Source organism: Paraburkholderia megapolitana, from assembly GCF_007556815.1.
GTDB classification, from domain to species: domain Bacteria; phylum Pseudomonadota; class Gammaproteobacteria; order Burkholderiales; family Burkholderiaceae; genus Paraburkholderia; species Paraburkholderia megapolitana.
In genome coordinates this window covers 4014283-4070456 of the sequence record NZ_CP041745.1, presented here as the reverse complement: position 1 = coordinate 4070456, position 56174 = coordinate 4014283, and the positions used below count along the sequence as shown (strand labels likewise).

At 62.4% G+C, this 56174-nt stretch carries 59 protein-coding genes, 1 tRNA gene, 1 pseudogene and 1 riboswitch (2 of these 62 only partly in view); of the genes and pseudogenes, 51 read left to right on the top strand and 10 right to left on the bottom strand.

All coding sequences use genetic code 11. The features are described 5' to 3' along the window. Both FNZ07_RS31550 and FNZ07_RS31545 read right to left on the bottom strand, forming a co-directional pair. A protein-coding gene (locus FNZ07_RS31550) for a D-amino acid dehydrogenase (RefSeq protein WP_091019701.1) crosses the window boundary here: on the bottom strand, positions 1–547 show its beginning. It extends 722 nt beyond the left edge of the window; the window shows 547 of its 1269 coding nt (coding positions 1–547); the start codon lies at positions 545–547; the stop codon falls past the left edge of the window. A gap of 16 nt (positions 548–563) precedes the next feature. Then, complete coding sequence (locus FNZ07_RS31545) at positions 564–1823, bottom strand: MFS transporter (RefSeq protein WP_091019703.1); 1260 nt, start codon at positions 1821–1823, stop codon at positions 564–566. A 302-nt stretch (positions 1824–2125) separates the two neighbouring features. On the opposite strand from FNZ07_RS31545, the gene FNZ07_RS31540 reads away from it, so the two are divergent. Further along, the gene (locus FNZ07_RS31540) at positions 2126–3067 is read left to right on the top strand and encodes a tyrosine-protein phosphatase (protein WP_091019706.1); all 942 of its coding nucleotides are present in this window, start codon (positions 2126–2128) and stop codon (positions 3065–3067) included. Between the two features lie 236 nt (positions 3068–3303). On the opposite strand, the gene FNZ07_RS31535 is transcribed toward FNZ07_RS31540, so the two are convergent. Together FNZ07_RS31535 and FNZ07_RS31530 are read right to left on the bottom strand one after the other, a co-directional pair. Then, on the bottom strand, positions 3304–4653 hold the full coding sequence (locus tag FNZ07_RS31535) for an ATP-binding protein (protein WP_091019708.1): 1350 nt from the start codon (positions 4651–4653) through the stop codon (positions 3304–3306). Then, on the bottom strand, positions 4650–5435 hold the full coding sequence (locus FNZ07_RS31530) for a response regulator (RefSeq protein ID WP_091019711.1): 786 nt from the start codon (positions 5433–5435) through the stop codon (positions 4650–4652). Before FNZ07_RS31530 ends, FNZ07_RS31535 begins: the two co-directional genes overlap by 4 nt. Before the next feature lie 313 nt (positions 5436–5748). On the opposite strand from FNZ07_RS31530, the gene FNZ07_RS31525 reads away from it, so the two are divergent. The 4 genes from FNZ07_RS31525 to FNZ07_RS31510 are packed head-to-tail and all read left to right on the top strand — an operon-like array spanning position 5749 to position 7600. Then, positions 5749–5949, top strand: a complete 201-nt coding sequence (locus tag FNZ07_RS31525; protein ID WP_091019713.1) for a hypothetical protein — start codon at positions 5749–5751, stop codon at positions 5947–5949. A 58-nt stretch (positions 5950–6007) separates the two neighbouring features. Continuing rightward, the gene (locus FNZ07_RS31520) at positions 6008–6169 is read left to right on the top strand and encodes a DUF6726 family protein (RefSeq protein WP_322788663.1); all 162 of its coding nucleotides are present in this window, start codon (positions 6008–6010) and stop codon (positions 6167–6169) included. Positions 6170–6174: 5 nt separating this feature from the next. Beyond that, the gene (locus FNZ07_RS31515) at positions 6175–6879 is read left to right on the top strand and encodes a hypothetical protein (protein WP_245811742.1); all 705 of its coding nucleotides are present in this window, start codon (positions 6175–6177) and stop codon (positions 6877–6879) included. A 52-nt stretch (positions 6880–6931) separates the two neighbouring features. Beyond that, entirely contained in the window at positions 6932–7600 is a 669-nt protein-coding gene (locus tag FNZ07_RS31510; protein ID WP_091019715.1) for a flagellar basal body L-ring protein FlgH, read from the top strand. 113 nt (positions 7601–7713) lie between these two features. Here the strand turns inward: FNZ07_RS31510 and FNZ07_RS31505 are convergent, their stop codons facing one another. The 4 genes from FNZ07_RS31505 to FNZ07_RS31490 form a co-directional block, all read right to left on the bottom strand. Further along, positions 7714–8484, bottom strand: a complete 771-nt coding sequence (locus FNZ07_RS31505; protein ID WP_091019717.1) for a response regulator — start codon at positions 8482–8484, stop codon at positions 7714–7716. A gap of 151 nt (positions 8485–8635) precedes the next feature. Continuing rightward, the gene (locus tag FNZ07_RS31500) at positions 8636–9274 is read right to left on the bottom strand and encodes a hypothetical protein (protein WP_245811743.1); all 639 of its coding nucleotides are present in this window, start codon (positions 9272–9274) and stop codon (positions 8636–8638) included. A 306-nt stretch (positions 9275–9580) separates the two neighbouring features. Then, positions 9581–10384: an SDR family NAD(P)-dependent oxidoreductase gene (locus FNZ07_RS31495; RefSeq protein ID WP_091019719.1), complete on the bottom strand. Its 804-nt coding sequence runs from the start codon at positions 10382–10384 to the stop codon at positions 9581–9583. Further along, the gene (locus FNZ07_RS31490; protein ID WP_091019720.1) at positions 10381–12132 is read right to left on the bottom strand and encodes an ABC transporter ATP-binding protein/permease; all 1752 of its coding nucleotides are present in this window, start codon (positions 12130–12132) and stop codon (positions 10381–10383) included. Before FNZ07_RS31490 ends, FNZ07_RS31495 begins: the two co-directional genes overlap by 4 nt. 331 nt (positions 12133–12463) lie before the next feature. Beyond that, positions 12464–12575: riboswitch (TPP riboswitch) on the top strand. A 192-nt stretch (positions 12576–12767) separates the two neighbouring features. Between FNZ07_RS31490 and FNZ07_RS31485 the strand changes: the two genes are divergently transcribed. The 29 genes from FNZ07_RS31485 (at position 12768) to tatC (ending at position 34515) form a co-directional block, all read left to right on the top strand. Next, positions 12768–13922, top strand: coding sequence for an FAD-dependent oxidoreductase (locus FNZ07_RS31485; protein WP_091019919.1), 1155 nt, complete (start codon positions 12768–12770; stop codon positions 13920–13922). A gap of 58 nt (positions 13923–13980) precedes the next feature. Continuing rightward, on the top strand, positions 13981–14178 hold the full coding sequence (gene thiS / locus FNZ07_RS31480) for a sulfur carrier protein ThiS (protein ID WP_091019721.1): 198 nt from the start codon (positions 13981–13983) through the stop codon (positions 14176–14178). Between the two features lie 34 nt (positions 14179–14212). Further along, on the top strand, positions 14213–15028 hold the full coding sequence (locus tag FNZ07_RS31475; protein ID WP_091019722.1) for a thiazole synthase: 816 nt from the start codon (positions 14213–14215) through the stop codon (positions 15026–15028). Next, the gene (thiE, locus tag FNZ07_RS31470) at positions 15025–16143 is read left to right on the top strand and encodes a thiamine phosphate synthase (protein ID WP_091019723.1); all 1119 of its coding nucleotides are present in this window, start codon (positions 15025–15027) and stop codon (positions 16141–16143) included. The genes FNZ07_RS31475 and thiE overlap by 4 nt, the downstream gene beginning before the upstream one ends. Before the next feature lie 95 nt (positions 16144–16238). Next, complete coding sequence (locus tag FNZ07_RS31465) at positions 16239–17060, top strand: ABC transporter ATP-binding protein (protein ID WP_091019725.1); 822 nt, start codon at positions 16239–16241, stop codon at positions 17058–17060. Further along, positions 17057–17824, top strand: a complete 768-nt coding sequence (mlaE, locus tag FNZ07_RS31460; RefSeq protein WP_091019727.1) for a lipid asymmetry maintenance ABC transporter permease subunit MlaE — start codon at positions 17057–17059, stop codon at positions 17822–17824. The genes FNZ07_RS31465 and mlaE overlap by 4 nt, the downstream gene beginning before the upstream one ends. An 84-nt stretch (positions 17825–17908) precedes the next feature. Continuing rightward, the gene (gene mlaD / locus FNZ07_RS31455) at positions 17909–18451 is read left to right on the top strand and encodes an outer membrane lipid asymmetry maintenance protein MlaD (protein ID WP_177228342.1); all 543 of its coding nucleotides are present in this window, start codon (positions 17909–17911) and stop codon (positions 18449–18451) included. Positions 18452–18462: 11 nt separating this feature from the next. Continuing rightward, positions 18463–19389, top strand: a complete 927-nt coding sequence (locus tag FNZ07_RS31450; protein ID WP_091019729.1) for an MlaA family lipoprotein — start codon at positions 18463–18465, stop codon at positions 19387–19389. A 112-nt stretch (positions 19390–19501) separates the two neighbouring features. Continuing rightward, positions 19502–20131: an MlaC/ttg2D family ABC transporter substrate-binding protein gene (locus tag FNZ07_RS31445; protein WP_091019732.1), complete on the top strand. Its 630-nt coding sequence runs from the start codon at positions 19502–19504 to the stop codon at positions 20129–20131. Positions 20132–20151: 20 nt separating this feature from the next. Next, positions 20152–20397 carry an STAS domain-containing protein gene (locus FNZ07_RS31440; protein ID WP_091019923.1) on the top strand — a complete coding sequence of 82 codons (246 nt, stop codon included), beginning with the start codon at positions 20152–20154 and terminating at the stop codon, positions 20395–20397. Between the two features lie 187 nt (positions 20398–20584). Continuing rightward, complete coding sequence (locus tag FNZ07_RS31435; protein ID WP_091019734.1) at positions 20585–21511, top strand: ABC transporter ATP-binding protein; 927 nt, start codon at positions 20585–20587, stop codon at positions 21509–21511. Continuing rightward, the gene (locus FNZ07_RS31430) at positions 21508–22272 is read left to right on the top strand and encodes an ABC transporter permease (RefSeq protein ID WP_091019736.1); all 765 of its coding nucleotides are present in this window, start codon (positions 21508–21510) and stop codon (positions 22270–22272) included. The genes FNZ07_RS31435 and FNZ07_RS31430 overlap by 4 nt, the downstream gene beginning before the upstream one ends. Positions 22273–22285: 13 nt before the next feature. Further along, positions 22286–22525, top strand: coding sequence for a BolA family protein (locus FNZ07_RS31425; protein WP_091019738.1), 240 nt, complete (start codon positions 22286–22288; stop codon positions 22523–22525). 139 nt (positions 22526–22664) lie between these two features. Then, positions 22665–23927, top strand: a complete 1263-nt coding sequence (murA, locus tag FNZ07_RS31420; protein ID WP_091019925.1) for a UDP-N-acetylglucosamine 1-carboxyvinyltransferase — start codon at positions 22665–22667, stop codon at positions 23925–23927. Continuing rightward, positions 23924–24622 (top strand): ATP phosphoribosyltransferase, encoded by a 699-nt coding sequence (gene hisG / locus FNZ07_RS31415; RefSeq protein ID WP_091019740.1) that lies wholly within the window; start codon positions 23924–23926, stop codon positions 24620–24622. Before murA ends, hisG begins: the two co-directional genes overlap by 4 nt. A gap of 31 nt (positions 24623–24653) precedes the next feature. Beyond that, positions 24654–25976: a histidinol dehydrogenase gene (hisD, locus tag FNZ07_RS31410; RefSeq protein ID WP_091019741.1), complete on the top strand. Its 1323-nt coding sequence runs from the start codon at positions 24654–24656 to the stop codon at positions 25974–25976. A 112-nt stretch (positions 25977–26088) separates the two neighbouring features. Beyond that, positions 26089–27159: a histidinol-phosphate transaminase gene (gene hisC / locus FNZ07_RS31405; RefSeq protein WP_091019744.1), complete on the top strand. Its 1071-nt coding sequence runs from the start codon at positions 26089–26091 to the stop codon at positions 27157–27159. 57 nt (positions 27160–27216) lie between these two features. After that, complete coding sequence (gene hisB / locus FNZ07_RS31400; RefSeq protein ID WP_091019747.1) at positions 27217–27804, top strand: imidazoleglycerol-phosphate dehydratase HisB; 588 nt, start codon at positions 27217–27219, stop codon at positions 27802–27804. A 54-nt stretch (positions 27805–27858) separates the two neighbouring features. Beyond that, positions 27859–28479 carry a YchE family NAAT transporter gene (locus FNZ07_RS31395; RefSeq protein ID WP_091019749.1) on the top strand — a complete coding sequence of 207 codons (621 nt, stop codon included), beginning with the start codon at positions 27859–27861 and terminating at the stop codon, positions 28477–28479. Beyond that, the gene (gene hisH, locus FNZ07_RS31390) at positions 28476–29117 is read left to right on the top strand and encodes an imidazole glycerol phosphate synthase subunit HisH (protein WP_091019751.1); all 642 of its coding nucleotides are present in this window, start codon (positions 28476–28478) and stop codon (positions 29115–29117) included. The genes FNZ07_RS31395 and hisH overlap by 4 nt, the downstream gene beginning before the upstream one ends. Positions 29118–29306: 189 nt before the next feature. After that, a complete protein-coding gene (gene hisA, locus FNZ07_RS31385) occupies positions 29307–30059 on the top strand; it encodes a 1-(5-phosphoribosyl)-5-[(5-phosphoribosylamino)methylideneamino]imidazole-4-carboxamide isomerase (protein ID WP_091019755.1) in 753 nt (250 codons plus the stop codon). Between the two features lie 182 nt (positions 30060–30241). Beyond that, on the top strand, positions 30242–31015 hold the full coding sequence (gene hisF, locus FNZ07_RS31380; protein ID WP_091019756.1) for an imidazole glycerol phosphate synthase subunit HisF: 774 nt from the start codon (positions 30242–30244) through the stop codon (positions 31013–31015). 1 nt (position 31016) lies between these two features. After that, complete coding sequence (gene hisI, locus FNZ07_RS31375; RefSeq protein ID WP_091019757.1) at positions 31017–31424, top strand: phosphoribosyl-AMP cyclohydrolase; 408 nt, start codon at positions 31017–31019, stop codon at positions 31422–31424. A gap of 5 nt (positions 31425–31429) precedes the next feature. Next, complete coding sequence (locus FNZ07_RS31370) at positions 31430–31795, top strand: phosphoribosyl-ATP diphosphatase (RefSeq protein ID WP_091019927.1); 366 nt, start codon at positions 31430–31432, stop codon at positions 31793–31795. 57 nt (positions 31796–31852) lie between these two features. Continuing rightward, positions 31853–32248, top strand: coding sequence for a DUF4870 family protein (locus tag FNZ07_RS31365; protein WP_091019759.1), 396 nt, complete (start codon positions 31853–31855; stop codon positions 32246–32248). Positions 32249–32290: 42 nt separating this feature from the next. Next, a complete protein-coding gene (locus FNZ07_RS31360; RefSeq protein ID WP_091019760.1) occupies positions 32291–32656 on the top strand; it encodes a histidine triad nucleotide-binding protein in 366 nt (121 codons plus the stop codon). 240 nt (positions 32657–32896) lie between these two features. Continuing rightward, positions 32897–33130: a Sec-independent protein translocase subunit TatA gene (tatA, locus tag FNZ07_RS31355; RefSeq protein WP_091019761.1), complete on the top strand. Its 234-nt coding sequence runs from the start codon at positions 32897–32899 to the stop codon at positions 33128–33130. Between the two features lie 37 nt (positions 33131–33167). Next, positions 33168–33692, top strand: coding sequence for a Sec-independent protein translocase protein TatB (tatB, locus tag FNZ07_RS31350; protein WP_091019762.1), 525 nt, complete (start codon positions 33168–33170; stop codon positions 33690–33692). Between the two features lie 37 nt (positions 33693–33729). Beyond that, positions 33730–34515 carry a twin-arginine translocase subunit TatC gene (tatC, locus tag FNZ07_RS31345; protein ID WP_091019763.1) on the top strand — a complete coding sequence of 262 codons (786 nt, stop codon included), beginning with the start codon at positions 33730–33732 and terminating at the stop codon, positions 34513–34515. Between the two features lie 99 nt (positions 34516–34614). Here the strand turns inward: tatC and FNZ07_RS31340 are convergent, their stop codons facing one another. Continuing rightward, entirely contained in the window at positions 34615–35835 is a 1221-nt protein-coding gene (locus FNZ07_RS31340; protein ID WP_091019764.1) for a Do family serine endopeptidase, read from the bottom strand. 18 nt (positions 35836–35853) lie between these two features. Between FNZ07_RS31340 and FNZ07_RS31335 the strand changes: the two genes are divergently transcribed. The 17 genes and pseudogenes from FNZ07_RS31335 to FNZ07_RS31260 all read left to right on the top strand — a co-directional run bounded on the left by FNZ07_RS31335 (position 35854) and on the right by FNZ07_RS31260 (position 55421). Further along, positions 35854–36603, top strand: a complete 750-nt coding sequence (locus FNZ07_RS31335) for a Nif3-like dinuclear metal center hexameric protein (RefSeq protein ID WP_091019765.1) — start codon at positions 35854–35856, stop codon at positions 36601–36603. A gap of 206 nt (positions 36604–36809) precedes the next feature. Continuing rightward, positions 36810–37430 carry a ubiquinol-cytochrome c reductase iron-sulfur subunit gene (gene petA / locus FNZ07_RS31330; protein ID WP_091019770.1) on the top strand — a complete coding sequence of 207 codons (621 nt, stop codon included), beginning with the start codon at positions 36810–36812 and terminating at the stop codon, positions 37428–37430. Then, entirely contained in the window at positions 37430–38809 is a 1380-nt protein-coding gene (locus FNZ07_RS31325; protein WP_091019772.1) for a cytochrome b, read from the top strand. The genes petA and FNZ07_RS31325 overlap by 1 nt, the downstream gene beginning before the upstream one ends. Before the next feature lie 22 nt (positions 38810–38831). Further along, positions 38832–39599 carry a cytochrome c1 gene (locus FNZ07_RS31320; protein WP_091019774.1) on the top strand — a complete coding sequence of 256 codons (768 nt, stop codon included), beginning with the start codon at positions 38832–38834 and terminating at the stop codon, positions 39597–39599. A 94-nt stretch (positions 39600–39693) separates the two neighbouring features. After that, positions 39694–40305 (top strand): glutathione S-transferase N-terminal domain-containing protein, encoded by a 612-nt coding sequence (locus FNZ07_RS31315; RefSeq protein WP_090537322.1) that lies wholly within the window; start codon positions 39694–39696, stop codon positions 40303–40305. Between the two features lie 85 nt (positions 40306–40390). Beyond that, positions 40391–40906 carry a ClpXP protease specificity-enhancing factor gene (locus FNZ07_RS31310; protein ID WP_091019781.1) on the top strand — a complete coding sequence of 172 codons (516 nt, stop codon included), beginning with the start codon at positions 40391–40393 and terminating at the stop codon, positions 40904–40906. Between the two features lie 19 nt (positions 40907–40925). Continuing rightward, positions 40926–41001 (top strand) — tRNA-Thr (locus FNZ07_RS31305). 544 nt (positions 41002–41545) lie between these two features. Continuing rightward, a complete protein-coding gene (locus tag FNZ07_RS31300) occupies positions 41546–44323 on the top strand; it encodes a type VI secretion system Vgr family protein (RefSeq protein WP_091019783.1) in 2778 nt (925 codons plus the stop codon). Between the two features lie 195 nt (positions 44324–44518). Further along, a pseudogene (locus FNZ07_RS31295) lies at positions 44519–46707 on the top strand (T6SS effector phospholipase Tle3 domain-containing protein). Continuing rightward, a complete protein-coding gene (locus FNZ07_RS31290; RefSeq protein ID WP_177228343.1) occupies positions 46704–48173 on the top strand; it encodes a virulence factor in 1470 nt (489 codons plus the stop codon). Before FNZ07_RS31295 ends, FNZ07_RS31290 begins: the two are co-directional and overlap by 4 nt. Positions 48174–48181: 8 nt before the next feature. Further along, complete coding sequence (locus FNZ07_RS31285; RefSeq protein WP_091019785.1) at positions 48182–48439, top strand: PAAR domain-containing protein; 258 nt, start codon at positions 48182–48184, stop codon at positions 48437–48439. Then, a complete protein-coding gene (locus FNZ07_RS31280; RefSeq protein WP_091019787.1) occupies positions 48439–49815 on the top strand; it encodes a virulence factor in 1377 nt (458 codons plus the stop codon). Before FNZ07_RS31285 ends, FNZ07_RS31280 begins: the two co-directional genes overlap by 1 nt. A 12-nt stretch (positions 49816–49827) precedes the next feature. Beyond that, on the top strand, positions 49828–50091 hold the full coding sequence (locus FNZ07_RS31275) for a PAAR domain-containing protein (protein ID WP_091019789.1): 264 nt from the start codon (positions 49828–49830) through the stop codon (positions 50089–50091). Positions 50092–50183: 92 nt separating this feature from the next. Further along, positions 50184–50918 carry an alpha/beta fold hydrolase gene (locus tag FNZ07_RS31270; RefSeq protein WP_091019792.1) on the top strand — a complete coding sequence of 245 codons (735 nt, stop codon included), beginning with the start codon at positions 50184–50186 and terminating at the stop codon, positions 50916–50918. A gap of 149 nt (positions 50919–51067) precedes the next feature. Next, the gene (locus tag FNZ07_RS33800; RefSeq protein ID WP_170275864.1) at positions 51068–51214 is read left to right on the top strand and encodes a hypothetical protein; all 147 of its coding nucleotides are present in this window, start codon (positions 51068–51070) and stop codon (positions 51212–51214) included. Positions 51215–51878: 664 nt separating this feature from the next. Then, positions 51879–53846: a S53 family peptidase gene (locus FNZ07_RS31265; protein WP_245811744.1), complete on the top strand. Its 1968-nt coding sequence runs from the start codon at positions 51879–51881 to the stop codon at positions 53844–53846. A gap of 447 nt (positions 53847–54293) precedes the next feature. Then, on the top strand, positions 54294–55421 hold the full coding sequence (locus FNZ07_RS31260) for a methyltransferase (protein ID WP_091019794.1): 1128 nt from the start codon (positions 54294–54296) through the stop codon (positions 55419–55421). Here FNZ07_RS31260 and FNZ07_RS31255 read toward each other — a convergent pair. Next, on the bottom strand, positions 55418–56174 hold the 3' portion of the coding sequence (locus FNZ07_RS31255; protein WP_091019797.1) for a TIGR03862 family flavoprotein. The gene runs 515 nt beyond the window's last position; 757 of the gene's 1272 nt are visible here — the last part of the coding sequence; its start codon lies off the right edge, out of view; its stop codon occupies positions 55418–55420. The genes FNZ07_RS31260 and FNZ07_RS31255 overlap by 4 nt on opposite strands.

The following is a 56174-nucleotide window of genomic DNA, read 5'->3' as shown; positions in this document are numbered from 1 at the left end:
CGCGCGCCCAGCGCAAGCCCGGTTCGATCTGCACGCATTCGGCGGCGCTCACTTCACGATGCGCGATACCGGCATCGCGCAGCACCGCAAGCGAAGGCTGCGCAAGTTCGACGTCGTAGTCGCTGCGAAAGAGCTGCAGATAACCTTTGCTACGCCCGTACTCGAACGGATAGCGCGTGCGGAATTCCTGCAGACACGCGCGGCTGTAGTACGCGACACGCTGCATCCGTTGTTTGTTCACGCGAAACCGCGCGAGATCGCATTCGCGCAGCCAGCGCGCGATCCAGCGCCATTGCGCCGGGTCGAGCGTGGGCCGGAAGATCAGCGGTGAAGCTGGCTTGAACAGATACTTGGCGATCTTCGCGGGCATACCGGGCGCGGCCCACGGCGTGACGTAGCCGGGTGCGATTACTCCCGCGTTGCCGAAGCTTGTGGACAACGCGACATCGACTTCGCGTTCGATGACCGTGACTTCGCACCCCTGCTCGCGCAGAAAAAAGGCTGTCGAGACGCCGATCACGCCACCACCCAGTACGATCGTATGCATAGCGTTGGCGCGTGAATCAGGCGATGGTAGGAGCTTCGGTGAGCGACTTGCCTTTGGTTTCCGGCAGGCACAGTGCCGACACGATGACGAGCAGATAACCCGAACCGGCGACGACCCCCATCGCTTTCACGAGCGTCGTTGTCTGCGATAGCGTACCGACGAGAATCGGGAAGAACGAGCCGATACCGCGTCCGAGGTTGTAGCAGAAGCCCTGACCCGAGCCGCGGATCGCACTCGGATACAACTCCGACAGATACGCGCCAACGCCGGCGAAGATCCCTTGCACGACGATGCCGAGCGGAAAGCCGAGCAGCAGCATCATGCTGTCGGTGACCGGCAGCATTGTGTAGACCATGCCGAGCACGAACGACCCGATTGCGAACAGCACGAACGATGCGCGCCGCCCGATCCGGTCGCACAGGATGGAACCGACGATATAGCCGCAGAACGAACCGGTAATCAGCACGACGAGATAACCGCTCGTATTGAACACCGACAGATGCCGCACGGTCTTCAGATAGGTCGGCAGCCATGTCGTGATTGCGTAGTATCCACCGAGCATACCGGTGCACAACGCGCTGCCGAGCAGCGTGGTTTTCAGATGCGGGAACGAAAAAATCTGCAGGAAATGCGAGGTGTCGAAACCGCTTTCGCGCGCGCGGCGGGTGGCTACATAGATATCCGGGTCGCTGACATTGCGGCGGATGTAGAGGATCCACAGCGCGGGCGCGAGACCGATCCAGAAGCATGCGCGCCACGCGAGCTGCTCGGGCAGCAGTGCGAAGAATGCCCAGTACAGGATCGCAGCCGCACCCCAACCGAACGACCAGCTGCTCTGCACGGTACCGACTGCTTTCGCGCGATGCTGCGGCGAGCGGATCGTCTCGGCCATCATGATCGTCACCACCGACCACTCGCCGCCAAAACCGAAACCCTGCAGCGTGCGGGTGGTGAGCAGTTGCCAGAACGAATGCGTGAAGCCGGATAGACACGTGAAGACCGCGAACGTCGCGATAGTCCACTGCAGCACGCGCACACGCCCGTAGCGGTCAGCGAGAATGCCGGCGATCCAGCCGCCCAGTGCCGATGAGATCAGCGAACTCGTCGCGATCATGCCCGCTTCGCTTTTCGACATGCCCCATGCGGCGATCAGGGTTGGGATCAGGAACGAGTAGATCATGAAGTCGAACGCATCGACTGCATAACCGCCGAAACCCGCATACAGCGTGCGTCGCTCGCGCGGCGTCAACTCGGTGAACCACTGGAATGATCCCATTCTGTCTCTTCTCCTCCTGTCCCGCACGGGGGGCGGCCTGCGCCGGGGTGGTCGGTATTTTACGGCGCGTTATTGTGTGTAAGCCATCTGGAACAAAAAAGAACCGTGCTGTAGCAAGGTTTTGCGGGCAATGAGCGAGCGACCCGGCGCACACGGGCGATCCGGCGCAGGAACTTTCCTTACCGTTTGTTGCTCTGTAATCTCGATTTTCACGATTGCCGGTAAACTGCCTGTCGACGTGTGCGCTGCACGCGGCCTTCGACTTCCTTTGCGCACCCGCGCTTACCCCGGACGGCTCGAACATGAATCCCACTGCGACAGCGCGCGCTTTACCCCCCGGCGACCGACCACAGCCCGGCCCGGCGCGGCGTTCCGCGCAGGTCGACAACGGCCGGCGCTCGCTGCTGAAGGGCGCCGCCGGCCTGTTTGCGCTGTCGGGCTTCACGGGCACGCTGCTGACAGGCTGCGGCGGCGCGGTCGATGCCGACACGTCCACCACGCCGCGCATCGCTTCGGTGGAGAATTTCCGCGATGTGAGCGGGCCGGCCGACGGTTACACGACCGTCGATGGCGCGCGTGTGCAGCGCGGCCGCTTCTACCGCTCTGGCGCGCTGACGCTCACCGCTTCCGACAAGGCCACGCTCGACACGCTCGGCATCACTGTCGATTACGACCTGCGCACGCCCGCCGAAATCGCCGCCGCACGCGACGTCGTACCGGTAGGCGCTGCCTATGTGAACTTCAATATCGACGGCACGTCCGAGCCGCCCGCGCTGCTACCCGCCACGTCTACCGATGCCGTCGCGATGATGGAGGCCCAATGGCGCAGCTTCGTGAGCGGCGAGGCACAGCGCGCGGGCTTTGGCGCACTGCTGACGCGGCTCGCCAGCACGACCGGCGCGCAGCTCTTTCACTGCGACGACGGCAAGGACATCACCGGCTGGGTGGCCGCCGTGCTGCTCAGCGTGGCAAACGTGCCGTTCGACGTCGTGATGCAGGACTATCTCCTGACGAATACGTATAACGCGGCATCGACCCAGACGAGCCTCGCGGTGATGCGTGTGCAGCACGGCGAGGCCGCTGCTGCAGCCGCCGCGCCGCTCTATGCCGCGCAGGCGAGCTTCCTGCAGGCTGCCGTCGATCAGGTGCAGGCGAGCTACAGCACGATGAACGGCTATCTGACCGCGGGCCTTGGGTTGTCGCAGGCGACAGTGGCACGCTTGCGCGCGCGGCTCGTTAGCTGACCTGATCTGGTCTGATTTGACCGGATTGGCGCAGCAAGGCCACGTCCGCAGTCGACCTTCGTCGTCGCGTAAAGCGTCGTACAGCGTAAAAAAGGCCCGATTGCCGTGCCGGGCGAATCGGACCGAGGGGAATAGCTCAACGAGCCAGCGCCGACTATACGCGCGGCTGGCGCCGTAAATGGCCATCGGTAAACCCACGTAAGCAACGCGCGCGGCGACGTAAGAGTCCGCAATTCTCAGGGATAAGCGAGCGCCTTCGTGCGCTCCGGGCGTTCGGGTCGTTCCGCTCGCTCGATCCGGTCCGGCCGCTCCGGTCGGAGGTCCTGCGCGACCGGCAACACGATTCGCACCCACAGCCCGCCTTCCGGGTGGTTGCCCACATCGCAGCGACCACCGCGATCATGCGCAAGCCGCGCGACGATCGCCAGACCCAGCCCGCAATGCCCCTCTCCGCCACGCGCTGCATCGAGCCGCACGAACGGCTTCATCGCCGCCGCAATCCGGTCTTCGGCAATGCCCGAACCGTGATCGTGCACGCTGACGATCCAGTGACGTCCGTCGCGCGAGGTCGCGATGTCGACGGGCGGCGCGCCGTGTTCGAGCGCGTTATCGACGAGATTCGTGATCAGGCGGTCGAGCGTCGTGCGCGGCAGCGTGAAGGCCGGGCCGGCCTGCAGGTCGAGTGAGAAGAGCGGTTCGTCATCGAGCGATTCACCGGACGAAAACTGCTCGCGCAGGAACGTATCGACTTCGACTGGCGGCCCGGCATCGGCGGCCTGGCCTGCGAACTCCAGAAACTGCTGGACGATGTTAGTCAACGAATCGATGTCGCGGATGAAGTCGGCGCGATCGCGCTCCGACGTGAGCACGCTCGCGCGCAGTTTCAGACGCGTGAGCGGCGCTTTCAGATCGTGGGCGACGCCGGCGAGCATGACCGCCTGATCGTCGTCGGCTTCGTTCAGGCGCCGCATCATGCCGTTGAACGAACCGATCAGATCGACGAGTTCGCGCGGCCCCTGTTCGCCGATTGGCTCCGGCCGCGCGCCATCGCCGAACGCTCGGGCCGCGCCCGCGACACGCGACAGCGGCCGCTGGATCTGCCACGCGGCCACCAGCGACAGGATCAGTGCGGCGATCAGCATCGTGCCTGCCGCGAGCAGAAAGCGCGGCGGCGGTGGAATGTCGACCGGCGCGACGATCCACATCGGCTTGTCGGGAAAGCGAACCCAGATGCGCGGCGGGTGTGCATCGTCGGCGACGATCTGCGTGCCGGCCGGCAGGTTGTCGAGCAGATGCTGGCGCAACTCGACGAGCGGCGGCTGGATCGGAGTGCGCAGATGCACGGCGCCCGGCATGTTCCAGGTCGGCACGAGATGCACGCGCAACGCGGGCGCGAGTTCCGCGCCGCTCGACGATTCACCGTTCGCGGCATGCAGCACGAGCAGCATGCCGCGCGCAAAACCGTCGATCTCGTGCCGCGGCGGCTGCCGCACGACCAGCACGAACCAGCCGGCCTGAATCGCGAACAGCACGACCGTCGACATCAGCGCCATGCGGCCAAACAGCGTATTCAACGGATTTCTCATGAGCCTGCCGCTGCTTCGTTCGCGTTACGGTCGGGGACGGCGGCACTCGAATCGTTTTCTGCGCCGTCGAGATCCGGATCCGATGCATCCGGCACGAACACATAGCCGCGGCTGCGCACGGTCTGCACGTAGCGCGGATTCGAAGGATCGTCCTCGATCACGCGACGCAGCCGCCAGATCGGCACATCGAGGCTGCGATCGCGAAACGCGAGGTCGTCGCGATGGACGAGATCGTGGATCAGTGCGCGCGACAGCACCTTGTACGGATTCGTGCTGAAGATCTTCAGGAGCGCGAACTCGCTGTCGCGCAGCGCGACGCGCGTGCCGTCGTGCAGCAGCGTGCGGGTCGCGTAGTCGAGTTCGAACGGACCGAAGCGATAGCGTTCGCGTACTTCAGGCGCGCTCGAAGTGACCGGACCGCGTCGACGCAGCACCGCGTGAATGCGCACGAGCAGCTCGCGCGGATCGTAGGGTTTCGTGATGTAGTCGTCGGCGCCGAGCGACAGACCTGCGATGCGGTCGGCCACCGTGCCGCGCGCGGACGCGAAGATCACAGGGATGTCGTCGCCGGCCTCGCGCAACGCGGTGAGCGCGCGCAGCCCGTCGGTCTTCGGCATCATGATGTCGAGCACCACCACCGACGGCCGCTCGCGTTCGAGCCGCCGTTTCAGATGGGTGCCATCGTGCAGCACGGAGACGTCGAGCCCGTTCGCCTGCAGGAACCGGCACAACAGATCGCGCACCACGGAATCGTCGTCGACGATAAGGACCTGTGGATTCATCGTGAAATTTTAGACCGGTCAGTGCCCCGTGCGCGTGACAGCTTTCTTACGGTTACTTACATATCTATGTAAGCGCCGTCCTGCGGGCGTTGCAGCGCGATGGTGTGGGATTGCGCGATATCAAAACACGACCCGCGAAAGTTTTGGAGCGGCTTCGCAACGCGCAGTAAGCGCCGTGGAAAAGCGCGCGCTGCTTCGCCCATTGCGCAGGCGCTTGCAGCGCGAAGATGCTTCTCGCACCACCGTTGATCGCATCTGTTCGCAATCGATAGTGCGTTGATCTGTAGATCCTATTCATTTCGCGAGGTTCATCATGACCAGCCCCGTTAGCACGCATCGTCCAACTCTTCCGCCGCCGACTCGCCCGGCCGCAACCGGCAAAGCTGCCAGCACCACGGCAACACCCGCCGCCAGCAACGCGCAAGCCTCGACCGAAGCCGCTGGCTCGGCTGCGGCTGCGCAGCCGTCGCTGCCGACCGGTCTGGTCGGTCGTCACATCGACACCACTGCGTGATGCGGAGCACTGCGTGACGAAAGTGACCAAGTCGACAACCCTCCGATGTGTTGCCCGCGTGACCGCATGGTCGGCAGTGTGCGCGGCGTTGCTGCCGCTCAGCGGCTGCGGCCTCGCGGCGTTGCCGTGTCGCGCGGCGTCGGCGACGCTGAAGATCATTCCTGTAGTCGGGCACGCGGCTGCTACGCCGTTCGACGCGTGCTCATCCGCCATCGACTGAACGAGATGAAACGAGCCTTGCTTGCGAGCGTCGCTGCACTGGCTGTGTCGACGCTATCGATTGCTGTCAATGCGCAGGGACCGACGTCGCCGCCAGGTCGCACGGCCGGCGATGCACGCCTGCGTACCGCCGCGTTGCCGTTCGCTTTTCGCGGCATTCCGCTCGGCGTCTCGCTCGACGTGCTGCGTGCGAACCGCACCGTACGCGCAACGCCGCCCGATAGCGAACTGGTCTGCGAGACCGACGTCAGTGCGGGCGCACTCGGCATGCGTCTGAAGAGCGACGACAGCCTGGTGGTGGCGTGTCGCTGGGCGCATCGCGCGGGCAACGGCTGGCAGATGTCGCGGGCGGTGGTCGACGGTGCGCCCGCGGACGAGCACGTACTGCGTTTTGCGCGCGCCTCCTACGATGCGCCGCTGCGGCTCTTCGAAATTTCGTTTGTGGTCGACGGTGTGACTGCGGAGGATCTGCGCAGTGCGCTCGCGGTCCGTTATGGCGCACCGCGCATGCAGACCGGTAGCACGTCGTCCGGATTGCCGGGGTTGCCGGGGTTGCCAGTCTATGTCTGGGAGAACGCGGTGAGTTCGATCACTCTGTGTCTGTTGCCCGCGACCGGCAACGGTACGTTGACCTATCTGCTGAAAGATCCCGATGCGCGGGTGAGGTCAGTCGAGCGGTTGTTGCAGGCCGGCTTGCCCGAAACGGGATGACGGCGAGTTTCATGCACCCGATTCTTTTCGTCACGTCTGCCCCGGAGCAATCATGATTTCCCACCGTATTCTCGTTGCGGCAACAACCGCGGTCAGTGTGGCCGCGTGTTCGAGCGGACCGCACTCGATCGTCGACACACCGATGTATGCGCCGCTCGCTGCGACACCGCTCAACGTCAATACGCAGGGCGCGATCTATCAGGCGGGCAATGCGCTGTCGCTGTACGAAACGCCGCGTGCGCAACACATCGGCGACGTGCTGACGATCCGTCTCGCCGAATCGTATAGCGGCAACAGCAGCGCAAACGCCTCGGCAAGCCGCGCGAGCAATATCAGCGCCCAGGCCGCCGATCAATCGACGAATGCCGCGGCGAAACTCGCAAAGCTGTTCAACGTCGGCTCGGCGAGCACGACGTTCAACGGGCAGGGCACTGTGTCGGATACGTCGGGCATGTCGGGCACGCTGGCGGTGACGGTGATCGGCACGCTGCCGACCGGCAACCTGGTGGTCTCAGGTGAAAAGATCATCGCGATGAATGGCAATCGCGACACGTTGCGGTTGTCGGGTGTGGTCAATCCGAAGGACATCGACATGGGTAACTACGTCGCGTCGAGCAAGGTCGCGAATGCGCGGATCGAGCAGGCGGGAGTGGGGATGCTTGCGGATTCGACGACGATGGGCTGGTTGCAGCGGCTCTTTATGAGCGTGCTGACTTTCTGAGTGATAGCGCGGCTTGTAGTTGATCGCTCGACTCGCCGCGCAATTCGGATCGGCTTATAGCAACGCAACCGCGCGCATTCGATTCACGCCCGGTTGCGTTTTGCTACGACACGCTAAGGCCGCGCAGCCTGCGCCGTTTCCGCAACTTCAGGCGTATCCGTATAGCGTTCCGCGAATCCCACTTCACCTTGCGGCACGAACACATAGCCGTGTCCCCACACCGTCTGCACATAACGCGGCTCGGACGGATCGGTTTCGATCAGCCGGCGCAGACGCCAGATCGACACATCGAGACTGCGGTTGCGATACGCGCCGCCGTGACCATAAAGCTTCTCGATGATCTGCGCGCGCGTGAGAATCGTCATCGCATGATTGACGAACAGCTTGAGGATTGCGAATTCGCTCGAGCGCAGCGCAATGCGCTCGTCATCGCGACGCAGTTCGCGTGCGGGGAAATTCACTTCGAACGGACCGAAGCGGTACGGTGCACGACTCTCCGGCGCACTCGACACCGGATTGCCGCGGCGCCTGAGCACGGTGCGGATGCGCGCGACCAGTTCGCTCGGATCGAATGGCTTGCCGAGGTAATCGTCGGCACCGAGTTCGAGGCCGATCACGCGATCGATCACGTCGTTGCGCGCAGTCAGCAGGATGACAGGAATGTCGTCTCCGCTTGCGCGCAACGCGCGCAGTGCGCTGATGCCATCCAGCTCCGGCATCATGATGTCGAGTACGACGAGGGCAGGACGTTCGATCTGTAACCGGCGCTGCAGTGCAAGACCATCGTGCAGGACCGATACCGCATAACCTCGCGCCTGCAGATACTCGCGCGTGAGATCGCGGACTACGGAATCGTCGTCGACAAGCAGGATATGTTGGCTCATGGAAGAAATCCTAAGTGATGAAAGGACATGTCGGAAGCACGCAAATCTTTCGCTTTCTTTCTTCGCGGTGTGTGGGCGCATGGGAAGTGCGGCAAAGAGCGCGTATGAAATGCGACGCGAACAGACAGAAAGCAGGTGATAGCTGGATGTTTCAATCGATGCGGGCGGCCTGCAACGCAGGCGCACTCTGGGCACGCCGGTCGACGACCATGCGCTCGACCAGGCCCGAAAGCTTCGTCGATGCGCTCGAAAAGCGGTCGGTAGCGAGGCCGCGGGTTTCGTAACGCGCGGTCACAACAACGCGGCCACGCTGCAAAAGTGTCAGATCGATGGTCGACAGATACGGTGTCGATTCGTCGCTGAACGCGCGGCGGCCGTAGTCGATGGCTGCGCTATAGACGAGGCGCGCTTCACAACTGGGCGGCGATGTGCCGGGGCCGTAGAGATCCGATTGCACGCCGCGCTGGGTCAATACCGTTTGCAGCGCGGGGACGAAATCGCCGGTTGTGACGTTCTGGTTCAGCTCGATGCAGATGTGGCTGACTGCGATCGGTGCGCCGTTGACGAAGCTCGGCGACGAGTAGTGCGTCGCGACGGCGAAGCCGGCCTGGATCACAGAGCCGGTGGCGTCGACCGCTGAGATCAAGGTCCATGCGCAGCCGTGCAAGGCGAGCGTTGCGGTGGCGAGTGCGGCGCCTGCTGTGAGGCGCGCTGTGTTTCGGCGGCGGCGCGTGTTCGGTAGAGCGTGTCCGGTTGCGCGATCGCGCAGCGTGATCGAGGCGGTGCGCATGGATCAGCCGTTCAAGTGAAGATGCGCGCTGTCACTGCCGCTGCACGTCGTCGCTTCGGCGCAGCGGCGGCATGTCGATACGCGTTCCGCGGAATAGACGATTGCGGCCGCGAAGGGCCGATGCGTAAAACGATCGTGGGGCATGAGCGACATCCGGTAACGGTGAAGATCGTCGCGGACCGCTATCTACTGCACGGCTCGCACCGCTATCGTCGCTGCTCGGTGGGAATTCAAAGCGGGGAACACGCTGCGCGCCGGCAAAGTGCTTTCTAGTTATTGCCGCAGGTTTCTGTCTGTTTCAGTTGATCAACCGAGGGTAAGCCCGCCGTCGATATGAATCACCTGCCCCGTGATATGGCGCGCTTCGTCGGACAGCAGGAAGGCGATCAATGCGGCGACATCGTCCGGGTCGGCGATGTGACCGAGCGGGGTGGCTTGCGCGGCATGCGCCCATGCGGGCGCATTGTCAGCGCTCGGGCCGCGATCTTTGCGCGTGTAGCCGGGTGCCACGCAATTGACCGTGACGCCATGCGGCGCGAGTTCGGCCGCAGCGGTTTTCGCCAGCGATTCGATTGCGGCTTTCGCCGCCGCGGTCGCTGCGAACGGCGCGTCCTGACGATAGCGATGCGCGACGAACGAACTGAGCGCGACCACGCGACCGTGCTCCGATGTTTTCAACGCGGGCGTCGCGCGTCTGACGAGCGCAGCGAATGCCGAGGGCATGGCCGCGAACGATTCGGTGAGCGCGTGCGCATCGAGTGCAGCGAGTGTCTGACGTTGTGCGTGACCGGCGTTTGCGACCAGATGATCGAGTGCACCGAACGCAGCGAGCGTCTGATGCACGATGTGGTCGGCGGCACCGGGTTCGGCAAGATCGCCGAACACTGTTGCGCAGGTCGCACCGTGCGCGGTGCAACTGGCGGCGACGGCTTCGAGCCGGGCGCGCGCTTCGGAATCCGCGCCGCGAGCGTGCAGCATCAAGGCGAGCTGCGTGGTCGTACCCGGTGTTGCATCGAACGCCGCGTGACGTGTGGCAAGCCGACGTGCAAGTGCGGCGCCGATGCCGGACCCGGCACCGGTGATCAACACGACGCGGCGTGTCGCGCTCATGCGGCGGCGGGCTCCGCGCTGCGTTCGACGTTGAGCGTTTCCTCATGGAACGCCGCCAGCGACTCGCGATGCGCCACGCTGATGATGGCCGCCTTCGGCAACCGCTCGATGAACAGGTGATAGAGCCGCGCTTCGTTGTCGGTATCGAGTGCGCTGGTCGCTTCGTCGAGGAACAGATAGTCGGGTTTGTGCAGCAGGACACGCGCTGCTGCAAGCCGTTGCTGCTCGCCGGGCGACAGCACGCGAGCCCAGTGCGCGGATTCCTCGAGACGGCCTGTGTAGTCCGCGAGATGGCAAGCCTGCAGCGCTTCGATGTATTCGTTGTCGGTGTACGTTTCCGCCGACGACGGATAGGCGAGCGCGGCCTTCAGCGTGCCGATGGGCATATAGCTTTGTTGCGGAATGAACATCATGCGCGCACTGACCGGCGCATCGATCGAGCCGTTACCGAATGGCCACAGTCCGGCGAGTGCACGCATCAAGGTGCTCTTGCCGGCCCCGGACGCGCCGCGTACCAACCAGCGCGAGCCGGGCTGGATCGAGATGTCGCGGATCTGCGAGAGCGGGGCGCCACTCGGCAGGGAGAGCGAGAGACCGTCCGTGGTGAGCCTGTCCTCGTCCACGTAGTGCAGGTTGATGCCGCCATGAGCGGTGGCCGGCGAGGTCGCTTCTTTCAGGTGCGATGCATGGACGACACGTTTGAATTCGCGCAGACGATTCACCGTCGCGCGCCACTCGACGAGGCTGCCGTAACTGTTGATAAACCACGAGAACGAGTCGCTGACCGTGCCGAACGCATTCTGGATCTGCATCAACACGCCTAGGGTAAATGCGCCGGAGAAATACTTGGGCGCGGCGACAATGAGCGGAAAAATGGTCGCGATATTGCCGTAGAAGCTCAGCACGAAGCTCAGGCGCTTCGTGTACTTCATCACACGCCACCAGTTGTCGCGAATGCGCTGGAAGACGTTTTGTGCACTCGCGCGTTCGGTCTGCTCGCCGTCGTAGAACGCGATCTGCTCCGAGTTTTCGCGCACACGGATCAGGCCGAAACGAAAATCTGCCTCGACCTTTTGTTGCTGGTAGGTAATCGCAACGAGCGGGTGGCCGAGCTTGTAGGTCATGTACGAGCCAGCCAGGGCATAGAGCGCGGCGACCCACACCATGTAGCCTGGGATCACGAGCGGCATGCCCCCGAGCGTGACGGTCAATGCGCCAGCCAGGGACCAGAGGATGGTAATGAACGAAATGAGTGTGACGACGGTTGACAGAAAATCGAGCGTCAGTGTGAGCGTGCTGGTTGCAAATGACTGCAGGTCATCGCTTATCCGCTGGTCGGGGTTGTCCGCGAGCCGGTCGCGCTCGATCCGGTAGAAGACGCCGTGGCCGAGCCATTCTTCGAGGTACCGTGTCGTGAGCCACTGGCGCCACCGGAAGCCGAGCATCTGCCGCAGATAGCGGCCGTATACAAAGAGGACGATCAACGCTGCTACGAGAACGGCCCAAACCATCATCAAGTGCGGGAAGTCCTTGACGCTCTTGGCTTGCAGCATGTTGTAGAAGTCGCCGTTCCAGGTGTTGAACTTGACGGTGATCCAGACGTTCGTGAGGTTGATCGCAACGATCGTAACCAGCAGTCCCCAGGCGATTTTCCATTCTTCAGAGACCCAGTACGGCTTGATCAGACTCCACGCGGAGACTTTATCGTCGGGCTCTAGCGTGGGTGTAGGGGAAGTGTTGGGCGTCATGACCATCCTGGGAGAAATGCTGGCTCGTCTGGGACCGGCGCACGATGGCTGGACCCTGATGGCTCAGTCCGTAGCGAGTTGGCGCCACGGCGAAATTGTGATTGCGACCCGGGCATCGACCCCGTGCCGCGACCGCCCGATTCTGGCCCGACCCACTTAAACGAGTCTTAACGGATCCTGGCGGCCCGGCCGGCCCACGCTGCGTTGACGGCATTGTGCCAGAGCACCCCAGCTCGCCGTATTTCCCCGCGCAACCCGCCACAGGCAGGCTGGACAGCCCGCCGCAGCCCCCCGGTTTGCGGGCCTCCGGCCTTTTATGGTCTAATGGCCGTTGACGAAACAGGGGTGCTTTGCGCGCGGGCGACACGCTGCGGCCAGGCTGAGAGAGACCCTTCGCACCCGATCCGGGTAATACCGGCGCGGGAAGTTTCCGGAAGTTCTGATGTCTTCCATTTCTCCGCCGGACGGCACCGTCATGGGTGCGTGGTCCGGCCGGCTTCGCCCGCCGGTTTCGTCCTTGGGTACGTGCGCTTCCTGCCGTACGGAAAGGATTCGATGACCGCTTATTCTTCAGTTTTTTGCGTTGTCTGTCCGCACGTCTGCGGATGGGCTCCGTCGCGTCCGGTTCCCGCGCGATGAAGACCGCTACCCAACCCAAACCGGATTTCGCCGTGATCGGCGGTGGGCTGTGCGGGCGGCTCGTCGCGTGGCGTCTGGCCGGCGCCGGGCATCGCGTGGCGTTGTACGAGCGTGGCGATGCAGCAGGTACGCAGGCTGCCGCGTGGGTCGCCGCCGCGATGCTCGCGCCGCTCGCCGAAGCCGCCAGCGCGGAACTGCTGATCACGCAACTCGGCGCCGCATCGCTCGATGCATGGCCGCGGTTGCTCGCCGAATTGCCGGAGCCGGTGTTCTTTCAGCGCAATGGCTCGCTCATCGTGTGGCATCACGCGGATCGCACGGAAGCTTCGCTGTTCGAACGCCGAGTGCGTGCGAACGCGCCGGCCGAGTGGCTCGACAGCGGCTTCGTCGCGCTGTCCGGCGCGCAGATCGGTGCCGCCGAGCCCGCGTTGACCGGCCGCTTCACGAAAGGCTGGCTGTTGCCGCGCGAAGGGCAGCTCGACAATCGCCAGGTGCTTGCCGCACTTGCGGCGGGGCTCGCGGCACGCGGCGTCGAACTGCACTGGAACACCCACATCGACGATCGCGCGATGCCCGACGCGCATGTCACGATCGATTGTCGCGGCCTTGGCGCAAAACCGGTTCTGCCGACGCTGCGCGGTATCCGCGGTGAAGTTGCGCGAGTACACGCGCCTGGCATCGATCTCACCCGCCCGGTGCGCCTGCTGCATCCTCGCTACCCGCTCTATATCGCGCCGAAGCAGGACGACTGCTATGTGATCGGTGCAACCGAAGTGGAAGGCGAGGACATGTCGCCGGTGAGCGTGCGCTCGGCGCTCGAATTGCTGAGCGCGGCGTTCTCCGTGCATCCGGGTTTCGGCGAGGCGCGCATCCTCGAACTCAATGCACACTGCCGCCCAACCATGCCAGACCATCGTCCGGCACTGGTCTGGAACGGCGCACAGACGCTGCGCGTGAACGGCCTGTACCGGCACGGCTACATGATCGCGCCGGAAGTCGCGGACGAAGCGGTGCGCTTTGCCGCCGCGCTGCTCGAGCGCCGTGTCGCCGATGTCGACGCGTTTGCGACCTGGCGGCGCGACGCGCGCTGGAGCGAGCTGTTCCACCTCGACTCGCTGAACCAGCCGGACCCGGCGCGCGAGCCGGCGTAACCGAAGCCGCCTGCCGCGAACCACGAAAGAAACGGAAGAAACGCTTTTGACGAACCCCATGAACATCCATATCAACCAGAAACCGCTGACGCTGCCCGACGGCGCCACCGTCGCCGATGCGCTTACCGCATGGGGCGCGCGGCCGCCGTTCGCGGTTGCGCTGAACGGCGATTTCGTCGCGCGCACGCAGCATGCGGCGCGCGCGCTGCAACCGGGCGACCGGCTCGACGTCGTGCAACCGGTCGCGGGCGGCTGAGCCGCGGCGCACCGTCAGACGCAAGGATTCCCCAATGACTTCTCCCGCTTCCGCCGATCCCCTCCGCCTCTACGGCGAAACGTTCGCGAGCCGCGTGCTGCTCGGCACCTCACGCTATCCGTCGCTGCAGTCGCTGTCCGATTCGATCGCGGCGGCGCAGCCGGGCATGGTCACCGTCGCGCTACGTCGTCAGATGAACGAAGGCGGCGCCGAGGCGGGCTTCTTCGACCTGCTCAAGCGCCACAGCGTGCCATTGCTGCCGAACACCGCCGGCTGCCAGAGCGTCGCCGAAGCGGTGACGACCGCGCACATGGCGCGCGAAATCTTCGCCACCGACTGGATCAAGCTCGAACTGATCGGCGACGACTACACGCTGCAACCCGACCCGATCGGGCTGATCGAGGCGGCCGCCCAACTGGTGAAGGAAGGCTTCAAGGTGCTGCCGTACTGCACTGAAGATCTCGTGATCGGTAGACGCTTGCTCGATGTGGGCTGCGAGGCGCTGATGCCGTGGGGCGCGCCGATCGGCACCGGCAAGGGCGTCATCAATCCGTACGGGTTGCGCGTGCTGCGTGAGCGGCTGCCCGACGTACCGCTGATCGTCGACGCCGGGCTCGGTGTGCCCTCGCACGCGTGCCAGGTGATGGAGTGGGGCTTCGACGGGGTGCTGCTGAACACGGCGGTATCGCAGGCGACCCATCCGCCGGCGATGGCGCGCGCCTTCGCGCTGGCCGCCGAGGCGGGCCGCGCCGCTTACGTTGCCGGGCCGATGGCCGAGCGCGAGGCGGCCGAGGCGAGCACGCCGGTGGTCGGTATGCCGTTCTGGCATCACGACGGGAGCGCCGCGTGACGCAGACGTTCCCACTGACCGGCGACCGCTTCTGGCCACCCGCCGACGAACTCACCGAAGCCGCCGAGCGCATCCGCGCACGGCTTGGCGACTGGCCGCCGACCCACGCGCCATGGCGCATCTGCCTGACCCCACCCGACGACGCGAACGGCGGCGATCTGATTGTCGCTGCCGGCACGCAGCCTGACGGCGCGCAGCTTGCGCGCTGGCTCGTGCAGGGCGCGGGCGTGATCGAGGCCGCGCCGGGTCGCGCGACGCTGCATCTGGGCGGCGAGCGCTATCCACTGGAAGCACTAGAAGACGCCTTGCCCGAAGACTGGATCCCGGCGCTGGCCGCGTTCCTCGATTGCGGGTTTGCGCCGCATGACGCACTGGTGCTGGCACTGGCCTGGCGCGACGGCGACGAAAAGCGCGCCGCGGATGCCTGGCCGACCGACCTCGCGCGTTTCCCGCGTGTTGTCGGGTTGCCGGCTGCGCCCGCGCAGCCGTTTCCGCGTTGCCCGGACCGGCTGGGCCTCTACCCGGTGTTGCCGGACGCCAACTGGGTCGAGCGGGTGCTGGGGTTCGGCGTGAAGACCATCCAGTTGCGCCACAAGTCCGCCACGGCCGGACAGTTGAGCGCCGAACTGGCACAGGACATCGCGCGCTGTGTCGCCGCCGGGCGGCGGCACGATGCGCAGGTGTTCATCAACGATCACTGGCAGGCCGCCATCGACGCGGGCGCCTACGGCGTCCACCTGGGCCAGGAAGATCTCCATACCGCCGACCTGCACGCGCTGAGCGCCGCCGGCGTGCGCCTCGGCCTGTCGAGCCACGGCTACTACGAAGTCCTCGTCGCACTGCATTTCCGGCCCAGCTACGTCGCCTGCGGCGCCATCTTCGCGACCGCGACCAAGGCGCTGCCCACCGAACCGCAGGGCCTCGCGCGCCTCGCGCGCTACGTCCAGTTGCTGGACGGCGTGGTGCCGCTCGTGGCGATCGGCGGGATCGACGGCGATGTGTTGCCCGACGTACTGGTGACAGGCGTCGGCAGCGCGGCCGTGGTCCGCGCTGTCACCGAAGCACCCGACCCCGCCGCCGCGGTTTCTGCACTGCAACAGGTGTTTACGCAATAATCGTCGGACTTCTGCGGCACCTAGCCGGGGCGTCACGACAGTTTTTTCATGATGGCCCTATAATTCGGCCTTCGTGTAAATGGACTGTCAGCTACGTGCCTTCCACCTCTGAGCCCCTTCTCGAACTGCGCGACGTCGATTTCGGCTATGGCGACCGCCTTGTCCTGTCGAACCTGAACCTGCGTTTCCCGCGCGGTCAGGTGGTGGCGGTCATGGGCGGCTCCGGTTGCGGGAAGACGACCGTGCTGCGGTTGATCGGCGGTCTGGTGAAGGCGAAGCGCGGCCAGGTGCTGTTCCAGGGCCAGGACATCGGCACGCAGTCCCGCGACGCGCTGTACACGTTACGCCGCAAGATGGGCATGCTGTTCCAGTTCGGCGCGCTCTTCACCGACATGTCGGTGTTCGAAAACGTCGCGTTCGCGTTGCGCGAACACACCGATCTCCCCGAAGAACTGCTGCGCGACCTCGTGCTGATGAAACTCAACGCGGTCGGCCTGCGCGGCGCGCGCGATCTCGCGCCGTCGGAGATTTCCGGCGGCATGGCGCGGCGCGTGGCGCTGGCCCGCGCCATCGCACTCGACCCGGAGCTGATGATGTACGACGAGCCGTTCGCCGGGCTCGACCCGATCTCGCTCGGCATCACGGCGAACCTGATCCGCACGTTGAACCAGGCGCTTGGCGCGACCTCGATTCTGGTCACGCACGACGTGCCCGAATCGTTCGCGATTGCCGACTACGTCTATTTCCTCGCCAACGGCGGCGTGCACGCGGAAGGCACGCCGGAGCAGCTGCGCGCATCGACCGATGCGACGGTGCGCCAGTTTATCGACGGCGCGCCCGACGGTCCGTTCAAGTTCCACTACCCGGGCAGCGCGTCGCTGGCCGCGGATTTCGGTATCGACGGGGGGCGGGCATGATCAGCACCATTGGACGTTCGGTGCTCGACGGGCTGGCCGGCGCGGGTTACGCCGCGCGGATGTTCGTTCGTCTTGTATTCGAATTCTTTGCGCTGCTGCGGCGCCCGCGGCTTGTCACGAAGCAGATCCATTTCGTCGGCAACTATTCGCTGGTGATCATTGCGGTGTCGGGGCTGTTCGTCGGCTTCGTGCTTGGCTTGCAGGGCTATTACACGCTGAACCGTTACGGCTCCGAGCAGGCGCTCGGGTTGCTGGTCGCGCTGTCGCTGGTGCGCGAACTCGGGCCGGTGGTGACCGCGCTGCTGTTCGCGGGCCGCGCGGGCACGTCGCTCACCGCCGAGATCGGTCTGATGAAGGCCGGCGAGCAACTCACGGCGATGGAAATGATGGCCGTCGATCCTTTAAAGGTCGTCATCGCGCCGCGCCTGTGGGCGGGCATCATTGCGATGCCGATTCTCGCGGCGATTTTCAGCGCGGTCGGGATCATCGGCGGCTATGTGGTCGGCGTGCTGATGATCGGCGTCGACTCAGGCGCGTTCTGGTCGCAGATGCAAGGCGGCGTCGACGTCTGGAGCGACGTCGGCAATGGCGTGTTCAAGAGTATTGTGTTCGGCTTTGCCGTGACCTTCATTGCGCTGTACCAGGGTTACGAGGCGAAGCCGACCCCGGAAGGCGTGTCGCGTGCGACGACGAAGACGGTGGTGTATGCATCGCTTGCAGTGCTCGGTCTCGACTTCCTCCTGACCGCGCTGATGTTCAGCTAAGACCCGCGCGTCGCGCACCCGACGTACGGCGCCGAGCCTTGGCGCCACGCGGGTAGCCGGGCGCCGCGGTGGTTTCTCTTTGGGATGACGATGAAAAAGACTGCTCTCGACTTCTGGGTCGGCCTGTTCGTAGTGTTGGGCTTCATAGCGCTGCTGTTCCTCGCGCTGAAGGCCGGCAACATGAGTTCGCTATCGTTTCAGGCCACGTACCCGGTGAAGCTCAAGTTCGACAATATCGGCGGGCTGAAGCCGCGTGCGCCGGTGAAGAGCGCGGGCGTGACGGTCGGCCGGGTCGATTCGATCGGTTTCGACAGCAATACGTATCAGGCGCTCGTCACGATCGATCTCGACAAGCAGTACCAGTTTCCGAAAGATTCGTCCGCGAAGATCCTGACCTCGGGTCTGCTCGGCGAGCAGTACATAGGACTCGAGGCCGGTGGCGACACCGAGATGCTGAAAGCTGGCGACACCATCGCCATGACGCAGTCGGCGATCGTCCTCGAAAATCTGATTGGACAGTTTCTGTACAGCAAGGCCGCCGACTCTGGCGCCGCCAAAACTCCCGCGCCCGCACCGGGCGCTGCTGCACCGACGCTTCCCGCCTCTGGCGGTGCCGCCGGCCAATAAGGAGCATAAGAATGAAAACCCTGCGCGTCCGCAATGCGGCCCTCGTGCTGGCGGTGGCAATGCTCGCCGGCTGCTCGACCGTTCAGACGCCGATCAAGGAAGATCCGATTGAAGGCTTCAACCGCACGATCTTCAAGTTCAACGATACCGTCGACCAGTACGCGCTGAAGCCGGTGGCGAAGGGCTACGTGTTCATCACGCCGCAGCCGGTGCGTGACAGCGTCACCAACTTCTTCTCGAACATCGGCGACGTGTACACCGCGGCGAACAACCTGCTGCAGTTGAAGATCACCGATGGTGTCGAAGACATCATGCGGATCGTGATCAATACGGTGTTCGGCGTTGGCGGTCTGTTCGACGTCGCGACGCTTGCCAGACTGCCGAAGCACAACAACGATCTCGGTCTGACGCTCGGCCACTACGGCGTGCCGGCGGGTCCCTACCTCGTGCTGCCGCTGTTCGGCCCGAGCACGGTGCGCGATGCGGTGGGCACGTTGGGCAACTACTACGTCAATCCGCTTTCGTACGTCGATCCGGAAGGTTTCCGCTGGGCGCTGTACGGCCTGAATATCATCAGCACGCGGGCTAACCTGCTCGGCGCTGGCGACGTGCTGGCAGGCGCCGCGCTCGACAAGTACTCGTTCGTGCGTAATGCGTATCTGCAGCGCCGCCAGTATCAGTTGTCAGACGGCAACTCGGCTGCGTTGCCCGATTACGGCGACGGTGCGCCGCCGCCGAAGTACGACGACAGCGCGGTAGACGGCGCCGCTGCGCCGGCCGCGGCTTCTGGCGCAGCGGCGGCAGCTGCGCCGGCGTCAGGCGCGGGAGTTGCTCCGCAGACCAACCAGAAGGGCAGTCAGGACAGTACGGTGCCGGCTGGCCAGATCGTTCCGCCGTCGCGTACCGGGTTCGGCTTCCCGTCGCTCAAGCTGCATTGACGGCACCGCGGTAACAGATGGATACGACTGTCGCAGATTCCGGGCGCAAGTCGATGAACTCGGGCAATATAGCCCGTTCAAAGATAGGCGCTCATTCTCTTGCAGGCTTCATATGAAAAAACTATTCCTCATTCCGTTGTTTGCTGCGTTTTTTTCGTTCACCAGTGCTGCGTTCGCGCAAGGCGTCGATACCAGTGCGCCTGACACGCTCGTCAAGACCGCCACGCAACAGGTCATCGACGCCGTGCGGGCCGACAAGTCGATCCAGCAGGGCGACATCAGTGCCGTGACGAAGCTCGTCAACGAAAAGATCCTTCCGTACACCGACTTCCATCGTACGACGCAACTGGCCATGGGCCGCAACTGGCGCACCGCGACGCCGGAGCAGCAGGCGCAGATCGTCGAGCAGTTCAAGATGCTGCTGATCCGTACGTACTCGGGCGCGTTGGCCCAGGTGCGCAACCAGGAAATCCAGTACCGTCCGTTCCGCTCCAGCCCGGACGACACCGACGTCGTCGTGCGCTCGGTGGTGATGAACAACGGCTCGCCGGTCGAGCTCGACTACCGTCTGTACAAGACGCCGCAAGGCTGGCGCGTCTATGACATCAACGTGCTCGGCGCGTGGCTGATCCAGGCGTATCAGCAACAGTTCAACGAGCAGATCCAGCAGCACGGTGTCGACGGCCTGATCCAGTTCCTGACCCAGCGTAACCAGCAACTGGCTGCGGGCAAGCAGTCGTGAGCCGCTTCGAAACCGGCGCCATGCTGACCCACGCGAGCGCGAAAGCCGCGCTCGCGGCGGGGCTCGAGCGGATTGCCGGCGGCGCGACCGGCGTCGATTGCGCGCCGCTCACGCAGTTCGATTCGTCCGCGCTGGCTGTGCTGCTCGCGTGGCAGCGTGCCGCGCAGGCACGCGGTGCCGCACTCGATATCGTCAATCTTCCAGCGGGGCTCGCCAGTCTCGCTCAGGCCTACGGCGTCGACACGCTGCTGTCGTCGCGACATTGACGCTCTACGCGTCACCTCCAGCCTTCAATAGCCCAGGGCAGAGTCGGGTAAGCGACTTTGCCCTATAATCAGGGGCTTTTTTGGGGCTTGCCACGCAGATTATCGCGATGCAGAGCCGGCCCCAATTTCCGTTTTTCCCCGCATATTGCGCACCTAAAGGCGCCGCCGCCGAAAGCGGCGCACAGTCATGCCAGCGATAGACATTCGTAACGTCAAGAAGCGCTACAAGGATCTGCAGGCGCTCAAGGGCGTCAGCCTCGCCATCGAAGAAGGCGAGTTCTTCGGGCTGCTCGGCCCGAACGGCGCGGGCAAGACGACGCTCATCAGCATACTTGCCGGTCTCGCGCGGGCCGATGAGGGCTCGATCGCGGTGCGCGGCCACGACGTGGTCGGCGATTTCCGCGAAGCGCGTCGCGCGCTCGGCGTCGTGCCCCAGGAACTCGTGTTCGATCCGTTCTTCACCGTGCGCGAGACGCTGCGCATCCAGTCCGGCTACTTCGGCCTGCGCAACAACGATGCGTGGATCGACGAAGTGATGGCGAATCTCGATCTCACCGACAAGGCCGACGCCAACATGCGCGCGCTGTCCGGTGGGATGAAGCGCCGCGTGCTGGTCGCTCAGGCGCTGGTGCACCGGCCACCGGTGATCGTGCTCGACGAGCCGACCGCCGGCGTCGACGTCGAATTGCGCCAGACCTTGTGGAAGTTCATCGCGCGCCTGAATCGCGAAGGTCACACGATCGTGCTGACCACGCACTACCTCGAAGAAGCCGAGTCGCTGTGCGACCGTATCGCGATGCTCCGGCGCGGCGAAGTGGTCGCGCTCGATCGTACGGCAGCACTGCTGCAGCGCTTCGCGGGCATCCAGTTGTTCGTGCGTTTCGCGCAGGGCACACTGCCCGCCGAACTGCGGCCGCTCGAAGTCGATCCGACGCAGATGCAGCCGCACCAGCATCTGCTGCGTCTGACCAGCTACAACGACGTCGAGCGGATTCTTTCGCAATGTCGCGCGGCCGGTTGTACATTCGAAGAAATCGAGGTCCGCAAGGCCGACCTCGAAGACGTATTCGTTCAGGTGATGAACGGTCCGGAAGTGATCGAGGGGCTTGCATGAGCGGCTATAGCGGATTCCACACGCTGTTCTACAAGGAAGTCCTGCGCTTCTGGAAGGTGTCGTTCCAGACGGTGCTCGCGCCGGTCATCACCGCGCTGCTGTATCTGACGATCTTCGGCCACGCGCTGCGCGATCACGTGCAGGTCTACCCCGGCGTGCAATACACGAGCTTTCTGGTGCCGGGCCTCGTGATGATGAGCGTGCTGCAGAACGCGTTCGCGAACAGCTCGTCGTCGCTGATCCAGTCGAAGATCACCGGCAACCTCGTGTTCGTGCTGTTGCCACCGCTCGCGGCGTGGGAAATGTATGGCGCCTACGTGCTCGCTTCGGTGGTGCGCGGTCTCGCGGTCGGCTGCGGCGTATTCATCGTGACGATCTGGTTCATTCCGCTCAACTTCGCGGCGCCGCTCTATATCGTCGGATTCGCCGTGCTCGGTTCGGCGATTCTCGGCACGCTTGGGCTGATCGCCGGCATCTGGGCGGAGAAGTTCGACCAGCTCGCCGCGTTCCAGAATTTCCTGATCATGCCGCTCACGTTCCTGTCCGGCGTGTTCTACTCGACGCATACGTTGCCGCCGGTCTGGCGCGAGGTGTCGCGGCTGAATCCCTTTTTCTACATGATCGACGGCTTTCGCTTTGGCTTCTTCGGGATCGCGGATATCGATCCGCTCGCGAGCCTCGCGATTGTCGGCGGTTTCTTCGTGGTGCTGGCCGTGATCGCGATGCGCATGCTCGCATCCGGCTACAAGCTGCGCCACTGACGAGGAGCTTTCCATGTTGCCGACTCCCGAACAGGTCAAGAATTACATCGCGGCCGGGTTGCCCTGCCAGCATCTCGAAGTCGAAGGCGACGGTCAGCATTTCTTTGCGACGATCGTTTCGCTGGACTTCGAAGGCAAGCGGCTGATCCAGCGCCATCAACTCGTGTACGCGGCGCTCGGCGACCGCATGCGTGAAGAAATACACGCGCTCAGCATGAAAACGCTGACGCTCGCCGAATGGCAAAACGGATAATCTGGACACTTCAGTGCGAATGACACAGGACACCGGCGACGCAGCGAGCGGCGCCGTAGCAGAGCTTCAACAGGCCGCGTCGAACGGCTCGCGGACGGAACCGGAAACGGCTCAGGAAACGCATCAGGAAACGACTGGTATGGACAAACTCGTTATCGTTGGGGGACAGCGGCTTGCGGGTGAGATCACGGTGTCGGGCGCGAAGAACGCCGCGTTGCCCATTCTGTGCGCGGGTCTGCTGAGCGCGGAGCCGGTACAACTCGACAACGTGCCCGATCTGCAGGACGTGCGCACGATCCTCAAGCTGCTTGGCCAGATGGGCGTGCGCACCGAAAGCAGCGCGGGTCATGTGTCGCTCGATGCCTCGAAGGTGACCAACCCGGTCGCGCCTTACGAGCTCGTGAAGACGATGCGCGCATCTATCCTTGTGCTCGGCCCGCTCGTGGCCCGTTTCGGCGAGGCGAAGGTGTCGTTGCCCGGCGGCTGCGCGATCGGCGCGCGACCGGTCGACCAGCACATCAAGGGGCTGCAGGCGATGGGCGCCGAGATCAACATCGAGCACGGCTTCATCGAAGCACGCGCGAAGCGTCTGAAGGGCGCGCGCATCGTCACCGACATGATCACCGTGACCGGCACGGAAAACCTGCTGATGGCAGCGGTGCTTGCCGACGGCGAAACGGTGATCGAGAACGCTGCGCGAGAACCGGAAGTCGGCGATCTCGCGAATCTGCTGGTCGCGATGGGCGCGAAGATCGACGGCATCGGTACCGACCGGCTGGTGATCCAGGGCGTCGACAGCCTGCATGGCGCGCAACACACGGTGATCCCCGACCGTATCGAAGCTGGCACCTTCCTGTGCGCCGTGGCGGCGGCGGGCGGCGACGTTACGTTGCGCAAGGTTCGTCCGCAGATACTCGAAGCCGTTACCGACAAGCTGCGTGAAGCCGGTGTGACGATCGAAGAAGGCGACGACTGGATGCGCGTGCGGATGAACCAGCGTGCGCAGGCCGTGAACATCCGTACGTCCGAATACCCGGCGTTCCCAACCGACATGCAGGCGCAGTTCATGGCGCTCAACACGGTGGCGAACGGCACCGCGCAGGTCGTCGAAACGATCTTCGAGAACCGCTTCATGCACGTGCAGGAACTCAATCGCCTCGGCGCGAACATTACGACCGACGGCAAGACCGCGCTCGTTACCGGTGTCGAGCGGCTGTCGGGCGCGAAGGTGATGGCAACCGATCTGCGCGCCTCCGCGAGCCTCGTGATCGCCGGGCTGTGCGCGAGCGGCGAAACGCTGATCGACCGCATCTATCACCTCGACCGCGGCTACGACCGGATGGAGTCGAAGCTCACTGCGGTCGGCGCGCAGGTGCGCCGCATTCAGGGGAAAGCAGCATGAGCACGGTGCCGCAAACGTCATCGTCGCCGGCTGCGAGCGCGCCGCTGACGCTCGCGTTGTCGAAGGGCCGCATCTTCGAGGAAACGCTGCCGCTGCTGGCCGCGGCCGGCGTCGAAGTCGCCGAAGATCCGGAAACCTCGCGCAAGCTGATCCTGCCCACCACCGATCCAAACCTGCGCGTGATCATCGTGCGCGCCACCGATGTGCCGACTTACGTCGAATACGGTGCCGCCGATTTCGGCGTGGCCGGCAAGGACGTGCTGCTCGAACACGGCGGTAGCGGCCTGTACCAGCCGGTCGATCTCGACATCGCGCGTTGCCGCATGTCGGTCGCGGTCAAGGCGGGCTTCGATTACGCGAGCGCGGTACGCCAGGGCGCGCGTCTGCGCGTTGCCACCAAATACGTCGAAACCGCCCGCGAACATTTCGCGGCCAAAGGCGTGCACGTCGATCTGATCAAGCTGTATGGATCGATGGAACTCGCACCGCTCGTCGGCCTTGCCGACGCAATTGTCGACCTGGTCAGCTCGGGTGGTACGCTGCGAGCGAACGATCTCGTCGAAGTCGAAGAGATCATGCAGATCTCGTCGCGCCTCGTCGTGAACCAGGCGGCACTGAAGTTGAAGCGCGCTGCACTGCGGCCGTTCCTCGATGCGTTCGAACGCGCGTCGCGGCTCGACGGCGCGAAGGCCTGACGGCGCGCGCCTTACCGAAACGGATACTCGTATGTCTATCAAGATTCGCAAACTCGATTCCAGCGCTGTCGGTTTTCAGAAAGCGCTGCACGCGGTGCTCGCGTTCGAGGCGAGCGAGGACGAAGCGATCGAGCGCTCGGTCGCGGAGATACTCGCCGACGTGAAGACGCGCGGCGACGCAGCCGTGCTCGACTACACGAATCGCTTCGATCGCCTGAACGCGGCTAGCGTTTCGGCACTCGAGCTGCCGATGACCGAGCTGGAAGCGGCGCTCGAAGGGCTGGAGCCGAAGCGCCGTGCGGCGCTCGAAGCCGCGGCGGCGCGCGTGCGCGGGTTTCACGAGAAGCAGAAGATCGAGTGCGGCAGCCATAGCTGGCATTACACCGAGGCCGACGGCACGGTGCTCGGCCAGAAGGTGACGCCGCTCGACCGTGCCGGTATCTACGTGCCGGGTGGTAAGGCTGCGTATCCGTCGTCGGTGCTGATGAATGCGATTCCGGCGCGTGTGGCCGGTGTGCGCGAAATCGTGATGGTCGTGCCGACGCCCGACGGCGTGAAGAATCCGCTCGTGCTTGCCGCGGCGCTGCTGGGCGGTGTCGATCGGGTGTTTACGATTGGCGGCGCGCAGGCCGTGGCGGCACTCGCGTACGGCACGAAGACGGTGCCGGCGGTCGACAAGATCTGTGGTCCAGGCAATGCGTATGTCGCGTCGGCGAAACGTCGCGTGTTCGGCACGGTCGGTATCGACATGATTGCCGGTCCGTCGGAAATTCTCGTGCTCTGTGACGGCACGACCGATCCGCGCTGGGTCGCGATGGACCTGTTTTCGCAGGCCGAGCACGACGAGCTCGCGCAATCCATCCTGCTGTGTCCGGATGCCGCGTTTATCGCGCGCGTCGAGGACGCAATCGCCGAGTTGTTGCCCACGCTGCCGCGTCGCGATGTGATCCAGGCGTCGCTCGAAGGGCGTGGCGCGCTGATCAAGGTGCGCGATATGGCGGAAGCCTGCGCGATCGCCAACGACATAGCACCGGAACACCTTGAGATTTCCGCGCTGGAGCCGCAGCAGTGGGGCCAGTTAATCCGCCATGCGGGTGCGATTTTCCTCGGTCGCTACACGAGCGAAAGCCTCGGCGACTACTGCGCAGGACCGAACCACGTGCTGCCTACGTCTCGCACCGCACGGTTCTCGTCGCCGCTCGGTGTCTATGATTTCTTCAAGCGCTCGAGCGTGATCGAAGTCAGCGCCGAGGGTGCGCAGACGCTCGGCGAAATTGCCGCCGAGCTGGCATATGGAGAAGGGTTGCAGGCGCATGCACGCAGCGCCGAGTACCGGATGAAGCAGACCGGTTGAAAGAGCAGGGCCAGCAGTAAGACCGTACTAAAACGAGAATATCGACCAACCACAGGGCGACCGCGAGTCGCTCTTGTTGTGCCGGCGCGTGATGCGACCGGTTTACCCAGTTATGACGACACCACAAGACATCATCCGCCGCGATGTACTCGCGATGACGAGCTACCCGGTTCCGGACGCGACCGGCTTCGTAAAGCTGGACGCGATGGAGAACCCGTTCTCGCTGCCTCCCGTGCTGGCCGCGCATCTCGGCGAGCATCTGGCTGGCGTCGCACTGAACCGCTATCCGGCGCCGCGACCGGAAGCGCTGATCGAGAAGATCAAGCGGGTGATGCAGGTGCCGGCCGCCTGTGACGTGCTGCTCGGTAACGGCTCCGACGAGATCATCAGCATCATCTCGCTGGCCTGCGCGAACCCGGGCGCGAAGGTGCTCGCGCCGGTGCCGGGGTTCGTCATGTATCAGATGTCGGCGAAGTTCGCGCATCTGGAATTTATCGGCGTGCCGCTGAAGGCCGATTTCACGCTCGACGCCGATGCGATGCTCGCCGCGATCGCCGAGCACGCGCCGGCCGTGATCTACCTCGCGTATCCGAACAACCCAACCGGCACGCTGTACGACGAAGCCGACATGGAACGCATCATCGCCGCGGCCGATCGCAGCCTCGTCGTGATCGACGAGGCGTATCAGCCGTTCGCGCAGCAAAGCTGGCTGCCGCGCGCCGACCAGTTCGACAACGTCGTCGTGATGCGCACGGTGTCGAAACTCGGGCTTGCCGGCATCCGTCTCGGCTATCTGGCCGGCCGTCCGGCGTGGCTCACCGAGTTCGACAAGGTACGGCCGCCGTACAACGTGAACGTCCTGACCCAGGCCGCCGCCGATTTCCTGCTCGATCACGTCGACGTGCTCGACGCGCAGGCGGCGCAACTGCGCGAAGAACGCACGCGACTGGCCGCGGCGGTGGCGCAGCTGCCGGGCGCCGAAGTCTTTCCGAGCGCGGGCAATTTCCTGCTGGTACGTGTGCCGGATGCATCAATGACGTTCGAAACGCTGCTTACTGCGCGGATTCTTGTCAAAAACGTGAGTAAAATGCATCCATTGCTCGCCAATTGCGTGCGTCTGACGGTCGGCTCGCCGGAACAGAACGATCAGATGCTCGCCGCGCTGAAACTCGTGCTGCATTGATGCCGGGTTACGTTGTTTCGTTTCACCTTACTTTTTAGTTCGATTCGAGGATTCACCATGCGCCTTGCGGAAGTCGTTCGCAACACTAGCGAAACGCAGATCCGTGTAAAGATCGACCTGGACGGCACCGGCCAGCAGAAGCTGGCGACCGGCGTGCCGTTCCTCGACCACATGCTCGACCAGATTGCACGGCATGGGCTGATCGATCTCGAAGTCGAGGCGCATGGCGACCTGCATATCGACGACCATCACACGGTCGAAGACGTCGGCATCACGCTGGGGCAGGCCGTCGCGAAGGCGATCGGCGATCGCAAGGGGATTCGCCGCTACGGTCACGCGTACGTGCCGCTCGACGAAGCGCTGTCGCGTGTCGTGATCGATTTCTCGGGCCGCCCCGGCCTCGAATTCCATGTGCCGTTCACACGCGCGCGCATCGGCACGTTCGACGTTGACCTCTCCATCGAATTTTTCCGCGGTTTCGTCAATCATGCGGGCGTGACGCTGCATATCGACAACCTGCGCGGTCTGAATGCCCATCACCAGATGGAAACGGTGTTCAAGGCGTTCGGCCGGGCCCTCCGGATGGCAGCCGAACTCGACGAGCGCGCGGCGGGGCAGATTCCGTCGACCAAGGGCAGCCTCTAGGCCCCCGAACCCTGACGAAGCGGACCGGCAGCGCAGCAGCGCGGCTGGCGTGCGATGGATACCCTCAAGTCGTTTATTTCACTGCTCGCGCTGATCAATCCGGTCGGCGCGATACCGTTCTTTCTGAGCCTTACGTCCCACCAGTCGGAGGGCGAGCGCAAGCACACCATTCGCATCGCGGCGATCTCGGTGTTCTGCGTGATCGCCGTGACGACGCTGCTCGGACAGCAGATCATCAGCTTCTTCGGCATTTCGGTCGGCTCGCTCGAAGTGGGCGGCGGCATCATCATGCTGCTGATGGCGATCAACATGCTGAATGCGCAGATCGGCAATTCGCGCTCCACGCCGGAAGAACGCGACGAGGCCGAGCAGAAGAACAGCGTCGCGGTGGTGCCGCTCGCGATTCCCTTGCTGACCGGCCCTGGCGCGATCAGTACGGTCATCGTGTATGCGGCCGGCTCGGCGCACTGGTACGACCGGATCAGTCTGATCGCGATCGGCGCGGTGCTCGCGGCGATCTGCTTTTTGTCGCTGCGGCTTGCCGAACCGATCGCCCGCTGGGTGGGCCAGACCGGGATCAATATCGGCACGCGGCTCATGGGTTTGATGTTGTCGGCGCTGGCGGTGGAGTTCATCGTCGACGGATTGAAGGCGTTGCTGCCTAACTTGAGATGAAAACTTCGATTGCGATTGTGGATTACGGCATGGGCAACCTGCGCTCGGTCGCGCAGGCGCTGAGGAAAGCCGCCCCCGAAGCCGACGTGGCGATCGTCGACCGGCCCGAAGCGATTCGCGCCGCCGACCGGGTCGTGCTGCCGGGACAGGGCGCGATGCCCGACTGCATGCGGTGTCTGGGCGAGTCCGGGCTGCAGGAAGCAGTGCTCGAAGCCGCGCGCAGCAAGCCGCTGCTCGGCGTGTGCGTCGGCGAGCAGATGCTGTTCGACTGGAGCGCCGAAGGCGACACGCGCGGACTTGGTCTCTTGCCCGGCAAGGTGGTGCGCTTCGATCTGGCGAACCAGGTGCAGGACGACGGCTCCCGCTTCAAAGTGCCGCAGATGGGCTGGAACCGCGTCCGCCAGGCGCAGCCGCATGCATTGTGGGACGGCGTCGCGGACGGCAGCTTTTTTTATTTCGTGCACAGCTACTACGTCGTGCCTGACAATGCCGCGCATACGTCGGGCGAAACCGTGTACGGCGCGCCCTTTACCTCGGCGGTCGCGCGGGATAACATTTTTGCCACCCAGTTTCACCCGGAAAAGAGCGCCGACGCGGGGTTGCGCGTGTACCGCAACTTCGTGCACTGGAACCCATGAGCGCCTTTCGTCCGCTGCGCCGCGGCCTGTCCGGCACCGATCGTGCCGCTCCGGTGCCGGTGCGTTCAAGCCGCCCCAGCAAGGGCGCCGAAAGAGTTGTACTAAACTAGCGGAACGGCGCGCCTGCAGGTTTTGCGTTCATCGCGCCGGCCAACATCCAACCCTCTTCCCAGACACCACCCGATTGCTATGCTGCTGATCCCCGCCATCGACCTCAAAGACGGTCAGTGTGTACGCCTTAAACAGGGCGATATGGACCAGGCGACGATTTTCTCCGAGGAACCGGCGGCGATGGCCCGACACTGGGTCGAGCGCGGCGCACGGCGCCTGCATCTCGTCGACCTCAACGGCGCGTTCGCCGGCAAGCCTAAGAACGAGGACGCGATTCGCGCGATCATTCAGGAAGTCGGCAACGAGATTCCGGTGCAGCTGGGCGGCGGCATCCGCGACCTCGATACGATCGAGCGTTACCTGGACGACGGCCTGTCGTACATCATCATCGGCACGGCGGCGGTGAAGAACCCGGGCTTCCTGCAGGAGGCCTGTACGGCGTTTGGCGGCCATATCATCGTCGGTCTCGATGCGAAGGACGGCAAGGTCGCCACCGACGGCTGGAGCAAGCTCACCGGCCACGAAGTCGCCGATCTCGCGCGCAAGTTCGAGGATTACGGCTGCGAGTCGATCATTTACACGGACATCGGCCGCGACGGCATGCTTCAGGGCATCAACATCGATGCGACGGTGCGCCTTGCGCGTGCGGTAAAAATTCCGGTCATTGCGAGCGGCGGCCTATCGAATCTGACCGATATCGAATCGCTCTGCGAAGTCGAGGACGAAGGGATCGAAGGCGTGATCTGCGGTCGCGCGATCTATTCGGGCGATCTCGATTTCGCTGCCGCGCAGGCGCTTGCTGATCGTCTGCGCGAGTCTGACGACGCGTAAGCACGACGCCTGGGCGTCGACTGCGCGGGCCCGCTGCTGCACACGGCACCGACCGCGCATGCAACCTGCGGCGCCGCAGCGACTTATCGCCGCAGTGGCACCGCAGCGGTTCGCCCGCACCGCCCGAAGCAGGCGGCCTTACCTGCGATTTACCTGCGACACACGCAAGCATTGGCAAGATCATGGCTCTAGCTAAACGCATCATCCCCTGTCTCGACGTCACGGCCGGCCGCGTGGTGAAGGGCGTCAACTTCGTCGAACTGCGCGATGCGGGCGACCCGGTCGAAATCGCGCGGCGCTACGACGAACAGGGCGCCGACGAACTCACCTTCCTCGACATCACCGCCACCTCCGACCAGCGCGACCTGATCCTGCCGATCATCGAAGCGGTCGCATCGCAGGTGTTCATTCCGTTGACGGTTGGCGGCGGTGTGCGCGTGGTCGAAGACGTGCGGCGTCTGCTGAACGCGGGCGCGGACAAGATCAGCATGAACTCGTCGGCGGTGGCGAATCCGCAGCTCGTGCGCGATGCCACCGACAAATACGGCTCGCAATGCATCGTCGTCGCGATCGATGCGAAGCGCGTGTCCGCCGATAACGAACCGCCGCGCTGGGAAGTCTTCACGCACGGCGGCCGCAAGGCGACCGGCCTCGAAGTCGTCGAGTGGGCGCGCAAGATGGCCGAACTCGGCGCAGGCGAAATCCTGCTCACCAGCATGGATCGCGACGGCACCAAAAGCGGCTTCGATCTCGCGCTTACGCGCGCGGTGTCGGACGCGGTGCCGGTATCGGTGATCGCGTCGGGCGGCGTCGGCTCGCTGCAGCATCTCGCCGACGGCATCAAGGACGGACATGCCGATGCGGTGCTGGCCGCGAGCATCTTCCACTATGGCGAACACACGGTCGGTGAAGCAAAGCGCTTCATGGCCGGGCAGGGCATTTCCGTGAGGCTGTAACGTGACGAACTCTTCAGGCAACTGGCTCGACAAGGTGAAGTGGGACGCGAACGGCCTCGTGCCGGTGATCGCGCAGGAAGCCTCGAGCAACGACGTGCTGATGTTCGCGTGGATGAACCGCGAAGCGCTCGCCAAGACCATCGAAACCGGCCGCGCGGTGTACTTCTCGCGCTCGCGTCAGCGGTTGTGGTTCAAGGGCGAAGAGTCGGGCCACGTGCAGCACGTGCATGAAGTGCGGCTCGATTGCGACGAAGACGTGGTGCTGCTGAAGGTCGAGCAGGTGTCGGGCATCGCCTGTCATACCGGCCGCCACTCCTGCTTCTTCCAGAAATTCGAAGGCACCGTCGACGACGGCGACTGGGCAACCGTCGAGCCCGTATTGAAAGACCCCGAGCACATCTACAAATGACGCAAATCTCGCAATCGACGAACGACACGCTGCTGCGCCTCGCGGCGGTGATCGATGGCCGCAAGGGCGGCGACCCGGATGCTTCGTACGTGGCGCGCCTGTTTCACAAGGGCGACGATGCGGTGCTGAAGAAGATCGGCGAAGAGGCGACCGAAGTCGTGCTCGCCGCGAAGGACGTGCGCCAGGGCGGCGCGCCGACTGCGCTGGTCGGTGAGGTGGCCGACCTGTGGTTTCATTGTCTCGTGATGCTGTCGCACTTCGATCTGAGCCCCGCCGACGTGCTCGCGGAACTCGAACGGCGCGAAGGTACGTCGGGCATCGAGGAAAAGGCGCTGCGCAAGAGTCGTGAGCGCGAAGAGAGCGGCGACTGAGCGCATCGTGCAGCTAGCTTGCTTTGCCGATGGATATACCTGAAGGAGGACGCAAGCATGGAACAGTCGCAGGGTGGTTATCCGCCTCCGTCTTACCTCGCTGAACTCGATGCCGAGCAGGAGCGCAGGCTGCGTACGCTGACGCACGTCCTGTACGGGCTGTACGCGGTGCACTTCCTGACCGGTGGCGTGTCGGTGCTCATTGCCATCATCATCAACTACCTGAAGCGGCAGGATGCGGATGGCACACCGTACGAAGCGCATTTCACGTGGCAGATCCGCACGTTCTGGTTCTGCCTGCTTGGCTATGTGATCGGCGGGGTGCTGCTTTTCGTGGTGATCGGCATTCCGGTGCTCTGGGCTGTCGGAATCTGGACGTTGTACCGTATCATCAAAGGCTGGCTGTATCTGTACGACAACAAGCCGCTGCAGAATCCGCGTAGCTTCTTCTAACGTTGCGTTTGAAGTCGCACGCGCCCGCGTACCAGGAAAACCATGAGCCACGATCCGAACTGCCTTTTCTGCAAGATCGCCGCCGGCGATATTCCGTCGACCCGCGTGCACGAAGACGACGAGTTCGTCGCGTTCAAAGACATCCATCCTGCCGCCGAAACGCATGTGCTGGTGATCCCGCGCAAGCACATCGCCACGCTGTCGGACTGCTCCGAAAGCGATGCGCCGCTGCTTGGTAAAATGATGATTCTGGTCGCGCGGCTCGCGAAGCAGCTCGGCGTAGCCTATACGGGCGGAGAAACCGGTTTTCGTACGGTGATCAATACGGGTCCCGGCGGCGGGCAGGAGGTGTATCACCTGCATGCGCATCTGATCGCGGGGCCGCGTCCGTGGCAGCGGATGGGGTAAAAGCGCGCTAGATCGGCATAAATCGCCGGTTTTTCGCATCCAGTACGGTTTTCGGGCTGCGCAGGTACGACCGGAGATTTTTGTATCTCTGTAACGCCGCCGACGCGATCGCACGCGATAATGGCGCGCCGCCCGGGTCGGGCAGTAACAGAAGGACGAAGCCTCGGCTTCGCAACAGGCCGCAAGGCACACCGTGTTCCGTTGCGTCGATACGCAACAGCGGGGTTAAGGAGAGTTTTCATGGGTTCGTTGAGTATTTGGCACTGGTTGATCGTTCTGCTGATCGTCGCGCTCGTGTTCGGCACGAAGAAGCTGCGTAACATCGGCACCGATCTGGGTGGAGCGGTGAAGGGCTTCAAGGAAGGTATGAAGGAAAGCGAAACGGCTGACGCAACGCAGCGCGAACTGCCGCGTAGCGGCACCGTCGATGTCGATGCAAAAGAAAAAGCGCCAAATGCCGGCGACTCCCGCTAAGCCGCGGCCACTCGCGCACTGACGGATATCACGCTTCATGCTCGATCTCGGTCTTACCAAGATGGCGCTGATCGGCGTCGTCGCACTGGTTGTGCTCGGGCCCGAGCGCCTGCCGCGCGTCGCACGCACCGCGGGCGCGCTGTTCGGGCGCGCGCAACGCTATATCAACGACGTCAAGGCGGAAGTCACGCGCGAGATCGAACTCGACGAACTGCGCCGCATGAAGACCGAGTTCGAATCGGCGGCACAGAACGTCAGCAACACCGTGCACGACAACCTGCGCAAGACCGAAACCGAACTCAACGATGCATGGAGCGCGGGCACCTCGGTGTCGCCTGATATGGCGAGCACGTCGAGCGATTCGGGTTTCTCGGACGGCGGCGTGTCGTGGCGCAGCAGCTTTGCAGCGCCGCCAAAACGCAAGAACTGGCGCGTCAAGCAGACCGCGGCACCGACCTGGTACAAGCGTGCGACGTTACGCCGCACCCGCGTGCAATCAGGGGCGGCACGCGTGGCGCGCCACACGCCGGTGAGCCTGCGTCGTCCGACCCGCTTCTTCTGATGTCCCGCGCCTCCCCCATCTCCTACCGAGGGCCGTTGTGAGCGACCCGCAACAAACCCAGACTGAAGGCAACGAAGAGACCTTCATCTCGCATCTCGTCGAACTGCGCGACCGTATCATCCGCGCCGGCATTTCGGTCATCGTCGTATTCCTCGGGCTGGTTTACTGGGCGCCGGACATCTTCAGGCTGCTCGCGCGGCCGCTGATGATGAACCTGCCGGCCAACGGCAAGATGATCGTTACCGACGTCACCGGTTCGTTCTTCGTGCCGATGAAGGTGACCATGCTGGTGGCCCTGGTGATCGCGCTGCCGGTCGTGCTGTACCAGATCTGGGCGTTCGTCGCGCCGGGGCTGTACCAGCACGAAAAGAAACTGGTCATGCCGCTCGTCGCCAGCAGCTATACGCTGTTCCTGTGCGGCATGGCGTTCGCGTACTTCGTGGTGTTCCCGACCATCTTCCACGTGATGGCGCACTACAACGCGCCGCTCGGCGCGGAAATGAACACCGACATCGACAATTACCTGAGCTTCGTCCTGACGATGTTCGTCGCGTTCGGCGTCACGTTCGAGGTGCCGATCGTCGTCGTGCTGCTCGTGCGCATGGGCATTCTGACGGTGAAGAAGCTCAAGGAGATCCGGCCGTATGTGATCGTCGGGGCGTTCGTCGTGTCGGCGGTGGTTACTCCGCCCGACGTGTTCTCTCAGCTGATTCTCGCGGTGCCGCTGATCGTGCTCTACGAGGCAGGGATCATCGCGGCGCGGCTCTTCGTCAAGAGGCCGGAGCCGGTATCGCCGGACGAGGAACCGAAGAGCGAGAGCTGAACGGTATCCACTGAACGAGAAAGGGCAGCTATGTGAGCTGCCCTTTTTGTTTGGTGCGCGGATCATACGCACCGCATGCATTGCGCACGGCGCTGCCGCTTAGCCGCCGTCGTCGTCGTTATCGTTGCTGTTGTCGTCGGTGGCCTGCTTCGGCGGCGGTGGCCGCTTGCCGATCGTCACATTCAGGTCCTGCTCGCGATTCTTGCGCACCACATGGACTTTCGCATCGGCGCCCGGCTTGATCTGGGCGATCACATTCAGCAGACTCGTCGTGTCGGTGATGTCCTGGCCGTTCACGCTCATCAGGATGTCGCCAGGCTTGATCCCCGCCTTGTCGGCCGGTCCGCCCTTCAGCACACCCGCGACGATCGCCCCCGACTTCTGCTCGAGCCCGAACGATTCGGCGATTTCCGGCGTCACGTCCTGCGGCTCGACGCCAATCCAGCCACGCGTAACCGAGCCCGTCGTGATGATGCTCTCCAGCACGGTGCGCGCCGTCGACACCGGAATCGCGAAGCCGATCCCGAGCGAGCCGCCCGAGCGCGAATAGATCGCGGTATTGATGCCGAGCAGATTGCCGTTCACATCGACCAGCGCGCCGCCCGAATTGCCCGGGTTGATCGCCGCATCGGTCTGGATGAAGTTCTCGAACGTATTGATGCCGAGGTGATTGCGGCCGAGCGCGCTGACGATACCCATCGTCACCGTCTGCCCGACGCCGAACGGATTGCCGATCGCGAGCACGACGTCGCCGACGCGGGTCTGGTCCATCCGCCCGAGCGTGATGGCGGGCAGATTCGTCATGTTGATCTTCAGCACAGCCAGATCGGTTTCGGGATCGACGCCGATCACTTTCGCGTTGGTCGTGCGGCCGTCCGACAGCGCGATTTCGATCTGGTCTGCGCCGTCCACGACGTGCTGGTTCGTTAGAATGTAACCTTCCGAACTCACGATGACACCCGAGCCAAGATTCGCCGCGGGCTGATCCTGTTGCTTGCGGTTGTTGTTCTTGTCGCCGAAGAAGTAGCGAAACAGCGGATCTTTCGCCCGCGGGTCGGGCGGCAGCGATCCGTCCTTGCTGGAAAACACGTTGACGACCGCGGGCATGGCCTTATGCGCCGCGTCTGCATACGACGCCTGCGCAGGACCGCCGCCGATGCCTGGCGCCACTTCCCGCAGTGCGACGATCGGTTCGGCGAGCTGCTTGCCGAACTGGCCTTGCCGCTGCAGCCATTGCGGCTTGAGGGTCGCAACGATGAACATCAGCGCCAGAAGCACGGTCACCGCTTGGGCGAAGAACAGCCAGAAGCGTCTAAGCATCTGAAATTAGAGGTTTATATGGATCGGATCGAACTCGAATTGTACTTGAACAACGTTCTGGAAACGGCACGGTTCAAGGACTATTGCCCCAATGGGCTACAGGTGGAAGGGCGCCGGCGGGTCAAGAAGCTCGCAACGGGCGTCACGGCTTCGCTGGCGTTTCTCGAAGCGGCGCTCGAATGGGGCGCGGACGCCGTGCTGGTCCATCACGGCTATTTCTGGCGCAACGAGGCGGCACCGATCACCGGACGCAAGTACCGGCGGCTCAAGCTGCTGCTCGCCAACGACCTCAATCTGTTCGCATACCACCTGCCGCTCGACGACCACCGCGAGTACGGCAACAACGCGCAGCTGGGCGCCCGGCTCGGCCTGATTGCCGACGACATCCGCTTCGGCGACAACCAGCTCGGCTGGTTGAGCACGCTGCCGATGCCGCTCTCGCTTGCCCACTTCACCGCGGAGGTCGAGCAGACGCTCGGCCGCACACCGCTCGTATTCGGCGACCCCGACCGCGAACTAAGGCGCATCGGTTGGTGCACCGGGGCCGCACAGGGTTACTTCGACGCGGCGATCGACGCCGGCGCCGACGTCTACCTGACCGGCGAAGTGTCCGAACCGGTCGCGCACACGGCGGCGGAAAGCGGCGTCGCGTTTATCGCGGCCGGCCATCACGCCACCGAGCGTTACGGTGTTCAATCACTCGGTACGCATATTTCCGAGACTTTCGATGTCGAGCATCTATTTATCGATATCGATAATCCGGTTTGATTACCGATCGAAAAGGTTCGAAAACGGAGGGAACGCTTAAAAGGAGCCGACAAAAAGTTTGTTATGTGTCGGTGGAAACCCTGACGCATCAACGACTTCGCACGGTTTTTGGCAATCGGCCCTTGTAAATGCTGACTCCATTCGAGCAAACTAGCGGCGGTAGAAGAGACGTGAAGGAAAAATCCAACTCAGAAGTGGGGCTTGTGATGCGAGACAAGGAAGATGAGCGCGTCGACAACAGCCGTCGTACCTGGCTGATTGCGACGACCGTAGCAGGTGGTATTGGAGGCGTTGCCACTGTCGTACCCTTTGTTAGTTCGTTTGCACCATCTGAAAAAGCAAAAGCAGCCGGAGCACCGGTCGAAGTCGATATCAGCAACCTGAAGCCTGGCGACATGCTCACCGTCGCGTGGCGCGGCAAGCCCGTCTGGATCCTGAATCGCACCGACGAAATGCTCGCCGACGTCCAGAAAGCCGATAAAGAACTAGCCGATCCCCATACAGATCATCCGTTTTCGATGCCCCTGCCGGAGTACTGCAACAACGAATTCCGCTCACGGGCCGAACACAAGAACATTCTTGTCGTCGTCGCGGTGTGCACGCATCTGGGCTGCACGCCGACGCAGCGCTTCCAGGAGGGCCCGCAGGCCAATCTTCCCGACGACTGGCCAGGTGGCTTCCTGTGCCCGTGTCACGGCTCGACCTATGATCTCGACGGTCGCGTCTTCAAGAACAAACCTGCGCCGCAGAACCTCGATATCCCGCCCTATATGTTCACGTCCGAGCATTCGGTTGTGATCGGCAGGGACGAGAAAGGAGAAGCGTAATGGCGACCGAACACGAGGTAGAGACGACCGGGCTGCTTGGATGGATCGATCGCCGGTTTCCGCTGACGTCGACCTGGAAGAAGCACGTTTCCGAGTACTACGCGCCGAAGAACTTCAATTTCTGGTACTTCTTCGGCTCGCTGGCGCTGCTGGTGCTGGTCAACCAGATCGTCACCGGCATCTTTCTCACGATGAACTACAAGCCCGATGCGACGCTCGCGTTCGCTTCGGTCGAGTACATCATGCGGGACGTGCCGTGGGGCTGGTTGATCCGCTATATGCACTCCACCGGCGCATCGATGTTCTTCGTCGTCGTGTATCTGCATATGTTCCGCGGCCTGCTGTACGGCTCGTACCGCAAACCGCGTGAACTGGTGTGGGTCTTCGGCTGCGCGATCTTCCTGTGCCTGATGGCCGAGGCGTTCTTCGGCTACCTGCTGCCCTGGGGACAGATGTCGTTCTGGGGCGCGCAGGTGATCGTGAACCTGTTCTCGGCGATTCCGTTCATCGGTCCGGACCTGTCGCTGTGGATTCGCGGCGACTACGTCGTGTCCGACGTCACGCTGAACCGCTTTTTCGCGTTCCACGTGATCGCGATCCCACTGGTGCTGATCGGGCTTGTGGTGGCGCACCTGGTGGCGCTGCACGAAGTCGGCTCGAACAACCCGGACGGCATCGAGATCAAGGCGAAGAAAGACGCGAAGGGCATTCCGCTCGACGGCATCCCGTTCCACCCGTACTACTCGGTGCACGATTTCCTCGGGGTCTGCGTATTCCTGATGATCTTCGCGGCGATCATTTTCCTTGCACCGGAAATGGGCGGGTACTTCCTCGAAGCCAACAACTTCATCCCGGCCAACCCGCTGCAGACGCCGCCGGAAATCGCCCCGGTCTGGTACTTCACGGCGTTCTACGCGATGCTGCGCGCCACCACCGATCCATTCAAGATCGTGCTGATGATCGTGATCGCGTTGCTCGGCGTGCTTGCGCTGGTGCGGGGGCGCGGCAAGTGGCGCCTCGGTCTGCCGGTGCTGGCCGTGCTGGTCATCCTGGCCATGTACTTCACGCAGTCGAAGTTCTGGGGCGTGGTGGTGATGGGCGGCGCGGTGGTATCGCTGTTCTTCCTGCCGTGGCTGGACCGCTCGCCGGTGAAGTCGATCCGTTACCGGCCGCTGTTCCACAAGGTGTTCTACGGCATCTTCGTGCTGATTTTCCTGACGCTGGGATTTCTCGGAACGCGCCCTGTATCGCCCGCCGCGACGTTGATTGCGCAGATCTGCGCCATCATCTACTTCGCGTTTTTCCTCGGCATGCCTTTCTGGACGCGGCTTGGCAAGTTCAAGCAGCCACCTGAGCGCGTGCAGTTCAAGCCCCATTAATGCGAGCGAGGAGAACACGAAGATGAAAAAAGTACTTTCGACGCTCGCGCGGACCGGCGTGGCAACGCTGACCGTCGCGCTGGCGATGCTGGGCGCGCCGGCCCACGCGGACGAAAATTTTCCGCTCGACCGCGCGCCCGATAACACCGAAAATCTCGTCTCTTTGCAGCATGGCTCGCAAATATTTGTAAATTACTGCCTGAGTTGTCATAGTGCGAGCCTGATGCGCTACAGCCGGTTGACGGATCTCGGCATTTCGCAGAAGGAAATCGAGGCCAACCTGTTGTTCACGACCGATAAGGTCGGCAACACGATGACCGTGGCCATGCGGCCCGACGACGCGAAGGAGTGGTTCGGTACCGCGCCGCCGGATTTATCGGTGGAAGCGCGGGCCCGCAATCGCGACTGGCTGTACACGTATCTGCGCAGTTTCTATCGCGACGACACGCGGCCGACCGGCTGGAACAATATGGTGTACGCCAACGTGAGCATGCCTCACGTGTTGTGGCAGCTGCAGGGGCAGCGCACCGCGATGTTCGAGGATGTGGTCGACTCGGAGAATGGCGAGAAGATCCACAAGTTCACGGGCTTCAAACAGGTCACGCCGGGGACGTTATCGGCGGTAGATTATGATGCGTCTGTGGCCGACCTCGTGGCTTATATGTCGTGGATGTCCGAACCCACGCAGAAAACCCGCAAGCAGCTTGGCGTCTGGGTGCTCCTGTTCCTCGGCGTCCTGAGCTTTTTGGCGTGGCGATTGAACGCCGCGTACTGGAAAGATATCAAATAGTCACGCCCTGACAGGCGTGGGGCCGGTGCCAGGAAAAACCTGCAGGACGGTTTTTCCGCGCGCTGGCCCTTCAGTTTTTTGAGGAAATGTAAATATGATGGTTCTGTATTCCGGCACAACTTGCCCGTTCTCCCAGCGTTGCCGGCTGGTGTTGTTCGAAAAGGGCATGGACTTCGAGATTCGCGACGTCGACCTGTTCAATAAACCGGAAGACATCGCGGTGATGAATCCGTATGGTCAGGTGCCGATTCTCGTTGAACGGGATCTGATTCTGTACGAATCGAACATCATCAACGAATACATCGACGAACGCTTCCCGCATCCGCAGCTGATGCCCGCCGACCCGGTGCAGCGCGCCCGCGCCCGCCTGTTCCTGCTGAACTTCGAAAAGGAACTGTTCGTGCACGTCGGCACGCTCGAAAACGAAAAGGGCAAGGCGGCCGAGAAGAATCACGAGAAGGCACGCATTGCCATTCGCGATCGTCTGACGCAGCTCGCACCGATCTTCCTGAAGAACAAGTACATGCTCGGCGAAGAGTTCTCGATGCTCGACGTTGCGATCGCACCGCTGCTGTGGCGTCTCGATCACTACGGTATCGAGCTGTCGAAGAACGCAGCGCCGCTGATGAAGTACGCCGAGCGTATTTTCAGCCGTCCGGCGTATATCGAAGCGCTGACGCCTTCGGAAAAGGTGATGCGCCGCTGAGAGCCGGCCTGACGGACCGCCGGTATGGCGCGAATGAGCGTCATGCCGCGGGCCGGCAAGCCTGGGGCAAGGAAGAGGACCGTTGATGCAAGAGATTTCCACCAAGCCTTATCTGCTTCGCGCGCTGTACGAGTGGTGCACGGATAACGGCTACACACCGCACATCGCGGTGCGCGTCGATAACCAGACGCGCGTGCCGCGGCAATTCGTGCGCGACAACGAGATCGTACTGAACATCAGCTTCGAGGCGACGAGCCAGCTGCAGATGGGCAACGAATGGATCGAGTTCAGCGCACGCTTTTCCGGCAAGTCGCACAAGATCGAAGTACCGGTCGCTAACGTGCTGGCGATCTACGCGCGGGAAAATGGGCAAGGCATGGCGTTCCCTGTCGATTCGGCGGGTGGCGAGGCGACGGATTCGGGTGCTGACGAAGCGTTGCCCGCAGACGATGCCGCAACGACCGGCGAAGGTGGTGGGCTGAAGGTGGCGGATGCGCCGTCGCCAGCACCTGCCGCTGCCGACGGTGACGACGATACGCATCGTCCCGACGACGATGGATCGAAGGGTGGTGGAAGAGGTCACCTCAAGGTCGTGAAATGAAGTAAAATCACGGCCTCATGCCGGCTTAGCTCATCAGGTAGAGCGCTTGACTTGTAATCATGAGGTGGCGGGTTCGAGTCCTGCAGCCGGCACCAAATTTCCTCCGTAGGTTCTTTATCTAATTCGACTTGGTCGTGCCATTGGCGTAAATCCGGTGCAACGGGTTTGCGAGTCGCTCCAATGAGCACGCAGGGCGAGTTCAGTCTCCTGAAAACAATAACGCTGGTCATCGGTTTGGCACGCTTGCCAAAAAATATCTTGCCCTCGGAAAAAGGCGGTTGAAATAACCGGGCAATCGCAATCGGCTGGCAATACCTTGCCCAAAAGAGCTCGCAGCGATTCAAAAAAATAACCCGAGGGTAACTGACGCGTGACAGGTTATCTCTTTCGGGCGTCCCCCGAGAGTCACGCGCAGTGTATATACCGCGCTACTTCCTCCTTGCTCGCCTCCCCGCATCCACAGATGCGGCGTCAATTGCACGCAAATTGTCAAATCACGCAAATTAGCGTAACAAAACGTTCACGATTGGGGAGCAGTTTGATACTCTCTTACAAATGAAAGCAGACAGCCCTGTCAGTCGATTAACGGGCCGCTCGCCGGAATTCAACGTTATTCAAAAAACCTGAGAGAGACCTGCCGTGAATCTGGCCGATACTCTGCGTTCGTTCGCATCCGGGGCAATTGATGTGAACCAGCGCCCCGTTACCCTGAACTGGGGGAAAGCACAGGGCGCGCTCGGTAATGTTATTGCCCTCCAGCACGCCGATATTCATGAAGCGCTGATGTCCGGCATCAACGGGCACCTCACCTGCGTATCCTCGCGCGATGACCTCCCCCCGAAGATGTTCATGGGGCTGCCTGTTTCAGTGCGGCTCACCACGGACCGGGAACAACTCCACGCCATCAACGCGATCGTCACCGACGTGCAGGTCGGACAAAGCGACGGCGACCTTTGCTGTTACCAGCTCACGGTAACCGACGCCCTGTCGCTGATGGACAAGCGGGTCAATTCACGCGTGTTCCGCCAGAAGAGCCTCGTCGACATACTGACGGCCTTCAAGCGTGAATGGCAGCAGCGCAGCCCGGCCTTCGCGCGGGCCTTCGACTTCGATGTATCGGGTCTGGACACGAAGCTCTATCCCGCTCGCGAGATCACGCGGCAGGTTAATGAATCTGATGCACGCTTTATTCGCCGCCTGCTGCGTCGCGAAGGCGTGACGGTGTTTGCGAAGGCCGGACAGCCAAAGGACAACGGAGGACAGGCCAGCGACACGCCCATGCACACGCTGGTGTTCTGCGACGATCCGATGAAGCTGTCGGAATGCAGCGCCGGGACGATCCGTTATCACCAGCGCAACGCCGGAACCGAAGAACGCGACACGATCACGCTGTTTGCGTTGAAGCAGAGCCTGATTCCCGGCCGCACTGCACGCCCGTCGTGGGACTACAAGCCGGCGACGATGCACCAGTCCGAACTCACCACGTCCGTCGACCAGGGCGATGCGGGCAATGATCTGGCAGGGCTGCTCGCGGATGTAGCGATCGATATTCCGCACGCAGGTGATTCGTGGGACGACCACGACCGGATGACGCGTGACCGCATGCTTGCACATGAATTCCACGCGCAACGTGTTGACGCCGTGAGCGCCGTGCGAGATCTGGCCGTCGGGTTCTGGTTCACGCTGACCGGGCAGCCGCACCTTGATTCGCTGTCCGCCGATCACCGGCAGTTCATGGTGACGTCCCTGCACCACCAGGTATCGAATAACCTGCCCGAAGGTGTTACCCAGCAGGCGCAGGCATTGTTCGCGGCAAGCCGCAATTTCGCTGGTGGTGCACCGTCCAGTCCAGCGACTTCGACGCAGCAGACCAGCAAGCCCGACACGCGGTACGAAAATACTTTCACGTGCGTACAGCGCGGTGTTCCACTCACGCCTGCCTACGATCCGAAGATCGATCTGCCGCCCGTGCATCCGTTCACAGCATTGGTGGTCGGTCCAGACGGCGAAGAAGTCTTCTGTGACGAATTCGGACGCATACGCGTGCAGATGCAGGGGCTCGATGAAGCGGATCACACGCACGCCCAGGGCGCGGGTACGAACGGTAATCCGTCTGACAGCGCGCCCGTGCGTGTTCTCTGGGGAATGGCGGGACCGAACTTCGGCGATCACGATCTGCCGCGTATAGGTATGGAGGTCCTGCTCGATCACATCGGCGGAGACCCTGACCGGCTGGTCGTCGTCGGCGTGTTGCCCAACGGCAAGAACATGCCTGCGACCTTCAGCCATACGGGCTCGCTGCCAGGCAATCGCTATCTGTCGGGCACGAAGACCAAGGAAGTGAAAGCGCAGCGATATAACCAGCTTCGCTTCGATAACACGCCGGGACAGATCAGCAGCCAGCTCGCCAGTGAGCACGGCTACAGCCAGTTGAACCTCGGGTACCTGACCCAACCGCGTGATAACGGCAACGGTGAAGCACGCGGCGAAGGCGCGGAGCTGCGCAGCGATGCGAGCGTCGCGATCCGCAGCGGTAAAGCCATGCTGATTTCCGCGTGGGAAAAGGTCAAGGCAGGCGACGCGCACCTCGCACGCGACGAGTACCTGCAACTGATGCAGGACTGTCTCGAACTGTTCAAGAGTCTAGGGGACTACGCCGGGCAGCATCAGGGTGTGGCGATGGACACGCAGCCGCACACGGATCTTGTCTCGACCGTCAAGGGCTGGCCCAACGGTGCGGCGTCAGGCGGCGCGTCAGGTGCATCGCAGGCTGCAATCGGCATCACGTCGCCCGCGGGCGTCAGCGTTGCAACGCCGAAGAGTGTTGCAACGTATGCGGGCGGCAACGTCGACACGGTTGCGCAGAATCACCTTCAGTACACCAGCGGCCAGCGCATCAACATGCAGGCGGGGCACAGCGTGAACCTGTTTGCGCAGAGTGAGGGCATCTCCGCGATCGCAAATCAGGGGAAGGTGAAGCTGCAGAGCCAGGCTGACGACACGCAGATCGATTCGGCGAAGAACATCCAGTTCACGGCGGCCGGCGGCAAACTCGTCGGCATGGCGAGCGACCAGGTGGTGTTCGTGACATCGGGCGGCGCTTACCTGAAGCTGCAGGGAGCCAATATCGAACTGGGTTGCCCGGGCAGCTTTATCGTGAAGTCGGCAAGCCACAACTGGTCGGGACCAGCCAGCATGAGCACCGACATGCCGAAGTTCGACCATGCGCCGCTTGGGCGTGTGCCGAAGCTGGTGAGGGCGACGGACGGACAACCTGCACCGGGTTTTGACGCCGAGGTCAAAAAGGCATCAGGCGACCTGTTGAATCAAAAGACAGATAGCGCAGGGAAACTGTCGCCCGTGAACAGCGACCAGTTTGAAAAGCTGGCCGTGCAGTTCGTCAAGAAAAATGTCTAGGCATCCTGAGGGGTTTGTTCCAGCATGACCGACTCATATCTGAATCCCGATATCCCGCCGCAGGGTGATCCGGCGAGCGCATCGGCAACGCCCGCTGCCAGTACTGCGGCACCCGCCGCACCCGCGACGTCCACGACACCTGCTACGCCCGATGCGGACGCGGCCTCATCCGGCGACCCCGCAGCGCCGACGACTATGCCCCAACGCATCGTTGTCGGACAGGGAGACGGACCGACTCTCTTCGATCTCAACAGCGAACTGATCTGTGTCAAGCAGCATCCGCTACCCGGCATTGTCATTTTCGTGCACGGCGTGAACTCCGAGGGCGAGTGGTACGCTGCAACCGAGGAGGGACTATGCCACGGCCTGAACCGGAGACTCGCCCGACTCGATGATCAGATGACTCACACGGGCGTCGTCGGCGGGCAGATGTCGCCCGTCACCTACACCAAAGGTCTGACGCCTGACGGGTTCCTGAACCCGAACCTGCTGCCTGATAGCTATATCAAGCCCGACCTGTCGTTCTCGCCGGTGATCCACTTTCGCTGGGGCTACAAGGCGAACAAGGACGAACTGAAGGAGTACGGCGACAAGATTTTTCTGAACGAACAAGGCTACTGGGGGGCGGGCCGTTCGCCAACGGTTGTTCAAGCCTGCCGGACTTGTGGCACGCAGGCGTGGACGACCGCATCTTCGGCTTTATCTCGGTGCAATCGGTCAACCCGACGCAGCGCCCCATTTACCGGACGCCGCCGCGCATGTACGGCGTGCTTGCCGCGCTGCGGCTTGCGAAGCTGATCCAGTCAATCCGGCAGAAACAGGCCAACGTTCCGATAACGATCGTGTGCCACAGTCAGGGCAATATGGTCGGTCTGACGGCTGCATTTCTGGGCGACCAGCTCCCGGAAGTCAACGACCCGTGGGGTCATACCGGGCGTTGCGTAGCCGACGCCTATGTGCTCGCGAATCCACCCTACAGTCTTTCGAACACGAGCACAGTGATGGAGAACTGGTCGCAGCGCCAGGTGGCCGATGCTAGCAGCGATCGGGGACGGGAAACCTACGAGGCTCGCACAAAGACGTTGCGGGAGTTCTTTAACATCATCCGTGCCCGTAAGGCGTTCGAAATGCCCGCCGAGAAGGTCGACAACGACATGGCGAATGAACGTGTATCGCCTACGAGCGGCAAGACGTACAAGGCAGCGGACGACCGGGCTTCCCACGGCGTGAACCAATGCACGTATGGTCGGGTTACGCTGTACTGTTGTCCGCACGACCAGGTGATCTCGGCGACGACCGTGCAGGGTATTGGCTGGCGCGGGATGTCCGGGGACGAACTCACTGATACAGGGGCGGCGGGCGTACTGACTCAGCGGGTGTTTGCCACGCACTTTAAGGTTGGCGTCCACGGGAAGCCGTATAACTACTGGAAGGACGACTGGCGGTATGAAAAGGGGAAAACGAAGGGGTTCTGGTATCCGCCTTCGCCACCTGCGAAATATGGACTGATGCGTGCGTACAGCGCCAACGAAAACTTCGTTGCAAAACTTGCGACAACGGCGACCGCCCCGCTGCTCTATATCGTGACGCTGGTCACGTCATCGCTCGACATGATGCGTGTGAACGCCGATCCTCCGAAGGATCACACGGTGATCGCAGATGCGCCAGCGCTGGACGAACCGTTTCCACCGAAGGCGTTTTTGTTCGGTAACCCGAATAATCCAGTCGATGTGAGTGATGGAGATAAGGCACACAGCGACTTCAACGAGGACTACGATCCACCCGCCGCGGCGCGTGATCCGAAGAATACGGGCGCGAACCCCGACGATCCCTACGATAGCTACAAAAAGGGAGCGAAAGCTATCGGCAACGAAGACAGCGAGGCATCACAGCGTTACGAGGATCACGCGATCCTGCGCATGCGCGCGCTGCGTGATGGCAATTCCAGTTGGGTCGACAGCGATGGCAACGTCATCGGTGAGGACGGCAAGAGCGCCGCGCCGGAGGGCTACGAAAAGTGGCACAACAAACAGGTGACTCAAATTCTGGATAAAAGCGCAAAGAACAATCCGACCAACCACTCGATCACCATGGCGAACCCGGAGCATGCGCAGAAGGCGCTCGCCTATGATGTAGCAGTCGGGTTGTGCTATCTGTCGCCTGAGCAGTTGCATGACCTACGTATTGAGGCCGACTGGCGCTTTGGTAAGGGATTAAACAAGGACAATCCGAACAAGAAGTACTTTGAGTACTTCACGGATGGTGTAATGAACAGCCATTCCCTTCAACGATGGATTACCGAAGATCCCGACGCTCAAAAACCTGCAAAGATTGCCGACGAACGTGAAGGCAGCTTCTATCTGAAGGTCGGAGGGATTGCATGAGCGCCCTCATTTCGACGTGGCCGCGCCGAGTGGCGCTGGCGTTCGCCGTGTTGATCCTGCTAATGGCTGTCATGCTGGCATGGACTGCACACGACAACCCGCAACCCGTTAGTACCGGAGAATTCATGAGACGACTGGTCCTGCTGCCAAGCCTTGTAGCCCTTGCGACATTCGTATTCAGCACGGCAATGATGCAATCTACAGCGCAGGCCGCCACGCCATCGGCAGAGGCTGCACCAGCTACCGCCGAACTTGCGAAACCGTTTGTCGCCCAGGTTGTCGGAGTCGAATGGCTCAATCCGTTGCAGCGTCGCGATTACCCGACAGAGTGGCAATTGCTTTGGACGTTGGGTCTTGTCAAACCCAACAAGCATGACGACATGGTGCGGACAGAGCCGGCAAAATTCTCGACGCTTCAGTCCATCGGTGCGCTTGCTGCTGGAAATCGCGGGACAGAGACTTTTGACGGGTTTTATGAAAAGTACGTCGATGAGCTGTTACCGTTGTTTGGTAATCGTTATGTCATGAACTCCCAATACTTCTACACAGTCAAGCCCGCTAACCGCAAGAACTGGCGCGAGCTTGCCGGCATCCATGTGGAGTTTGCTGTGCCTGCGCGGCTTGATCCGGTCGAAGCACAGACGTTTCTGCGCAAATCGATCATCAGAGAATTCAATATCGGAAACGACGAATTTACTGACCTGTGGAGCCGCGATACCCCTCCCGATGTACGCATCACACCGGGTGGCACAAATGCTGGCTTCACTTCTCTGAACGCGGCGCTCGATTACCTGCAAGGTAATCCGGACAAAAGCGTGTGGGTAATGAACTGGGACGCGCCAAGCTATCCACCGAAGGACGGCCAACTTAACGAAAACATGGTGCTGCTGATCCTGACCGGCCCGGACTTCAGGACGGAGCGTACACCGCTTGCGTGGATCGGTCGCGCCGCAACGGGCAATGTAAGGGACTTCGAAGCGAAGGCCGGAACAACGCGCGCGGTGCAGGCATGGAAAGCCGCGATTGAAGCTGCCGCACACAATGCGGGCGTCGCCGTTCCCGATATCCACTATGTAATTCACGATGCGGGCAAAGGTGGTGATGTCGCCTCGGCACGTATCGGCCCGCTGTCGCAGACCCTGACCGAAGTGCTACCCGAATACGATTTCCGGGCGCAGACGTTCAACACCCCGGCGCTGCTCGGCGAGATGGGCGCGGGCACCGCGTTGACGGACGTTGCGCTTGCCATTGGCCGTGCTAACCACCTAGGCGGTAACGTGCTGGTCGCAGGAACGACGGACGCGAACCATCCGACCGCCGTGGTGATTGTCCCGCCGTCGAAACTCACGCCGATCAATCAAGATGCCGACTGGTTCCGCGCGCGGGGCGAGAACAACGCCTATCTGCCGTGGTGGGGTCGCCGGTTAGATGCTGACAAGGGGTTGATGCAGGGCTTTTCCGAGTAGGGGGAATCATGCGAGGCATCATCCGGGTTGGCGACACCCATAGCCACGGAGGACTTGTCGAAACCGGCGCACCGAACAGCGAAGTCATGGGGCGTGCGCCCGCCCGCAAAAGTGATCTCTGCACGTGCCCAATGCACGGCGCCGTGGTAATTGCTGAAGGTGACGGTGATTTCCAGATCGACGGTGTGGCCGCCTCGTTCGAGGGTCACAAAACGTCATGCGGCGCTGTGTTGATTTCGAGTCTTCCGTCTTCCGGGCGGACATAATGCGAACGCCGACATGGAGCACTACACAAGTGTTTACACGTCTCATAGGCGTCCCCGCTTTGCTGGCGACAGCTTTCTTCGCTTTTACTACCGCGCTGGCGAGCCGGCCCGCGATGGCTGCCACACCGGCGAATACAACTCAGGAGGCTGCAACAGTCTCGTCCGCATCGCCGTTTGTGGCTCAGGTCGTGGGTCTCGAATGGCTCAATCCGCTGCAGCGTCGCGATTACCCTACCGAATGGCAACTGTTGTGGACACTCGGACTGGTCAAGGCCAACAGGAATGACGATATGGTCCGAACCAAACCGGCTGCATTTACGTCGCTTCAGTCTGTGGCGGGGATTGCCAACGGAGTAGGTGGGGAGGAGACTTTCCAGGGATTCCAGGAGAAGTATGTCGACAAGCTATTGGCGCTGTTCGGTGAGCCCTATGTGACGAACCCGAACTACTTTTACACGGTGCAATCGGATGACCGAAGGAAGTGGCGTGAGCTAGCCGGTATCCACGTCGAGTATGCGATCCCCAAGAATCGCCTTAGTGTGGACGAGACAAACGCGTACCTGCGCAGTCGGATAGTTGGCAAGTTCAAAATCGGAAATTCGTCGTTCAAGGACTTGTGGAGCAAAGATACGCCACCCGATGTGCACGTTACGGCCGGTGGTCCCAACGCGGGCTTTACGTCGCTGAATGCGGCCCTCGACTACCTGCAAACTCATCCCCAGGAAAGTGTGTGGGTAATGAACTGGGATGCACCGAGCTTTCCACCGAAAGACGCTCAGATTAACGAGAATATGGTGCTCCTGATTCTGGCGGGGCCGTCTATGAAGACCGAACGTGTGCCACTCGCCTGGATCGGTAAAGCGGCAAGCGGCAACGTGAAAGATTTTGAAGCGAAGGCCGGAACAACTCGTACGGTGCAGGCGTGGAAGGCGACGATCACGGAGGCAGCGCGCAACGCAAATGTCTCGCCGACCGACATTCACTACGTGATCCACGACGCAGGCAAGGGTAACGATGCGGCCTCAGCACGTCTTGGTTCCCTCTCACAGACACTGACTGAAACCTTGCCGGAATTCGACTACCAGAAACAGACGTTTAACACGCCTGCACTGTTGGGCGAGATGGGCGCTGGTACGGCGCTTACCGACGTCGCGCTGGCGATTGGTCGAGCAAATCACCTGGGCGGTAACGTACTGGTTGCTGGCACCACAGATGCCGAACACCCGACGGCGGTCGTGATTGTTCCGCCGTCGAAATTGACGCCAATCAATCCGGACAGCGACTGGTTTCGCGCGCGTGGTGAGAATAATGCATACCTGCCGTGGTGGGGGCGTCGTCTCGATACGGACTACAAGGGACAAGGCTATTCGTACTAGGAGCGAAATTTAATGCGAGGCATCATCCGTGTAGGCGATGCAACGAGCCATGGCGGTGTGGTGACCACGGGGAGCACCACCAGTCAGGTCATGGAGCGCCCGGTGGCCCGTATCGGGGATCTGTGCATCTGTCCGATAGCTGGCCACCAGAGTTGCGTCATCATTGAAGGTGATCCGGACGTGATCGTGGACGGCAAGCCTGCAGCTTTCGACGGACACAAGACTTCGTGTGGCGCAGCGCTGATATCGAGCGTTCCATCATCAGGTCGCACATAACAGGTAATGTCGGTATCCACGCCGTGTCTCGCACTATCCCCATTCCCGATGACCCATGACAACCGCAATTCGCCGCGCTGGCGTCCGGCCGCATGGCCTATGCCGTATCGGGGCACGGCGGCGCTCCGACCGTCGTGCTCGAAACTGGCCTGGGCGCGGAGAGCGCCGAATGGCAACCCATCCAGTCCGCACTTGCGGCGCACTGCACGGTGTTCCGTTATGACCGGCTGGGACGCGGGGCAAGCGATCGTCCGTCGACGGTACGTCACGTCGGTCAACTGATCGACGAACTGCACGCGCTCTTGCAGGCGACCGCAATGCCGCCGCCTTACCTCATCGTCGGTCATTCGTTCGGCGGACTGCTGGCACGTGGGTTCGCCCAGCGCTATCGCGACGAAATGCACGGGCTCGTGCTGGTCGAATCCATGCATACGCGTCAGTTCGCTGTATTCGGCAATGCGTTCCCTGCGCCAAGCGAATCGGACACACCCGAACAGACACGCATGCGGACATTCTGGGCAGGCGAGTGGCGCACACCCGACGCGACGCCGGAGCGCATCGATCTGCCCACCAGTCTCGACATGTATCGCGAGATCGCGCCGCTCGGCGATCTGCCGGTGACGGTGATCACCGCCGGCTCTTTCGCGAATTCACCATTCTTTCCCACCGCGACACGAGATGCGCTGCAAGCACACTGGGAAGACCTGCAGCGCGAACTGCTGCCGCTATCGACGCAGGCACATCAGATCATGACGCCGGCAAGCCAGCACTTCGTCCAGCGCGACGATCCGGATGTCGTGATCAAAGCGGTGCTGGCCATGCTGTGAAATCGTAGCGACGCGAGTTTGACAATAGTTGTCAGTTGCATCTCCGACGACCTGATATCTTTGCATCCCCTGAAAATTCACACGAACAGGCGATGCGAACGTGCGCCAGCAGGACTCGCACGCGCGGAAATGATCGAAGGAGTTTGCTCATGTGTCGTACCACGATCGTGATTCGCACGGTGTGCGTGATTGCCTTTGCCCTGGTTGGGCTGCTCACGGTCCTAGCGGTGGTGACCGATACATCGAGCGCGTGCGATGGCACGACGCGTACCGCTGACGCTACTGCACGGCAATAGCGCGCAGTCAGAATTGCGTGCAGAAGCGATCGGCACAGGTGTCTGTCGCCAGGGAAACTCGCACAACCCATTCGCCCGGATTGCTCTTTAGCACATCGTATTCAATGCAATTATTCTTTGTCACATTGAATCAAGAATAGCCATTTTTGGCACAGCGATTTCAATAGATAAATTGCCTGTTTCAATGAATTTGGCACAATGATTTTTTAGCACATCGAATTCGACACGGGCTTGTTTTTGGCACATTTAAGCGGCCTTTTGGCACATATTTTCGCCGCTATCTTTCCTCTCGCCTCTATCTCTCCCGCATACGCGCGAGCAGTGAAATGACCATTGCATGCAACGCCTTTATGCGCGGCCATCCAGTGAGCATCGATTGTCCCTTGTATCTTCGTCGGCGTGACGATTTAATTCATAAATATTATCGAATTCTTATAAAAATATATGCCGTAATTCGATAAGAAAAGATTGAGGCTTCTGAGAAAAATTAAGAATTGCTACCTTGCAAATGCAAACGGCTAGCCTACTATTCGGTCACGAAAAAATTACGAATTGCCGAATGAACATCGATGAGCAATGCATCTCCTGCGCTGCTCATCGTGTTTTGTTATCCCAGCACCACCCGTGCTGGCCTACAGGTGGCCGTTTGATCTCACGAGGAAGCATGATGCCCAAACAAGCACCGTCTTTCGTCGCACCGATTCTTTCCGCGACGTGTCGTCTCTCAGTTCTGTCGTTGATCGGTTTGTCTGCAACCGGTTTGATGGTGTTGCCCGCGCAAGCGCAAAGCAACTCCACCGACTGGGTGTCGACCAACACCCACGCGTTTGCCGCACCGTCCGCAGCGTCGGGCGCGCAAGCGTCGACCAACGTGGCAGGCACCTCTGCTAACGAACTCGCTGCGAACACGCCGATTCACGTCGTGGTGTCGCTGAAGATGCGCGACCAGAAGGGTCTCGACGCTTTCATCAATCAGGTCAATCAGCCGGGCAGCCCGAACTATCGTCAGTACCTGACGCCGGATCAGATACTCGCGACGTACGCGCCGACCGAAGCCCAGGTGCAGACGGTGGTGGAGTATCTGACGCGTGCTGGCTTCAAGAATGTCCGCGCCGCGAAGAACCGGTTGCTGGTCACCGCGGACGGCAACGCTGCGCTTGTGAAGTCGGCGTTCAACACGAGCCTCAAGCGTTTCACGCAAGACGGCCACCAGGTCTACGCGAACACGAGCGACGCGCAGGTTCCGGCAGCGCTCGGCGACATCGTCGATTCAGTGCTGGGACTGCAGAACGCAGCGACGGCGCATACCAACTATCGCATCTATCGTCCTGAGCCGAGCGCGAGCACTCAGGTCAAGCGTAGCCTTGCCGCCGCACCTGTGCTGACCGGCCACAATCCGGTCGAGTTCTCGAATATCTACGCCGCCGGTTCGACACCGACCGCGTCGGCTACGACGGTCGGGATCATTTCGGAAGGCGATCTGACGCAGACGCTGTCCGATCTGCAGACGTTCACGACGAACAACGGGCTTGGCAACGTCGCAACCCAGGTCGTGCAAACCGGACCGGACGGCAGCGACTACAGCGATACGGATGGCACGGTCGAGTGGAACCTCGACAGCCAGTCGATCGTCGGTGCTGCAGGTGGCGCCGTGAACAAACTGGTGTTCTACGCCGCGCCGTCGATGTCGCTCGGCGACATCACGGCCGCCTACAACCAGGCGGTCTCCGACAACGTCGCGAAGGTGATCAACGTATCGCTCGGCGTGTGCGAAGCGAGTGCGAAGTCAGAAGGTTCGCAGGCTGCCGACGACGCCATCTTCAAGGTCGCGATGGCACAAGGCCAGGTCTTCTCGGTGTCGGCCGGCGATCATGGTGTGTATGAATGCCAGAGCGGCAAGCCGCCTTCGAATCTGCGCACCTACACCGTCAGCGAACCGGCAACTTCGCCGTACGTGATTTCGGTTGGCGGCACGGGTCTCTACACCGTGGGCGGCAAGTACGATCACGAAAACGTGTGGAACGAAGGCGTCAATTCGCGTGGCGTGCTGTGGGCGACTGGCGGCGGCATCAGCAAGTACGAAGCCGCACCGACGTGGCAATCGTCGGTCACGGGCAGCAAGTTGCGCACGGTGCCGGATATCGGCTTCGATGCGGATGGCCGCAGCGGTGCGATCCTCGTCTATCAAGGGCAGACGAGCGGTACGCTGCCGGGCGCAGGTCCTGACGATCCGAACCAGGTCGGTGGGACGAGTCTCGCGGCACCGATCTTCTCGGGCATCTGGGCGCGTGTGCAATCGGCGAACAACAACACACTGGCGTTTCCCGCTGCGAGCATCTACAGCAATGCGACCACGAAGCCCGGTCTTTTTCACCCGGTCACGTCGGGGAATAACGGCATCACGAAGAGCGGTGTGACCTACGGCTACAGCGCGACGCAAGGCTTCGACTATGTCACGGGCTGGGGCAGCTTCGACATCTCGCAACTGAATGCAGCCTACGGTTCGACACCCGTGGCTGCCGGCGGTGGCAAGAGCGGGAACACCGGTAGCGGCGGTAGCAGCAACGCGCAGGGCGGTACGCCGGATCTGTTCGGTCTGCTGTCCGGTTTGTTCGGCAGTTGGTGGTGGTAAGTCGCAGCCCGGTACGCAACCTTTGCAAGCGCATCGTTCTCTGCTTGCGATGACCGGGCGCCTCAGGACGAACGCCGGCGAGCTCCGCCTGGCGTTCGAACTAGCAGTAAAGATATAAGCAGGCGGTGTCCGTCGGACCACGACGGACACCGCTTAAACGCCGGCGCGAGCCGGCGTTGCTCGTTTACCGTCACGCTTGCGCTTGCGCTCGCAGCGCAGAGAATGCGTGGAAAGCATCGGCTGGCCCGCGCCGTACTACAATTCGAACCTGACGCCTGCTAACGGCGCGCAAGGCTCTGCCCAGCAACACGAACGATCCTGCTTGCCCTGTCGGGCTCGACATCGCGCCACGGCATCCCCGCGAGTTCATCGGTGACCAGAGTGGAAGGCACCGCAAACCGACCTGCCACATCCAGTCATCGCCTGCCCCATTCATCACTCTCACCGATGACCACCCCTTATCCGACGCTCACCTGGCCTGCCGCAGACGGCCCCGAAACCGCTCGCTGGCGTTCGGAAGCCGCGGTCCTGCCGCCTAAGCGCGTCGTGCTGACCGACGACCGCACGACCGCCGACACCGCGTTTCGCCTCGCGAGCGAAGGCACCGCGTTGCTATGGAACGGCGATTACCAGAACGCACGACAGTTGTTGCAGGCCATTACACGCCGCATCGAACGCAAGCCGCCCAAGCAGGCGGCTACAGCAAAAGACGCGTTCAACCTGCATCGCCAGGCGCAGGCGCAGCGCGCCCGCACACTCGGCATGGTGTTGATTCCACTAACCGGCGACTATACGATCCCGCTGCGCCGCGCACCGGAAGCCGCGCAAGCTTGCATCGAAGCGTGGGGCGCGGCGGACGGCGAGGCCTCGGTTGTTTCGCTGCGCGAACTGCTCGGCCTGATCGGCGCGCACGAATGGCGCAAGAAGGGTGTCGAGATTCCTGCGCTCGGCGAGCGGATTCATCCGTACTACGGCGTGTTTTCGCCGGTGCGTGGCGAGTATGTCGATCTGGTTGCTCGGATGGTGTTGCCGTCACTGGAAAAGGCATTTGATATCGGCACCGGCACCGGCGTGCTCGCTGCATTGCTCGCGAAGCGCGGTGTGAAGAAAATCGTCGCCACCGATCAGGACCCGCGTGCGCTAGCGTGCGCACAGGAGAACATGACGCGGCTCGGCTATGACCGGCAGGTGCGCGTCGTGCAAGCCGATCTGTTTCCCGAAGGACTCGCGCCGCTGATCATCTGCAATCCGCCGTGGGTGCCGGCGCGGCCGTCGTCGCCGATCGAGCACGCGGTCTTCGATCCCGATAGCCGCATGCTGCTCGGCTTTCTCGGCGGACTTGCCGCGCATCTCCAGCCAGGCGGCGAAGGCTGGTTGATCCTGTCGGACTTCGCCGAACATCTCGGGTTGCGCACGCGCGCGATGTTGCTCGACGCGATCAAGGCGGCCGGTCTTGAAGTGGCTGGTCGTGAAGATATCCGGCCGCGGCATCCGAAGTCTTCCGATCCCTCGGACCCGCTGCATGTCGCGCGTCTCGCGGAAGTGACGTCGTTGTGGCGTCTGAAGGCGCGCTAGTGTCGCGCTAAGCGGCCCAGATACGCGTGCACGCCTTCTCCCGCGACCAGGCCGCTCGCGAAGCACGCGGTCAACAGATAACCGCCCGTCGGCGCTTCCCAGTCGAGCATTTCGCCCGCGCAGAATACGCCGGGTAACTGCTCGATCATCAGATTTGCATCGAGTGCTTCGAACGGAATGCCGCCGGCGCTGCTGATCGCTTCTTCGATCGGGCGTGGGCGCAGCAAGCGCAACGGCAGTGCCTTCAATGTGCGAGCCACCAGCGCCGCGTCGCCAAGCGCTTCTTTCGGCAGACCTTCGTGCAGCAGCGCAAACTTCACGCCCGCGATGCCGATGCGGCTATGCAGATGGCTCGATAGCGAGCGCGAACCGCGCGGCCGCATGACTTCTTCCGCGACGCGGTCAACGGACAGGTCCGGCACGAGGTCGAGATGCAGCGTTACTTCGCCATCGGCCTCTATCCGTTCGCGGATCACGGACGACAGCGCATACACGAGGCTCCCCTCGATCCCTGTCGCGGTAATAACTATCTCACCTTTTCGATTCTGGACTTTTTTGTCTACATCGGTGACGGTGATTGCAACGGGTTTCAGTGGCTGTCCCGCGAAGCGCTCGCGAAAATAATCGCTCCATTGAGCGTCGAAGCCGCTGTTTGCCGAACGAAGTGGCACGGCCTGCACGCCGCGAGCGCCGAGCAGCGGCACCCATGCGGCATCTGAGCCGAGACGCGGCCAGCTCGCACCGCCTGTCGCG

What these genes read in the sequence shown, in the direction of transcription:
- FNZ07_RS31545 (WP_091019703.1), bottom strand. Translation starts at nt 1,823, where the DNA reads ATGGGATCATTCCAGTGGTTCACCGAGTTGACGCCGCGCGAGCGACGC.
- FNZ07_RS31540 (WP_091019706.1), top strand. Translation starts at nt 2,126, where the DNA reads ATGAATCCCACTGCGACAGCGCGCGCTTTACCCCCCGGCGACCGACCA.
- FNZ07_RS31535 (WP_091019708.1), bottom strand. Translation starts at nt 4,653, where the DNA reads ATGAGAAATCCGTTGAATACGCTGTTTGGCCGCATGGCGCTGATGTCG.
- FNZ07_RS31530 (WP_091019711.1), bottom strand. Translation starts at nt 5,435, where the DNA reads ATGAATCCACAGGTCCTTATCGTCGACGACGATTCCGTGGTGCGCGAT.
- FNZ07_RS31525 (WP_091019713.1), top strand. Translation starts at nt 5,749, where the DNA reads ATGACCAGCCCCGTTAGCACGCATCGTCCAACTCTTCCGCCGCCGACT.
- FNZ07_RS31515 (WP_245811742.1), top strand. Translation starts at nt 6,175, where the DNA reads ATGAAACGAGCCTTGCTTGCGAGCGTCGCTGCACTGGCTGTGTCGACG.
- FNZ07_RS31510 (WP_091019715.1), top strand. Translation starts at nt 6,932, where the DNA reads ATGATTTCCCACCGTATTCTCGTTGCGGCAACAACCGCGGTCAGTGTG.
- FNZ07_RS31505 (WP_091019717.1), bottom strand. Translation starts at nt 8,484, where the DNA reads ATGAGCCAACATATCCTGCTTGTCGACGACGATTCCGTAGTCCGCGAT.
- FNZ07_RS31500 (WP_245811743.1), bottom strand. Translation starts at nt 9,274, where the DNA reads ATGCGCACCGCCTCGATCACGCTGCGCGATCGCGCAACCGGACACGCT.
- FNZ07_RS31495 (WP_091019719.1), bottom strand. Translation starts at nt 10,384, where the DNA reads ATGAGCGCGACACGCCGCGTCGTGTTGATCACCGGTGCCGGGTCCGGC.
- FNZ07_RS31490 (WP_091019720.1), bottom strand. Translation starts at nt 12,132, where the DNA reads ATGACGCCCAACACTTCCCCTACACCCACGCTAGAGCCCGACGATAAA.
- FNZ07_RS31485 (WP_091019919.1), top strand. Translation starts at nt 12,768, where the DNA reads ATGAAGACCGCTACCCAACCCAAACCGGATTTCGCCGTGATCGGCGGT.
- thiS (WP_091019721.1), top strand. Translation starts at nt 13,981, where the DNA reads ATGAACATCCATATCAACCAGAAACCGCTGACGCTGCCCGACGGCGCC.
- FNZ07_RS31475 (WP_091019722.1), top strand. Translation starts at nt 14,213, where the DNA reads ATGACTTCTCCCGCTTCCGCCGATCCCCTCCGCCTCTACGGCGAAACG.
- mlaE (WP_091019727.1), top strand. Translation starts at nt 17,057, where the DNA reads ATGATCAGCACCATTGGACGTTCGGTGCTCGACGGGCTGGCCGGCGCG.
- mlaD (WP_177228342.1), top strand. Translation starts at nt 17,909, where the DNA reads ATGACGATGAAAAAGACTGCTCTCGACTTCTGGGTCGGCCTGTTCGTA.
- FNZ07_RS31450 (WP_091019729.1), top strand. Translation starts at nt 18,463, where the DNA reads ATGAAAACCCTGCGCGTCCGCAATGCGGCCCTCGTGCTGGCGGTGGCA.
- FNZ07_RS31445 (WP_091019732.1), top strand. Translation starts at nt 19,502, where the DNA reads ATGAAAAAACTATTCCTCATTCCGTTGTTTGCTGCGTTTTTTTCGTTC.
- FNZ07_RS31440 (WP_091019923.1), top strand. Translation starts at nt 20,152, where the DNA reads ATGCTGACCCACGCGAGCGCGAAAGCCGCGCTCGCGGCGGGGCTCGAG.
- FNZ07_RS31435 (WP_091019734.1), top strand. Translation starts at nt 20,585, where the DNA reads ATGCCAGCGATAGACATTCGTAACGTCAAGAAGCGCTACAAGGATCTG.
- FNZ07_RS31430 (WP_091019736.1), top strand. Translation starts at nt 21,508, where the DNA reads ATGAGCGGCTATAGCGGATTCCACACGCTGTTCTACAAGGAAGTCCTG.
- FNZ07_RS31425 (WP_091019738.1), top strand. Translation starts at nt 22,286, where the DNA reads ATGTTGCCGACTCCCGAACAGGTCAAGAATTACATCGCGGCCGGGTTG.
- murA (WP_091019925.1), top strand. Translation starts at nt 22,665, where the DNA reads ATGGACAAACTCGTTATCGTTGGGGGACAGCGGCTTGCGGGTGAGATC.
- hisG (WP_091019740.1), top strand. Translation starts at nt 23,924, where the DNA reads ATGAGCACGGTGCCGCAAACGTCATCGTCGCCGGCTGCGAGCGCGCCG.
- hisD (WP_091019741.1), top strand. Translation starts at nt 24,654, where the DNA reads ATGTCTATCAAGATTCGCAAACTCGATTCCAGCGCTGTCGGTTTTCAG.
- hisC (WP_091019744.1), top strand. Translation starts at nt 26,089, where the DNA reads ATGACGACACCACAAGACATCATCCGCCGCGATGTACTCGCGATGACG.
- hisB (WP_091019747.1), top strand. Translation starts at nt 27,217, where the DNA reads ATGCGCCTTGCGGAAGTCGTTCGCAACACTAGCGAAACGCAGATCCGT.
- FNZ07_RS31395 (WP_091019749.1), top strand. Translation starts at nt 27,859, where the DNA reads ATGGATACCCTCAAGTCGTTTATTTCACTGCTCGCGCTGATCAATCCG.
- hisH (WP_091019751.1), top strand. Translation starts at nt 28,476, where the DNA reads ATGAAAACTTCGATTGCGATTGTGGATTACGGCATGGGCAACCTGCGC.
- hisA (WP_091019755.1), top strand. Translation starts at nt 29,307, where the DNA reads ATGCTGCTGATCCCCGCCATCGACCTCAAAGACGGTCAGTGTGTACGC.
- hisF (WP_091019756.1), top strand. Translation starts at nt 30,242, where the DNA reads ATGGCTCTAGCTAAACGCATCATCCCCTGTCTCGACGTCACGGCCGGC.
- FNZ07_RS31365 (WP_091019759.1), top strand. Translation starts at nt 31,853, where the DNA reads ATGGAACAGTCGCAGGGTGGTTATCCGCCTCCGTCTTACCTCGCTGAA.
- FNZ07_RS31360 (WP_091019760.1), top strand. Translation starts at nt 32,291, where the DNA reads ATGAGCCACGATCCGAACTGCCTTTTCTGCAAGATCGCCGCCGGCGAT.
- tatA (WP_091019761.1), top strand. Translation starts at nt 32,897, where the DNA reads ATGGGTTCGTTGAGTATTTGGCACTGGTTGATCGTTCTGCTGATCGTC.
- tatB (WP_091019762.1), top strand. Translation starts at nt 33,168, where the DNA reads ATGCTCGATCTCGGTCTTACCAAGATGGCGCTGATCGGCGTCGTCGCA.
- FNZ07_RS31340 (WP_091019764.1), bottom strand. Translation starts at nt 35,835, where the DNA reads ATGCTTAGACGCTTCTGGCTGTTCTTCGCCCAAGCGGTGACCGTGCTT.
- FNZ07_RS31335 (WP_091019765.1), top strand. Translation starts at nt 35,854, where the DNA reads ATGGATCGGATCGAACTCGAATTGTACTTGAACAACGTTCTGGAAACG.
- petA (WP_091019770.1), top strand. Translation starts at nt 36,810, where the DNA reads ATGCGAGACAAGGAAGATGAGCGCGTCGACAACAGCCGTCGTACCTGG.
- FNZ07_RS31325 (WP_091019772.1), top strand. Translation starts at nt 37,430, where the DNA reads ATGGCGACCGAACACGAGGTAGAGACGACCGGGCTGCTTGGATGGATC.
- FNZ07_RS31320 (WP_091019774.1), top strand. Translation starts at nt 38,832, where the DNA reads ATGAAAAAAGTACTTTCGACGCTCGCGCGGACCGGCGTGGCAACGCTG.
- FNZ07_RS31315 (WP_090537322.1), top strand. Translation starts at nt 39,694, where the DNA reads ATGATGGTTCTGTATTCCGGCACAACTTGCCCGTTCTCCCAGCGTTGC.
- FNZ07_RS31310 (WP_091019781.1), top strand. Translation starts at nt 40,391, where the DNA reads ATGCAAGAGATTTCCACCAAGCCTTATCTGCTTCGCGCGCTGTACGAG.
- FNZ07_RS31290 (WP_177228343.1), top strand. Translation starts at nt 46,704, where the DNA reads ATGAGCGCCCTCATTTCGACGTGGCCGCGCCGAGTGGCGCTGGCGTTC.
- FNZ07_RS31285 (WP_091019785.1), top strand. Translation starts at nt 48,182, where the DNA reads ATGCGAGGCATCATCCGGGTTGGCGACACCCATAGCCACGGAGGACTT.
- FNZ07_RS31280 (WP_091019787.1), top strand. Translation starts at nt 48,439, where the DNA reads ATGCGAACGCCGACATGGAGCACTACACAAGTGTTTACACGTCTCATA.
- FNZ07_RS31275 (WP_091019789.1), top strand. Translation starts at nt 49,828, where the DNA reads ATGCGAGGCATCATCCGTGTAGGCGATGCAACGAGCCATGGCGGTGTG.
- FNZ07_RS31270 (WP_091019792.1), top strand. Translation starts at nt 50,184, where the DNA reads ATGGCCTATGCCGTATCGGGGCACGGCGGCGCTCCGACCGTCGTGCTC.
- FNZ07_RS33800 (WP_170275864.1), top strand. Translation starts at nt 51,068, where the DNA reads ATGTGTCGTACCACGATCGTGATTCGCACGGTGTGCGTGATTGCCTTT.
- FNZ07_RS31265 (WP_245811744.1), top strand. Translation starts at nt 51,879, where the DNA reads ATGATGCCCAAACAAGCACCGTCTTTCGTCGCACCGATTCTTTCCGCG.
- FNZ07_RS31260 (WP_091019794.1), top strand. Translation starts at nt 54,294, where the DNA reads ATGACCACCCCTTATCCGACGCTCACCTGGCCTGCCGCAGACGGCCCC.